Below are 57,516 nucleotides of genomic sequence, written 5' to 3' on the forward strand. Positions count from 1 at the left end.
AGGTGCTGGGCCACGCCAACGTGCTGCTGTTCAACCGCGAACTGCCGGGGGCCGACTGGGACTTCCTGACCCTGGACAACCAGCAGGGCGCTTACCTGGCCACGCGTCATCTGATCGAGCAGGGCCACCGCCGCATTGCCTTCTATGGCGGCCATGCGGTCTCCAGTTCCTGTCATCAGCGCCGTACCGGCTATGCGCAGGCCCTGGTGGAAGCCGGCATGCCGGTGCAACCGGAGTGGCTGATCGAAACCTCGCCCAGCCGCCTGGATGCGGCCGCGCGCACCGGCGAGCTGTTCGCTCTGGACGCCGTGCCGACGGCCGCGGTCTGCTACAACGACAGCGTCGCGCTGGGCCTGATGCTGGGCCTGGCCTCGCGTGGCGTGCAGCCGGGGCGCGATTTCGCGGTGACCGGTTTCGATGATATTTCCGAGGCTTCGGTGGCATCGCCGCCGCTGACCACGCTGACCGTCAACCCGCGCGAGCGCGGGCGACAGGCCGCCGAACTGCTGTTGCTGCGTCTGGATCATCCCGATGCCGCACCGGCCCGTACCGTTGCACCGGTCCAGCTCCGCGTTCGCGAGAGCAGCGGCGCGATGACCGTCTGATGGCTCCCCCAATCACCTGCTCGCGCACTGAGGCGCGTACCTGAATGCCCATCTCTCCAACGCCCCACCTCCCATCCTCATCCTCCGCTGCGCCCGTGGTGAACACGCGCGTCGCGCTGGCCGTGGCGACCACGATCTTCTTCATGTGGGGCTTCCTCACCTGCCTCAATGACATCCTGATCCCGCATCTGAAGGCCGTGTTCGACCTGACCTACGCCCGCGCGATGCTGGTGCAGTTCACCTTCTTTGGCGCGTACTTCCTGATGTCCGTCCCGGCCAGTCGCCTGGTCGCACGGCTGGGCTACAAGAACGGCATCGTGGCCGGCCTTGCCATCGCCGCAGTGGGCGCGCTCGGCTTCTGGCCGGCGGCCGAGCTGCGCGTGTATGAAGCCTTCCTGGGCGCGCTGTTCGTGCTGGCCACGGGCATCACTGTGCTGCAGGTGGCGGCCAACCCGTATGTGGCGCTGCTCGGGCCGGAACAGACGGCGTCGAGCCGGCTGACCCTGGCCCAGGCGCTGAACTCGCTGGGTACCGCGATTGCGCCGATCTTCGGCGGGCTGCTCATCCTGGGCAACACCGTCAAGAGTGCGGACGAGATCAATGTGCTGCCGATGGCCGAACAGCTGGCCTATCGCACGCAGGAAGCCCAGTCGGTGCAGGGCCCGTATGTCGGCCTGGCAATCGCGCTGGTCCTGCTTGCCGTGTTCGTCTATCTGTTCCGCCTGCCGGCACTGAATGAGACGACCGAGCAGAGCGGCGGCGACAAGCACACCCTGATGGAGGCGCTGCGTCACCGTCACGTCCGGTTCGGCGTGCTCGGCATCTTCTTCTACGTGGGTGCGGAAGTGGCGGTAGGCAGCGTGCTGGTGAACTACCTGTCGCTGCCGAACATCGGTGGCTTCAGCGAACAGCAGGCCACCCATTACGTCTCTGCGTACTGGACGATGGCGATGATCGGCCGCTTTGCCGGTTCGGCCATCATGACCCGCTTCTCGCCGCGTCTGCTGCTGACCCTGTTCGCCAGCATGAACGTGGCGCTGCTGGCCGTGACCATGCTTACCCAGGGGCAGGTGGCGTTGTACTCGGTGGTGGCGATCGGCCTGTTCAATTCGATCATGTTCCCGACGATCTTCGCGCTGAGCATCGAACGCCTGGGCACGCTGACCACCAAGGCGTCGAGCCTGTTGATCATGGCGATTGTCGGCGGGGCGCTGATTCCGGTCCTGCAGGGCAAGCTGGCCGACCATATCGGCCTGCAGCCGTCCTTCATCCTGCCGCTGCTGTGCTACGGCTACATCATCTTCTACGGCCTGTGGGGCTCGCGCCCGGCCGCTGGAATCCGCCAGGGAGCTTAAGGCCACGATGTCCAAGATTGTTTGTTTCGGCGAGATTTTGATCGATCTACTTGCCCAACCGCCGGCCACCCCGGACACCCCGCGGGCCTTCCTGCAGTACGCCGGCGGTGCACCGGCCAACGTGGCCGTGGCCGCCGCGCGGCTGGGTGCGGATACCCATTTCGCCGGCATGCTCGGCCAGGACATGTTCGGCGATTTCCTCGCCGAGAGCCTGGCCAGTGCAGGCGTGGCGACCGACTGCATCGTGCGCACCGACGCGGCCAAAACCGCGCTGGCGTTCGTCGCACTGGATGCCAGCGGCGAACGCAGCTTCAGCTTCTACCGCCCGCCGGCGGCCGATCTGCTGTTCCGCAGTGCGCACTTCCACCCGAACTGTTTTGAGGGCACGCGCAGCTTCCATGTGTGCTCCAACAGCCTGACCGAGGCCGAGATCGCACAGGCCACGTTGGAGGGCATGCGCCGCGCCCACCAGGCCGGTGCGATGGTCAGCATCGACCTCAACCTGCGCCCCGCGCTGTGGCCGACCGGTGTCGACCCGCTGCCGCGGTTGTGGGAAGCGCTGTCGCTGGCCGACCTGGTCAAGCTCTCGCGTGAAGAACTGGAGTACCTGGCGGCCGCGGTGCCGGGCGGTGACGCGGCCGTGATCGAGCGGCTGCTGGGTGCGCAGGCGCAGGCGGTGGTGATCACCGACGGCGCTGCGCCAATCCGCTGGCATACCCGCCACACGCACGGCGTGCTGACCGGTTTCCGCGTGACCACGGTCGATTCCACCGCGGCGGGCGATGCCTTTGTCGGCGGCCTGCTGTTCGGCATCGGCGAGCGCGGCGGCGACGGCGCCGGCTTTGCCGCGTTCTGCCAGGACCCCGCGGCGCTGGTGGATGCGATCCGTTTCGGTGCGGCCGTCGGTGCATTGGCCGTGACCCGCAAGGGCGCCTTCGCCGCGATGCCCAGCCTTCATGAAGTCCAGCAACTGCTGCAGCAACAACAGGATGACGCCGCATGACCACGCCGGTTCCGCCGACCCCCGACTTCCGCTCGCCCGCGTTCCTGCGCGCCCACATCGCGCAGACGATGGCGTTCTACCAGCCCAATGAAATCGACCCCAAGGGCGGTTTCTTCCACTACTACCGTGACGATGGCAGCGTGTACGACGCCAGCCACCGCCATCTGGTCAGCAGCACCCGGTTCGTGTTCAACCACGCCATGGCCTACCGCGAGTTCGGCAAGCCCGAGGATCTGGCGGCGGTCGAGCACGGCGTGCGCTACCTGCGCGAGGTGCATCGCAATCCGGCCACCGGTGGTTACGCCTGGACGCTGCGCGATGGTGTGGTCGAAGACGCGACCAACCACTGCTACGGCGTGGCGTTCGTGCTGCTGGCCTACAGCTGCGCGCTGAAGGCGGGTATCGGCGAAGCGCGTTCGTGGATGGACGAGACCTGGCAGCTGCTGGAAACGCGCTTCTGGGAACCTGCGTTCGGCCTGTACAAGGACGAAGCCGACGCCGACTGGGCCTTCAGCGACTACCGTGGACAGAACGCCAACATGCACATGTGCGAGGCGATGCTGGCCGCGTTCGAGGCCAGTGGCGAGCGGCGCTATCTGGATCGCGCGCTGCTGCTGGCCGACCACATGACCCGCCGCCAGGCCGCGCAGGGCGACGGGCTGGTGTGGGAGCACTACGACACCCAGTGGCAGATCGACTGGGAGTACAACCGCGACAACCCCAAGCACTTGTTCCGTCCGTGGGGCTTCCAACCGGGGCATCAGACCGAGTGGGCCAAGCTGCTGCTGATCCTGGATCGCCACGTGCAGGCCGACTGGCTCGTGCCGACCGCGCGGCATCTGTTCGATGTGGCGGTGGCGCGCAGCTGGGACGCCGAGCGTGGCGGGCTGTATTACGGCTTCGCACCGGATGGCAGCGTCTGCGATGACGACAAGTACTTCTGGGTGCAGGCCGAATCGCTGGCGACCGCGGCGCTGCTGGCCAAGCGCACCGGCGACGCCGTGTACTGGGACTGGTACGACAAGCTGTGGGGCTATGCCTGGCAGCACATGATCGATCACCGCTACGGCGCGTGGTATCGCATCCTGGACGCGGACAACCGCAAGTACAGCGACGAGAAGAGCCCGGCCGGCAAGACCGATTACCACACCATGGGCGCGTGCTATGAAGTGCTCAACGTAGTGCGTTGAATCCGGTAGAGCCGACCGCCGGTCGGCTGCCCCAACATCCCGGTAGAGCCGACCGTTGGTCGGCTGCTCCAACATCCCGGTAGAGCCGACCGTTGGTCGGCTGCTCCCGCAGCCAGGCAGGTCCCCATGCGCCACAGCCGTCTCCTCGTCGTTGCACCGGCCAGATGGCTGTTGCTGGTCCTGCTGGCAGCATGGGCAGTGCCCGTGGCAGCCGCCCCGCTGGCTGCAGAGTGGTCATTCCGCCTCTTGCCCGGCGATGCCCAGCTTCCTGCCCACCCGCAGCTGGCGCAGTGGCGTGCCGCACAGGTGCCCGGCGCGGTGCATACCGATCTGCTGGCGCAGAGGCAGATTCCCGATCCTTACGTGGGTGCGCCGGAAGCCGGGCTGCAGTGGATCGGCCTGGCCGACTGGGAGTACCGCGCACGATTCGATGTGGATGCGGCGACCTTGGCGCGCGCGCACGCCGAGCTGGCGTTCGAAGGCCTGGATACGTTCGCCACCGTCACGCTCAACGGCCAGCCACTGCTGCAGGCCGACAACAGCCATCGCACCTGGCGTGCGCGGGTGGACGGCAGGCTGCGGCCTCACGGCAATGAACTGCGGATCGTGCTGCGTTCGCCGATCCGCACCCTGCTGCCGGACGTGCAGGCGATGCCGCACAAGATCGCCGGCAACTACCCCTCGCCGTATGGCGATGAGCCCAACGACGCGATGGTCGGCAATTTCGTGCGCAAGCCGGGCTACCACTTCGGCTGGGACTGGGGCCCGCGTTACGTGACCGCGGGCATCTGGCGGCCGGTGACGCTGGAGAGCTGGGACACACAGCGGCTGACCGCGCTGGCGGTGCAGACCCGTGCGCTGGATGCGACCCGGGCGGATCTGGAGATCGCCGTTGAGATCGAGAGTGCGTCGGTCGGCAGCGCTGCGGTGCAGATCGAGGTGCTGGATCCGGACGGCAAGCGCGTGGCGCGCATCGACCGCAAGACGATGTTCAACGCCGGTGACAACCGCATCGCGGTGCCGGTGACGCTGCACACGCCGCGGCGCTGGTGGCCGGCCGGGCAGGGCGAGCAGGCGCGCTATACCGTGCGCGCCACCTTGGCCCCTGGCACGTCGGGTGCGACCCACATCGAGCAGCGCACCGGCCTGCGCACCGTCGAGCTGCGCCGCGAAGTGGACCGCAACGGCGGACAGGGCTTCGCGTTCGTGATCAACGGTGTGCCGATCTTCGCCAAGGGCGCCAACGTGATTCCGTTCGACATGTTCCCCGCGCGTGTGGATGCGGCGCGGATCCGCCGCGAACTGACCGCGGCGCGCGATGCCAACATGAACATGCTGCGCAACTGGGCGGTGGCTATTACGAAGACGATGCGTTCTTCGACATCGCCGACGAACTTGGGCTGCTGGTCTGGCAGGACTTCATGTTCGGTGGCGGCATGCAGCCCGGCTACGATCCGGCGTTCCGGGCGAACGTGGTCCATGAGGCGCGCGACAACGTGCGCCGCCTGCGCCATCACCCCAGTGTGGTGCTGTGGTGTGGCAACAACGAAGAAGAGACCGCGTGGAAGGACTGGGGCCACGGGCGTGACCTGACCGCCGCCGATCCCGCGTTCGCCGCGAAGGTCTGGCAGGGTTATGTGGATCTGTTCGGCAACGACCTGCGCCAGGTGGTGGCCGAGGAAGGGCTGGGCGTGCCGTACTGGTCGAGCTCGCCGAGCAACGACCTGGACGAGAAGGCCAACGATTCCACCCGCGGCGACAAGCACTACTGGCAGGTGTGGGGTAATCCGGCGCTGCCGGTGACCGCCTACCTGCGCGAGACGCCGCGCTTCATGTCCGAATACGGGCTGCAGGCCTGGCCGGTGCTGCGCACGCTGGACGGCATCATTCCGGTCGCCGAGCAGCAGGTCGACAGCCCGACGGTGCGCGCGCACCAGAAGTTCATGGCGGGCGAGGGCAACCAGCGTCTGCTCAAGTACATCGAGGAGGAGTACGGCACGCCGCGTGACTTCCCCACGTTCGTCTACCTGAGCCAGGTGATGCAGGCCGATGGCATCCAGCTCGCTGCCCTGCATCACCGTGCCTCGCGCCCGTACACCATGGGCTCGTTGTACTGGCAGCTCAACGATGTGTGGCCGGGCGCCTCGTGGTCCAGTATCGACTACGCCGGCCGCTGGAAGGCGCTGCACTTCCACGCCAAGCGCTTCTTCGCCGACCACGCGGTGGCGGCGTTGCGCGACGACGGCGTGACCCGGGTGAGCCTGCTCAATGATCGTCAGCAGGGCCTGCAGGCCACGTGGCGGCTGCGGGTGATCGACCTCGACGGCAACCCGCGCAGTGAGCAGCGGCACACTGTGGCACTGCCGCCGCTGTCAGCGCTGGAGGTGGGGCGATTTGCCGATGCCGACCTGTTGAAGGGCGCCGATCCAGCCCGCACCGTGGCGGTGGTGGAGCTGTTCGATGGTGCGACGCTGTTGTCGCAGCAGGTGGTGTATTTCGTCCCGGCCAAGGCGCTGGCGCTGTCACCGGCGAAGATCGACAGTGAGCTGCGCACCGATGGCGACGGCTACCTGCTGACGCTGCGCTCGCCCACGTTGGTGCGGGCGCTGTGGGTCGACTTCGATGGGCTGGACGCCGCGCTGGAGAACAACGCGCTGGACCTGGTGCCGGGCGAGACGGTGACGATCCGGCTGCGCGCGGAGGCGGACCTGGCGACGCTGCGCAGCGGGATGCGCCTGCACTCCTTGGCAGACGTCATCCGGTAGAGCCACGCCATGCGTGGCTGGCACGGTGCTGGGATCGCTCGAAAGGCATCCACGCATGGCGTGGATCTACCTTGAATCAAGATTGGAAAGGATCCACGCATGGCGTGGATCCACCCGTTACAGCGTGATCTGCTGGAAATTCTCGACGCGGTCGTGCCCGTGGGTGGCCTCACCACTGCGCGGCAGCGGATAATCGTCCAGGCGGTCGATCAGACGCGTCTGCAGACCCGCGTTGCGCGCGGCATCCAGCTCTTCCACCACATCGGACAGGAACAGAATCTGCGCGGCCGGTACGTCGATTGCCTCGACAATACGGCGGTAGCTGTCGGCCTCACGCTTGCCGCCGACTTCGGTGTCGAACCAGCCCGAGACCAGCCCAGTCAGGTCACCGGCTTCGCTGAAGCCGAAGAACAGCTTCTGCGACGGCACCGAGCCGGAGGAATACACGTACAGCGGCTTGCCCTCGGCATGCCAGCCCTTCAGGACAGCGGCCACTTCCGGATAGAAGTGCGCCTTGTAGTCGCCGTTGCGGTAGCCGGCTTCCCAGATCATGCCCTGCAAGGCCTTGAGCGCGGTGTGCTTGCGGTCCTGGTCGATCCAGCCCTGCAGCGTCTCCACGATCAGGCTGTCCTGGCAGGCACCGCCGATCTCCATCGCCACCGCGTCCAGCCAGCGGCGCACCTGCGGCTCCTGGCCATGCGCGGCGACGAACGCCGGCAGTGCCTTGCGCGCATACGGGAACAGCACGTTCTTGACGAACGAAATGCTGCTGGTGGTGCCCTCGATATCGGTGAGGATGACGGTCGGTTGCGGCATGGATCAGTCGGCCTGGTGCTGTGCGGGGTGGTAACGCGGGAAGGTCTGGGCGATGTCGCTGCCGGTGAAATGGCCGACCCAGCCATCCGGCTCGGTGAAGAAGCGGATCGCCACGAAACTCGGCTCCTCGCCCATGTCGAACCAATGGGTGATGCCATCGGGCACGGCGATCAGATCGTTCTTGACGCACTCGATCTCGTAGACCTTGCCGTCCACGTGCAGGGTGAACAGCCCGGAGCCGGCGACGAAGAAGCGGACTTCATCTTCCTTGTGGAAGTGCTCGTCCAGGAACTTCCTGCGCAGCTCGGCGCGGTTCGGGTTGTCCGGCGCGATCGAGGCGACGTCCACGCTCTTGAAACCGTGCGTGGCGACGAGACGGTCGATATCGACCTTGTAGGCGGCGAAGACCTCATCCTGGCTGGCGCCCGGCGCGACCTCATGGGCCGCCTGCCAGCGCTCGAAGGTGACGCCGATCTGCTTCAGTTCGGCAGCGATCGCCTCGCCATCCCGGCTGTCGAACAGCGGGACATCCGGGGCGGTGTCATCAAATATGCGGAGTCGGCTCATGGCGGCGGCATCGAGGCGAAGAGGGGAAGGAAAGGGTACCAGTGCAGCGCCGGGGTGGGGGCGACGCACTGATGCCGATGCGCGGAATACAGATTCTCTTCAGGAATCTGAGCGCGATCAGCCGCGCAGCTTGCGCAGCTCCAGCTCACAGTGCAGCAGGAATTCGAACGCTTCCATGTGGCGGCGCGCCTCGGCCATGGTGCGGCCCCAGGCATACAGGCCGTGGCCGTCGATCAGATAGCCCCACAGCGGCTGGGTGTCGAGCAGGGCATCGACCTGCGCCGAGAGCACATCCATGTCCTGGGTATTGGCGAACACCGGCACATCGACCGCCATCTCATGCGTGCTGTTGCCGTGGAAGGCCTTCAACAGCTCGTAGCCCTCCAGGCGGATATGGCCCTGCGGCGCGTACAGGCGCGAGGCGATGGTCTGCACCGGCGAATGGGTGTGCAGCACGCAGCCGATCTCAGGGAAACGGCGGTACAGCTGGGTGTGCAGCAGCGTCTCGGCGGACGGGCGCAGCGGGCGGCCGACGGCCTTGCCGTCGAAATCCACCACCATGATGTCGTCCTCCACCAGCCGGCCCTTGTCCTTGCCGGACACGGTGATCGCCGCATGGCGGTCATCCAGGCGGTGGGAGAAGTTGCTGCTGGTGGCCGGGGTCCAGCCGGCGTGGGCCAGCTCGCGGACGTTGTCGATCAGCAGCTGGGCCAGTTCGCTCAGGCGCGCGGTGTCGTACGGGAAGGTGGGGGTGTTCATGCCGGTCATTTTAGCTAGGTCAAACGCTAAAAGCAGGTTTGTCGACTGGGCCGGAGGGGGGGGGGTTTGCGGGGGACGCCGCAAGTACGTCCTTGTAGGCTTATGTCGCCGCATCCATGCGGCTCATGCCCCCTCAAACCCCACCCCGTCCGTCCTTCCACACATTGAGCAGCCCGCTGGCACGAAGCCGAACCGGAAGTCGAAGGCCGGGTGTTTGGCGTTGCATTTGACGTGGGCACCGTCACCCGCACGCTGTCAGAGGCGGGGTGGGGTGGGTTGGCGGGGGTATGAGCCGCAGGGATGCGGCGACATAAGCCTCCATGGATGGATTCACGGCGTCCCCCGCGAACCCACACCACCCCGCCAAACCGACCGCACCAGCACAGCCGAGGCTTCGGCTCTTGATCTGGGGGCGTAGACCTTACTTCGCGCGCAGGCGGCTATGGCGATACCCATAACCGAAGTAGATCGCGAAACCGCCCAGCGTCCAGAAGCCCATCAGCATCCAGTTGTGGGCCGTCATCGCCGTCAACAGCGCGATGCAGCTGAGCACACCCAGGCTGCAGATCAGCCATGCCATCGGCATCCGGAACGGACGCGGCAGGTCCGGCTGGGTGCGGCGCAGGATCAGTACGCCCGCGCAGACCGCCGCGAACGCGATCAGCGTGCCCATCGAGGTCAGCTCACCGAGCACGTCCAGCGGGAACACCGCCGCCAGCAGCGCGATGCCGATGCCGGTGATCACGGTGTTGATGTGCGGGGTGCGGTACGTGGGGTGGATCTTGGTGAACAGCGGCGGCAGCAGCCCGTCGCGGCCCATGATCATGAAGATGCGCGGCTGCGCGATCACCATCACCAGCACCACCGAGGACAGCCCGATCAGCGCGCCGATTTCCACGACCACGCGGAGCCAGCCCAGTTGCGGATGCGCCGCTACCGCGGTCACCACCGGCTCGTCCGTGCCCAACAGCTGGTACGGCACCAGCCCGGTCATCACCGCCGCCATGGCGATGTACAGCACCGTGCAGATCACCAGCGAGAGCATCATGCCGATCGGCATGTCGCGCTGCGGCTTGTGCGATTCCTGCGCGGCCACCGAGACCGCCTCGAAACCGATGTAGGCGAAGAACACCATCGCCGCACCGCGCAGCACGCCATCGAAGCCGTACTTGCCCGGGCCTTCGTTCTCCGGAATGAACGGGGTCCAGTTGGCCGGATCCACGTACTTCCAGCCCACCACGATCACCAGCAGGATCAGCGCGGTCTTGAGCACCACCATCGCCATGTTCATGGCAGAGGATTTGCTGATGCCGACGTAGCACAGCCAGGTCAGCAGCAGCACCAGCACGGCGGCCGGGATGTTGGCGATGGCGCCGGTCGGGCGCAGCTGGCCATCCAGTGGTGCGCTGACCAGCGCGGCCGGTAGATGAATGTCGAAATGGCTGAGCAGGCTCAGGAAATAGCCGGTCCAGCTGACCGCCACGGCGGAGGCGGAGACGCCATATTCGAGCACCAGCATCCAGCCGATGAACCAGGCCGAGAGCTCGCCGAAGGTGGCATAGGTATAGGTGTAGGCACTGCCGGAGACCGGCACCATCGCCGCGAATTCGGCGTAGGCCATTGCGCAGAACGCGCAGCAGATCGCGGCCAGCACGAAGGACAGCATGATCGCCGGGCCGGCGTGGTTGGCCGCCGCCTGGCCGGTAATCACGAAGATGCCGCCGCCGATTACCGCGCCGATGCCCAGCGCGGTCAGGCCCCAGGGGCCGAGGGTGCGGCGCAGGCTCAGGCCGTTGGCGTCTTCATGGGCGGCGTGCGGATGCTTGGTGGCCCACAGTTGCTTGAACATGGTTTGGATGTCTTCTCAGGCGCGACGTATCAAACGACCGGTCCGGCACAGGGCCGGCCCGGCAGCACTCAGGCGTTGTTCTTGTTCAGCTTGCTGTGGCGGATGCCGTAGCCGAAGTAGATGCACAGACCCAGCAGGGTCCAGGCCACGAACAGGTGCCAATGCACCACGAACGCCTGGTAGAACAGGAACAGACAGGCCAGCGCGCCCAGCGGGCAGATCACCCACACCAGCGGCACGCGGAACGGTCGCTCCAGTTCCGGGCGCGTGTAGCGCAGGACAAGCACGCCGATGCAGACGGTGGCAAAGGCCAGCAGGGTGCCCATCGACACCAGCTCGCCGAGCACGTTCAGCGGCACGGTACCGGCCAGGGTGGCGGCGATGGCGCCGACGACGATCGTGCTCCAGTACGGGGTACGGAAGCGCTTGTGCACCTTGCCGAAGATCTTGGGCAGCAGGCCATCGCGGGAGATCGTGTAGGCGATGCGGGTCTGGCCCATCATCATCACCAGCACCACCGAGGAGAGGCCGGCGATCGCACCGATTTCCACGGCGGTCTTCAGCCAGGACAGGGTCGGATAGGGCTCCAGCGCGGTCGCGACGGGCTTGTCCGTGCCCAGCAGGTGATACGGCATCATGCCGGTCAGCACAGCGCAGACGATGATGTAGACGATGGTGCACACGGCCAGCGAGCCGAGCAGGCCGATCGGCATGTTGCGCTGCGGGTCCTTGGTTTCACCGGCGGCGGTGGAGACCGCATCGAAGCCGATGTAGGCGAAGAACACGATGGTTGCCGCACGGAACACGCCGCTCCAGCCGAACTCGCCGGGCACGCCGGTGTTCTCCGGAATGAAGGGGGTCCAGTTGGCCGTATCCAGGTGCGCTGCGCCGAAGCCGATGAACAGGCAGATCACGGTGACCTTGATCGCCACGATGATCGCGTTGACGAAGGCCGACTGGGTGACGCCGACGTACAGCAGGCCCGAGACGGCCGCCACGATCAGCACCGCCGGCAGGTTGAACAGCTTGCCGGAGGAGATGAACTCATGGCCGGTCCAGGCGATGGGCGCGGCGCTGAGCGCGTCCGGGAAGGGCATGTTCAGCGTGGTGGTGATGAAGCTGATCAGGTACGCCGACCAACCCACCGCGACCGAGGCCGAGGCGAACAGGTACTCCAGCACCAGGCACCAGCCGATGAACCAGGCCATGCCTTCGCCGAGGGTGGCGTACGAATAGGAATAGGCGCTGCCGGAGACCGGCATCATCGCCGCGAACTCGGCGTAGCACAGGCCGGCCAGCGCGCAGGCGAAGCCGGCGAACACGAACGACAACATCACCGCCGGGCCGGCATGGTTCGCTGCGGCCTGGCCGGTGAGCACGAAGATACCCGCACCGATCACCGCGCCGATACCCAGCAGGATCAGGTGTTTCGCTGTGAGGGTCCGCCTCAGTGTGGGCTCGCCGTCCAGGCTGCCTTCGATGGGCTCGCCGGCATCGACGTGCGGTGCCGGTGCGACCGGTTTGACCCTCAACAGAGACTTCAGCATGCAGTGCTTCCCTAAATGAACAAAGGTGAGGCGCGCGGTACATTGCCGCACGCCCTGATGGCGACTGGGCGCCCCAGCGGTGCGGGGCCCGCTGTACCTTAGCCAAAGCTGAAGCCGCTGTACAAGCACAATTGCAGCATGGCCGAGCGATAATCGGCCAAATCCGCACGATGCCTGCACCTGCCATGTCGCTGAACCCCGAATCCGTTGCCATTCCTGACGCCGCCCTGCGCAGTCAGCTTGACGCTTACGCCCGCCGGCACCCCGAGCACGCGGCATTGGCTGACGAATTCAGCACAGTGTTGGATGATCCTGAGAACCCGTTCCTGCGCGAGCGCCTGGCCGGGCACTTCACCGGCAGCGCGTGGCTGGTCAGCGCCGACGGGCAGCGCGTGCTGCTCACCCACCACCGCAAACTGGACCGTTGGCTGCAGCTGGGCGGGCACGCTGATGGCGAGCGCGATCTGGCCCAGGTGGCGCTGAAGGAGGCCGAGGAGGAATCCGGGCTGAGCGCGCTGGTGCTGGAGGATGGCGAGTTGTTCGACATCGACAAGCACTGGATTCCCGAACGCAAGGACGTCCCGGGGCATTGGCACTACGACGCCCGCTACGTCGTGCGGGCGCTGGGCAGTGAGCAGTTCGCGATCAGCGAGGAATCGCTGGCGTTGGCCTGGCGCGAGATCCGTGACGTGGCCAACGCGGCGATCGAGACCCCCGATGGAGATGACTCGTTGCCACGCATGGCCAAACGCTGGCTGGCGCGGTGATTTAACAGGGACGGGGGTAGTTATTAATTACCCCCGTCCCCGTTAATAAAGGACGCGCGTGCGCAGCGTGCCCGGGATGGCCGCCAGTTCGTCGCGCACGGCGCCGGCCTGGGCTTCGCTGGCGGTGATGTCGATCACCACGTAGCCGACCTTGGCGTCGGTACGCAGGAACTGGCCGTCGATGTTGACGTTGTGGCGCGAGAAGATCTCGTTGACCTTGGAGAGCACGCCCGGCACGTTCTGGTGGATGTGCAGCAGGCGCAGGCTCTCGGCGTGCTCGGGCAGCGTCACTTCCGGGAAGTTGACCGCCGACAGGGTGCTGCCGTTGTCGCTGTAGCGCACCAGCTTGGCCGCCACTTCCACGCCGATGTTGTCCTGCGCTTCCAGCGTGCTGCCGCCCACGTGCGGGGTCAGGATGACGTTGTCGTGGGCGGTGAGCGGGGAGACGAAGGTATCGCCGTTGCCCTTGGGTTCCACCGGGAATACATCCAGCGCCGCACCACCGAGGTGGCCCGAGCGCAGCGCCGCATCCAGCGCGTCGATGTCGACCACAGTGCCGCGCGCGGCGTTGATCAGGTGCGCGCCGGGGCGCATCCGCGCCAGTTCGTCGGCACCGATCATCCACTGCGTGGCGGGGGTTTCCGGCACATGCACGGTCACGATGTCGGCGCGCGACAGCAGGTCATCCAGGCTGATCGCCGCGCGGGCGTTGCCCAGCGACAGCTTGGTTTCCACGTCGTGGAAGATCACCTGCATGCCCATCGCCTCGGCCATCACGCCGACCTGGGTGCCGATGTGGCCATAGCCGATGATGCCCAGCGTCTTGCCGCGCACCTCATGGCTGCCGGCTGCGGATTTGGACCAGCCGCCGCGATGGCATTCGGCGTTTTTCTGCGGGATGCAGCGGGTCAGCATGATCGCCTCGGCGATCACCAGCTCGGCCACGCTGCGGGTGTTGGAGTAGGGGGCGTTGAACACCGGGATGCCGGCCAGTTCCGCCGCCTCCAGGTCGACCTGGTTGGTGCCGATGCAGAAGCAGCCGACCGCCATCAGGCGCTTGGCGTTGGCCAGCACGTCTGCGCTGAGTTGCGTGCGCGAACGGATGCCGACGATGTGGGCCTCGGCGATGCGCGCCTTCAGTTCGTCTTCGGGCAGCGCCTTGCTGCGCAGTTCGATCTGCGAATAGCCGGCCGCGGTGAACACGTCGATCGCGGTCTGGCTGACCCCCTCGAGCAACAGTACGCGGATATCCTGCTTCGGGAACGAGGTCTTTTTCGGCGACATGGGCGGCGTGCGGCGTGTGGCGGCGGGAGCCCCCAACTATGCCAGAAGCCGGCCGCGATGGTGCGGTGCGCCAATCGACGTTCAAACGGTTTCAGATGCACCTATTTATCGTGACTGCGTGAGGCCGTCACCGCTGCGGCTGCTACTGGACGCGGCCGGTGGTGGCTGGCAGGCTTGCGGGCTCCCCCGGCACCGCCAGACGCCCCATGACCGATCCGCGCCTTGATTCGCTCCTGCACGACTGCCCCGGGCTGCGCCTGAAGACCGATCCGGCCGATCTGGAGCACTACGGCCGCGATTGGACCCGGCGTTGGACCCCGGCACCGTTGGCGATTGCCTTGCCCGGCACGGTGGAGGAGGTGCAGGCCATCCTGCGCTGGGCGACCGCCCAGCACGTGGCGGTAGTGCCCTCCGGCGGCCGCACCGGCCTCTCCGGCGGGGCAGTGGCGGCGCACGGCGAGCTGGTACTCAGCCTGGAGCGGATGAACAAGCCGCTGGCCTTCGATGCGGTCGACCGCACGCTGACCGTACAGGCGGGCATGGCGCTGGAGGCGGTGCACAACACTGCACTCGAACATGGCCTGATCTACCCGGTGGATTTCGCCGCGCGCGGTTCGTGCTCGATCGGCGGCAACATCGCCACCAATGCCGGCGGCATCCGGGTGATCCGGTACGGCAATACCCGCGAGTGGATCGCCGGCCTGAAGGTGGTGACGATGGCCGGTGAGCTGGTCGAGCTCAACAAGGGCCTGATCAAGAATTCCAGCGGCTATGACTTCCGCCAGCTGCTGATCGGTTCGGAAGGCACGCTTGGCGTGATCGTCGAAGCCACCTTGAAGCTCACCGATCCGCCGCCGGCCAGCAATGTGATGCTGCTGGCGCTGCCCTCGTTCGAGGTGTTGATGCAGGTGTTTGCGGCCTTCCGTGAGCGGCTGCAGCTGCAGGCCTTCGAGTTCTTCACCGACCGCGCGCTCGAGCATGTGCTGGCGCATGGCGCACAGGCACCGTTCGACGAGGTCCATCCGTATTACGTGGTGACCGAATTCGCTGCGGGCGACGAGGTGCAGGAAGCCGCCGCGATGGCCGCGTTCGAAGACTGCATGGAGCACGGCTGGGTCAGCGATGGCGTGGTCAGCCAGAGTGATGCCCAGGCCGCGCAGCTGTGGCGGTTGCGCGAGGGCATTACCGAAGCGGTGGCGCGCTACAAGCCCTACAAGAACGACGTCTCGGTGCGGATCTCGGCGATGCCGGCTTTCCTCGCCGAAACCCAGGCCCTGATCGGGCAGGCCTACCCGCAGTTCGATGTGGTGTGGTTCGGTCACATCGGCGACGGCAACCTGCACATCAATGTGCTCAAGCCGGACGAGACCGCCGATGCGGAGTTCCTGACCCAGTGCGAGCACGTCACCACGCTGCTCGCCGGTGTGCTGGCCCGCTTTGACGGCAGCATTTCGGCCGAACACGGGATCGGCCTGGTCAAAAAGAGCTACCTGGACAGCACGCGCAGCGCGCCGGAAATCGCGCTGATGAAGGCGGTCAAACGTGCGTTTGATCCCCAAGCGCTGCTGAATCCCGGCAAGGTCTTCGACCTCTGAGGCAAGACAGGATTTCACGCAGCCTATACGCTCTGTGCTTTCCACCGCGAACGACACCCCGATGATGCGTCCGATCCTGCTTCTTGCCGTGCTCGCCCTGCCGTTGTCGGCGATGGCCTCCAGTTTTGCCGGCAGCTCTGCCGGCTCCGCGTCCGGTGCGTCCTCGGCCGGTTCGTCCAGCTCGGGCGATGACAAGATCGTGCTCGATGCGCGCGATGACGCCGCGGCCTTCGTGGCCAGCGACGGTGCGATCCGTGGTGCACGCCTGGAGGCAGCGCTGCTGCACCTGCGCGAGCAGAGCGTTGCGCAGCAGCAGGCCAGTGACATGGCGCTGGCCAGGACCCTGCTGGCCCGCTGATGCAACCGTCCGGTCAGGTCCGCCGCTGGCGCTGGGCGGTCCTGGTCGCGTGGCTGGCCGCGCCATTTGCACAGGCGGCGCTGCAGCTGGAGCTGCAGCCGCAGGGATTGAACGCGGCGCAGATCGTGGCCGCCGAGCGTGCCCTGCAGCAGGTACGCACGCGTTTGCCGCCGCCTTGGCAGGCACGCTTCCAGCAACCGGTGCAGGTGCGCTGGTCGGATACGCTGCCGGCCCACGTGCATGGCCGAACCCGCAACGGCACGATCACCCTGCAGCGCGCGTTGCTGGACACCGTGCAGGATGGTGAGCCGCTGCCGCGCCCGCTCGAAGCGGCACTGATCCATGAGCTGACCCACGTGCTGGACCGTTTGCCGCAGGGTGGATGGTCGCGCGATGCACGCCTTCGCGATCTGGCCGGCTGGCAGCGACGCCCGTGGAAGCTCGGTCGCACGGCGAACGCCTTCCGCGAGCGCAGTCCGGACGATTACGAACGCACGCGACCGGCCGAGTTCCTTGCCGTCAATGCCGAGCATCTGCTGCTCGATCCGGATTACGCCTGCCGCCGGCCAGCTGTCGCCGCATGGTTCGCTGAGAACCTCGGGCCGAACGAGCAGGCCATGGCGTGCGACAGCCGTCTGCCGTTGATGCAGGCCGAAGAGGAGGCGGGCGCCGCGACGCTGCTCGAACTGGATCCGGCCCGGATCTACGCGGTGGACTACTTGCTTGCCGAAGGCAATGACCAGCTGATGAGCCGCTGGGGCCACAGCATGCTGCGCCTGGTGATCTGCGCGCCGGGCCGGCCGCGTGGGCCGGCGTGCCGGATGGATCTTTCTCATCACCGCGTGCTGTCCTACCGCGCCTTCGTCGGCGATGTACAGATCTCCAGCTGGCGCGGGCTGACCGGCGCCTATCCTTCGCGCCTGTTCGTGCTGCCGCTCAACCAGGTCATCAACGAATACACCCAGGTAGAACTGCGGGGGCTCTCATCGGTCCCGCTGGCGCTGGATGCGCCGGACATCGCCAGTCTGCTGGAGCGTGTCGCGCAGGTGCACTGGAGCTATGACGGCCGCTATCTGTTCGTCAGCAACAACTGCGCGGTGGAAACCGGCAAGCTGCTGCAGGAAGGCGTGCCACGGCTGGCTTCGCCGGGGTTGAACCGGCTCACGCCGCGCGGGCTGCTGACCCGCTTGGAGCGCCAGGGCGTGGCCGACGCCAGCGTGCTGGCCGATCGCGCGCAGGCGACGCGACAGGGCTACTACTTTGCCTCTGCCGAAGAACACTACCAGCAGTTGTTCGATGCGGCGCGCCAGCAGCTGCCGCTTGGCACGGCAGACGTCGGCCACTGGTTGCGGCAGCCGGCCAGCGAGCGTGCACGCTGGGTAGAGAAGGGTGATCTGCGCACCACCGCCGCCCTGCTGTTGCTGGAACAGGCCGCCCTGCGTCGCGAAGAGCTGCGCGCACGCGACGTGCTGAAGCGGCTGCTGGGCGATCCGGCCAGGGACGATGCTGCGGCGCGTGACACGCTGCGCGCGTTGCTGGAAGACACCGGCCAGCTGATCAGCCCGGCCGCACTGGTGGCGGGGGACGGCTACGGGCTGCCTTCGGCGGACGAGCGTGGGCAGGCCAGCGAGGCGGCGGCGCGTCTCAGCGCACAGGGTGTGCCGGCCTGGCAGGCGTTGCAGTTGCAGCTCAAACACCGCCTATCTCAGGCACAGCAACGCGAACTGGCCACGATCGACAGCAATCTGGCCCGGCTGGGTGCGCGGATGCGTGCGCTGGCGCGAGAGGACGAAGGACAGGTCGCAGCGCGCTGAACCGCGTGTTCAGCGATGCCCGGAAGGTCAGCGTCGCTTCACCTGTTCTCACGGCGCGGCAGGTACGATCAAGTGTTGTCGACGTTATCGCAAGGAGTCCCTCATGCGCGCATTTCCCTGGTTGTTGAGCCTGGCCATTACCGGCGCACTCGCCGCCTGCCAACCGGCCAACGAGAGCGGCCCTGCCGCCGATGGCACGGAAGCGCCCCCTCCGATGGATGCCTCCACCACCGACGAGCGCAGCTATGCGTTCCGCTGTGGCGAGCATGAAGTGCATGCCACTTACCGCGGTCAGGATTCGGCGACGGTGGTGGTCGATGACCGCACCTTCGCGATGTCCTCGCAGCCGGCGGCGTCCGGCGCGAAGTATGGCGATGGGCAGGGCAACGAATTCTGGACCAAGGGCACCACCGACGGGATCCTGATCCTGAAGGGCGAGCCGGACCGCACCTGCACCGGCACCGGTGAACAGGGCGGCGAAGCACCGCCGGCCAATGCGACCGCCAATGCGGATACGGAGGCCGATGCCGCCGGCGGATTCCGCGCGACTGGCAATGAGCCCGGTTGGCTGGCCCAGGTCGGTGCGGGCGCAACGCCGGCGCTGCACATCGAGATGGATTACGGCGAGCGCAAGCTCGAGATTGCCAGCCCCACGCAGGGCCGTGACGGCTGGTCCGGTACCGCCGCCGATGGCACCCCGGTCAAGCTGACCTTCCAGCGCACGGTGTGTCAGGACGACATGAGCGGCCAGGCCTTCGGTGCCACGGCGATGCTCACGGTCGGCGCGCGCCAGTACCACGGCTGTGGTGATTTTGCCGGCGCGCCATCGTTGGCGGCCAAGCCCTGATCCCGCAAGCTCGATCCAGTTGAAGGCACCGGATGCGCGCATGCGCGTCCGGTGCACCATCACATGCCGCGCGGGCAGGGGTTGGGCAGCGCCCGGCTGTCGGCATCCAGGATCAGCTCATTGCGGGTGCCCAGCAGCATCAGCTCGGTGTGCACCAGGCAGTTGTCGGCATGGCGCTGCAGGAGCTGATTGAACAGCCCGGCACGGTCGTCGCAGCTCTCGTGGATCGCGTACGCCAATTCGCGCGCACGGTCTTCGTCGTACGCTTCTTCGCCAGCGAAGTGCTGGCAGGCGCTTTCGCGCGCCAGGAAGGCCTGCACATCGCCGGGCATCGCGCAGTACATGCGGATGTCCTCGGCCACGAACACCTCCGCTGGCACGTCGCAGCGCACACCGCGGGCGGTGTCAGCCAACGTGGCGGGTGCGCGCGGGGTATCCAATGTCTCACTCTCCACTGCCCGCGGCGAGCACGCCGCGAGCAGCAGGAGCACGACGATCAGTGCAGACCGCTTAGTCGGCACGGCCGGCGAATTCACCGGTGGTGGTGTTGACCAGCACGCGTTCGCCGTTGGCGATGTACTCCGGCACCATGATCTCGATGCCGGTGCTGAGCTTGGCCGGCTTCGGGCGCTTGGTGGCGGTGCCGCCTTTGAGCTCCGGCGGCGTCTCGACCACTTCCAGCACTACGCTGGTCGGCAACTGCACGCCCACCGGGGTCTCGTCGATCACCTGCACGTAGATGCCGGTCAGACCATCGGTGATGTAGCCGGCGTCATCGCCGAGCACATCCGCATCGACCATGTATGGGGTGTAGTCCTCGTCATCCAGGAAGACGAAGGCATCGCCATCCATGTACGAGTACGTCGCCTGGCGGCGCAGCAGCTCGACTTCCGGCAGGTTGTCGTCGGCATCGAAGCTGGAATCGAGCTTGTTGCCGCCCGGCACGCTGTACATGATGAAACGGAAGCGGACATTGCCGCCGCGCCCCTGCGGGGAGCTGCGTTCGATGTCGCGGATCTGGTAAACGCCGTTGTTGAATTCGACGACGTTGCCTTTCTTGATGTCGCTGGCTTTCATGGGAATGAAGGTCGGTTCGTGGAGGTGGCGGGTGCCGGAACCGGGCACCCAGCGGGTTGCGTGCTCGCTTACTTCGGCGCCAGACGCACGGCGCCGTCAAGGCGGATGGTCTCGCCGTTGAGGTAGGTGTTGCCCAGGATATAGGCGACCAGACCGGCGAAATCTTCCGGCTTGCCCAGGCGCGGCGGGAACGGGATGGAGGCGGCCAGCGATTCCTGCACGGCCGGCGGCATGCCATCGACCATCGGGGTCCAGAAGATGCCCGGGGCGATGGTCATCACGCGGATGCCGAAGCGCGACAGCTCGCGGGCCATCGGCAGGGTCATGCTGACCACGCCGCCCTTGGAGGCGGCATAGGCAGCCTGGCCGATCTGGCCTTCATAGGCGGCCACGCTGGCGGTGTTGATGATCACGCCGCGCTCGCCATCCTCGCCCGGGGTGTTGTGCTGCATGCGGTTGGCGGCGGCCTTGGCGACGTTGAAGCTGCCGACCAGGTTGACCATCACCGTGCCCTGGAAGTTGGCCAGCGGCATCGGCGCTTCTTTGCCGAGCACGCGGCCGGCGCCCAGGATGCCGGCGCAGTTGATCGCGGTGTTCAGCCCGCCCAGGAAGTCGCAGGCGGCATCGATCTGCGCGGCGACGGCGGCTTCGTCGCTGACATTGGTGCTGTAGTAGCGCGCGTTGGACTCGCCAAGCGCGGCCACGGCGGCCGCGCCCTTGTCGTCATTGAGATCGAACAGGGCCACCTTGGCGCCGTTGGCGACCAGGTGCTGGGCCACGGACAGGCCAAGGCCGGAGACACCGCCGGTAATGACGGCGCGGACAGAAGACAGCTGCATTGCACGATCCCGCTGGTTCAAGAACCGCCGATTCTAGCGGAAGCGGCCGCCTTCACCGTTGTGCACTGCCCACGGCGACCTTCGCACGCAGTGCCAGCCGCCGCGCGAACTCGTCCGCGGCCAGCCCCGGCGCGAAGAGGAAGCCCTGGCCGACCGAGACCCCCAGCGTGGTCAGGAACTGGCGCTGGGCCTCCGATTCGATGCCCTCGGCGACCAGCCCGAGGCCCAGGCTGCGCGCGATGCCGCAGACCGCCTCGCAGACCGCCACGTCCGAACGGTTGGTCGGCACGCCCTCCACGAACAGCTGGCTCAGTTTGAGGCCATGGATCGGCAGGCGGCGCAGATAGTTCAGCGCGCTGTAGCCCTCGCCGAAGTCGTCGATGGTCAACAGCACGCCCATCTCGCGCAGCTGCGCGAAGGTGCGCAGGGTGTCCGGGGCGTCTTCGATCAACACCCGCTCGGTGAACTCCAGCTCCAGTGCGCTGCCGGGCAGGTGGAATTCGTCCAGTACGGCGCGCACGTTCCGGGCCAGATCCTCGCCGACGAACTGCCGGTAGGACACATTCACCGCCACCCGCACGATGCCCAGCCCGTCGTCCTGCCACTGGCGCACCTGTCGGCAGGCCTCGCGCAGCACCCACAGGCCGATCCGGACGATATCGCCGGTGCTCTCGGCATGGCCGATGAAGATGTCCGGGCGCAGTTCGCCCAGCTGCGTGTTGCGCCAACGAATCAGCGCCTCGGCGGCGATCAGCTGGCCGCTGTGCAGGTTGACCTGCGGCTGGTAGACCAGGTGGAACTCATCGTCGTCCAGCGCCCGGTGCAGCCGGCTCTCGATCTGCAGCCGATCATGCTGGCGCTGGGCCAGCTCGGGCGAGAACACCTGCCAGCCATTGCGGGTGCGCCGCTTGCAGTCGTACATGGCGATGTCCGCGTTCTGGATCAGCTGCTGCGGGCGCAGCCCATCCTGCGGCGCACGCGCGATGCCGATGCTGGTGGTCACCGGGAATTCGTCGGCACCGAAGCGGAACGGAGTGCTGAACGCACGGGTGATCGCATCGGCCAGCCGCTCGGGCTGATCGGCCTGGTCACGGGTATCGCAGACCACCAGGAACTCATCGCCGCCGAACCGGGCCAGCAGCCCCTCGGTACCGATCGCGGTGGCGATGCGGCGGGTGGCATCGATCAGCAGCTCATCACCGGCGTTGTGGCCGAGCAGGTCGTTGACGATCTTGAAACGGTCCAGATCGATGTACAGCACGGCCACCCGGCAATGGGTGGGGTTGGCCATGCGTGTGGCCAGATCATTGAGCACCGCATCGCGGTTCATGATGCCGGTGAGCGGATCGGTGCGCGCCTGGATGCGCAGCGTCTCTTCGGCCTGCTTGCGCGCGGTGATGTCCTGCACGGTGCCGGCGATGCGGGCGGCATCGACATCGCCGGCCTCGGCTTCGCCGATCATGCGCACCCAGAACGAATGTCCATCGCTGCGCTGGCCCTGCAGCTCCAATTCGAAGGATACCTGCCGGTCGATCACATCCAGCAGCGCCTGCTGCAGCAGCGCCCGATCATCCAGGCGCAGGCACTCCAGCAGCTCGGCCATGTCGCGCATCGGCAGGTTCTGGCCGAGGATGCGGGTCGCCTCGTCGGTGAGGTACAGGCGCTGCAGGCCGCGGTCCCACTCCCAGCCGCCGATGTGCGCCAGCGACTGCGCGCGGTCGAACAGGGTGTTGTTGCGCTTGAGCTCGGTGATGTCGCTGAACAGCCCGAACACGTGATCCGGCGCATCGCGCCCGTTGCCGTATACCGGCACGTTGGTGGTGGAGATCCAGATCATCCGTCCGCGCGGGCGGTGGTAGAGGCCGACGATGGTGCTGCGCACGATGCGCCCGGTCTGCAGTGACACGGCGGCCGGCCATTGCTCGCGGGTCAGCGGGTGGCCGTGTTCGTCCACGCTGATCCAGTCCTCCGGTGCCAGCATCGCCTGCAGGCTGCCGCCGTTGCCGGCAATGCCGAGGATGCGATGTGCAGCCGGGTTGGCCGAGACGACCCGCAACTGGCGGTCGAACAGGATCACGCCCTTGTCGATCGACTCCATCAGCAGCCGATAGCGCGACTCGGCCTGCCACCGGCTGCTCAGGTCACGGGCCACCGCCACGATGCAGTGCTCGCCCTGGTGCTCGAAGCCGGCCGAATGCACCTCCACCGGGAAGCGGCTGCCATCGCCGCGCATGTTGGTGACTTCGATGACGTAGGTCTCGCCCCGATGCAGGGCTTCCCAGACCGGGTCCAGGTGGTCGCCGGGCAGGTCCGGGTTCAACAGTTCGATCGGCTGGCCGACGATCTCCTCACGGGGGCGGCCATAGGCACGCACGCCGGCCTTGTTGAGGTCCAGCACCACGCCGCGTTCGCTGAGGATGCTGACCGGGTCGGGGACGGCATCGAACAAGGCGGCATAGCGGCGCAGGGCCAGCTGCCGCTCGTCCATTGCTTCCTGCAGGGCCTGCTGGACCTCCTCCAGCAGGCTGCGCAGGTCGCCCGGCGAGTGGGTCAGGGCGCGTTCCAGGGCAGCCAGCGCGTGGACGTGGGGGGTGAGGTGATCACCCACCGCAGCGTCCTTGCGCGGGCCGCCGCTTTTCATGTCGCCGCCAGGGCCCTGCCGGTCTTGCTGCCGGTCTCGCGCCCCAGCCGTGCGGCCAGCCAGCGCCCGGTGGTGGCCAGCGCCGGCAGATCGATGCCGGTGCGCATGCCGATGCCATGCAGCATGTAGACCACGTCTTCGCTGGCGACGTTGCCGCTGGCGCCCTTGGCATACGGGCAGCCACCCGCACCGGAGACCGCCGAATCGACCACGCGCACGCCTTCTTCCAAGCAGGCATCGATGTTGGCCAGCGCCTGGCCGTAGGTGTCATGGAAGTGCACGGCCAGCGCGGCCATCGGCAGTTCGCTGGCGACCGCTTTGAGCATCGCGCGTGCCTTGCGCGGCGTGCCGACGCCGATGGTGTCGCCGAGCGAGATTTCGTAACACCCCATGTCATGCAGTGCGCGCGCGACACGGACCACCTCGCTCACCGCGACCTCGCCCTGGTACGGGCAGCCGAGCACGGTGGACACATAGCCACGCACCTTGACCCCGTCGGCCTTGGCCCGCGCCAGGATGGGGGCGAAGCGCGCCAGCGACTCGTCGATGCCGGCGTTGGTGTTGGTCCGGTTGAAGGTTTCCGAGGCGGCGGTGAACACCGCCACTTCCTGCACGCCCACCGCGCGTGCGCGGTCGTAACCCTGTTCGTTGGGCACCAGTACCGGATAGTCGATGCCCGGGCGGCGCTCGATGCCGGTGTAGACCTCGGCGGCGTCGGCCAATTGCGGCACCCAGCGCGGGCTGACGAAGCTGGTCGCCTCGATGGTGCGCAGGCCGGTCAGCGAAAGCTGGCGGATCAGTTCGATCTTGTCGGCGGTGGCCACCGGCTGGGCTTCGTTCTGCAGCCCGTCGCGCGGGCCGACCTCGACGATGCGGACGAAATCATCCATGTGCCAGCCCTCCGCGAACGGAGCGACGGACGACCAGCAGGGGGCGGGGCGGGGTAGAGATCACGGAGATTCCTGTCAGACGAAAGGTGGCCCACGTTCCCCGGCGGGCCACGAAAGGGGGATACGCGGGATGGGCGACAAAGCGGCCATCCCTGCGGCGGTGGGCGGTCAGCCCGGGCGGTGGCAGACCGCTTCGATGTTGTTGCCATCCGGGTCGAGCACGAACGCCCCGTAATAATCAGGGTGGTAATGCTCGCGGATGCCCGGGGCACCGTTGTCCGTGCCCCCGGCTGCCAGTGCGGCGCGGTGGAAAGCGTCCACCTCGGCCCGGCTGGCGGCGCTGAAAGCGATGTGCACGCCGCCATGGGCACCCGGGGCGTTGCCGATCCAGAAGTCCGGCTTGCCGCTACGGCCGAAGCCGGCATGGTCATGGTCGCCGGTCTGCGCGGCCGAGACCTGCATCACCACCGAGATGCCCAGCGGGGCCAGGGCCTGCTGGAAGAACGACAGGCTGCGCGCGAAATCGCCGCAGCGGAGGCCAACGTGGTCGAGCATGGTGCCTCTCCTCAGTCCTGGGTGACCCAGTGCGGGGCGCGCTTGTCCAGGAAGGCGCCGAGGCCTTCCTGACCTTCGGCCGAGACCCGCAGGCGGGCGATCAGGGCCGCGTTGTCGCGGTCGGTGGCATCGCGGTCGCGGCCCAGCGCGACCCGCCGGACCAGCGCCTTGGCAGACGAAGAGGCCACCGGACCGGCCTTGTCGAGCAGGCCAAGCTGGCGCTGGACGGCCTCGTCGATCCGTTCAGGCTGGATCAGCTGGTGGACCAGGCCGATGCGCAGGGCGGTCTCCGCGTCGAAATGCTCGCCGGTGGCGAACCAGCGGCGCGACTGGCGCGGGCCGATCGCGTCGATGACATAGGGCGAGATCACGGCGGGCAGCAGGCCCAGGCGGCTCTCGGTCAGGCCGAAGCGGGCGCTGGTGCTGGCGATGGCGATATCGCAGCAGGCCACCAGGCCGACCCCGCCACCGAAGGCGGCGCCCTGGACACGGGCGATGGTCGGCTTGGGCAGCTCATCCAGGGTCCGCATCAGGCGGGCCAGGGCAAGGGAGTCCTGGCGGTTGTCCTCCTCGCTGGCGGCGGCCATGCCGCGCATCCACTGCATGTCCGCGCCCGCCGAGAACGAGGCGCCTTCGCCGGCCAGCACCACCGCCCGCACGTGGTCGTCGCGGCCGGCGGCCTCCAGGGCGGCCGTCAGCTGGGCGATCAACGAGGCGTCGAAAGCGTTGTGCAGGGCCGGGCGGTTCAGCCACAGGGTCAGCACCGAGGCGCTGCGTTCAATCCGAAGTGCATCACTCATGGGTCGGCTTGCTCCAGTACATGTACAGATCATAGCGGGCCATCGGTCACGGGCAATGGCGCGGCGCGTCGATGGTAGAATTGATAACCATTCCTATCATCGAGAAGGCGCTCCGTGACGTTGTCCGATCTGGCGCTGTACAGCTCCGCCGTGGTGGAGTCCGTGCAGGAAACACACGCAAACGATGCGATCGCCCGCCGACTGAAGGAGCTTGGCTTCGTCAAAGGGGAAGAGGTGCGTCTGGTCGCCCGTGGTCCCGTCGGCGCCGAGCCGCTGCTGGTGCAGGTGGGGTTCACGCGCTTCGCGCTGCGCCGCAGTGAAGCCGCCCGCATCGTGGTGACCGCGTTGCAGGCCCAGCAGGCCCGCGCATGAGCACCGCCAGCAACGCCCTGCGCATCGCCCTGGTCGGCAACCCGAACAGCGGCAAGACCGCGCTGTTCAACCAGCTCACCGGCAGCCGCCAGAAAGTGGCCAACTACACCGGCGTCACCGTTGAGCGCAAGGAGGGCCGCCTGCGCGCGCCGTCCGGCCGCGAGTTCGCGGTGCTCGATCTGCCGGGCGCCTACAGCCTGCAGCCGGCCAGCCTGGATGAAGCGATCACCCGTGACCTGTGCCGGGGCTTCTACCCGGGCGAGGCCGCCCCGGATGTACTGCTGTGCGTGATCGATGCCACCAATCTGCGCCTGCACCTGCGCTTCGCGCTGGAGCTGCGTGAGCTGGGCAAGCCGATGATCGTGGCGCTGAACATGGTCGATGCGGCCGAGCGCCGCGGCATCAAGATCGATGTGCAGGCGCTGGAACAGGCCCTGGGTGTGCCCGTGGTGGAAACGGTGGCGGTGCGCCGCAACGGCGCGGCCAAGCTGGTCGAGCGCCTGGATGCGATGGTGCCGCACCTGCAGGCCCCGGTGACGGTGCCTGCCGCCGAGGCCGATTACCACGCCCAGGTGCGCGACATCCTGGCCGCTTCGGTGAGCATGCCGACACGTACGGCGAAGATCGATGACGCGCTGGATCGCTGGCTGCTGCACCCGGTGTTCGGTCTGCTGACCCTGGCCGTGGTGATGTTCCTGATCTTCCAGGCGGTTTACGCCTGGGCGACGCCGGTCATGGATCTGATCGAGGCCGGTACGGCGGCGCTGGGCGGCTGGATCGGTGGCGCGCTGCCGGAAGGCCCGCTCAACAGCCTGCTGACCGACGGCATCATCGCCGGCGTGGGTGGGGTGATCGTGTTCCTGCCGCAGATCCTGATCCTGTTCGCCTTCATCCTGGCGTTGGAAGAATCCGGTTATCTGCCGCGCGCGGCCTTCCTGCTGGATCGCATGATGGCCGCGGCCGGTCTGTCCGGGCGCTCGTTCATCCCGTTGCTGTCCAGCTTCGCCTGCGCGGTGCCGGGCATCATGTCCACCCGCAGCATCCAGGACCCGCGCGACCGGCTCGCCACGATCCTGGTGGCCCCGCTGATGACCTGTTCGGCGCGCCTGCCCGTGTATGCGCTGCTGATCGGCGCCTTCATCCCGCAGAAACAGATCTGGGGCGTCTTCAACCAGCAGGGCCTGGTGTTGTTCGGCCTGTACGCGGCCGGCATCCTCAGCGCGCTGCTGATGTCCTGGACGATGAAGAAGTGGCGCCGCGACAAAAGCGAGCATCCGTTGATGCTGGAACTGCCGTCCTACCGCATTCCGCACCCGCGCGATCTGGCGGTCGGGCTGTACGAGCGCGGCATGATCTTCCTCAAGCGCGTGGGCGGCATCATCCTGGCGTTGACCATCCTGCTGTGGGTACTGCTGTCGTTCCCGGGGGCGCCGGAGAACGCGACCATGCCGGCGATCGACTACAGCTTCGCCGGTCAGATCGGCCATGCGATGGCGGTGTTCTTCGCGCCGCTGGGCTTCAACTGGCAGATCTGCATCGCGCTGATCCCGGGCCTGGCCGCGCGTGAAGTGGCGGTGGCCTCGCTGGCCACGGTGTACGCGCTGTCCGCCGCCGATGACGATGCCGCCAGCCAGGCGCTGACCCCGCTGATCAGCGACGGCTGGTCGCTGGCGACCGCGCTGTCGTTGCTGGTCTGGTACATCTATGCCCCGATGTGCATCTCCACGCTGGCCACGATCAAGCGTGAGACAAACTCCTGGAAGCAGATGGGCTTTGCCACGTTCTACCTGTTCGCGGCCGCCTACATCGCCTCGTTGATCACCTACCAGGTGACCGTGGCACTGGGCGGCGGCTGATGGAGACCGGTCTGCTGCTGCAGTACGTCGTGATCGCGCTGGCCGTGCTGGTCAGTGCGTGGGTGGTGATGAAAAAGCAGTTCCCGGGTACCGTGCGCAAGGCACGCGGGGCGATCGCGCTGGGGCTGGTGAAGCCGCAGCGCGCCGCCTGGTTGCAGGCGCTGGGCCGGAAGATCGCGCCACCGGCGACCGGTGGCGGTGGTGCGTGCGGCGGTTGTGACAGCTGCGGGCCGACGCCGCCGAAGCAGCACTGAGGCGCTTGGCGGTAGAGCACGCCCTGCGTGGTTGCTCAATCCCGCACCAGCCCCCCATCCACCACCAGGTTCTGGCCGGTCACCGCGCGTGACCACGGCGAAGCAAAGAACAGCACCGCATCGGCGAACTCGGCCGGGGTGGTGACGCTGCGCAACGGGGTGTTGGCCGCGATGTAGTCAAATACCGCCTCCGGCGTGGCCGCACTGGCATCGGTGGTGCGCAGCAGGCCGCCAGAGAGCATGTTGACGGTGATGCCATCCGGGCCGAGATCGCCCGCCAGCGTACGGGTCAGCGAGAGCAGGGCGGCCTTGGCCGCGGTGTAGTCGTGGTAGGGCACCACCGGGTTCTGGAACAGGTTGGTGCCGATGTTGATCACCCGGCCGAAGCGCTGCCCGCGCAGGCCGGGCAGGGCGGCCTGCACCGTATTGAGTGCACCGCGCACGCTGCCTTCGAACTGCCGGTTGAATGCGTCCCAGCCGATCACGTCTGCCTTGTCGCGCGCATCGCCGTTGAATGAAAACGCCGCCAAGGCATTGTTGACCACCGTGGTGATGTCACGGCCGAAGTGCTGGCGCGCCTGTGCGAACAGGGCATCGACCTGGCGGCGCTCGGTCACATCGGCCTGGATCGCCACGCAGGCGCTGCCCAGCTCGCCCGCCAGCGCCCGCGCGGCGTCGGCGCTGGCGTGGTAGTTGATGACGACCTGTGCGCCCTCGCGTACGAAGGCGCGAACCAGGTGCTGGCCGAGCCCGCGGGCACCGCCGGTGACGAGAACAAGCTGCTGCGAAAGCTGCATGGAGGGGCTGCCAAAGGGATCCATCCGATAGCGTAGCAAGCAGTGCGCGGATTTCCTCTTGTGCAGCGCCGCCGGCACCCGCTAGCCTGCATGCATGACTACCACTCCCCTACGTTTGCTCATCCACGGTGCGTCCGGCCGCATGGGCCAGGCGCTGCTCCGCCTTGCCGCTGACAATCCCGCCCTGCAGGTGGTGGCCGCGGTGAACCGCCGCTCGCCGGCCCAGCGCGTGGTCGAGGGCGTGCCGCATTTCGCCAGCAGCGAGCTGGCTGGTGCCCCCCAGTTCGATGTCGCCATCGATTTCAGCCTGCCCGAGGGCTTTGATCCGGTGCTGGCGCTGTGCGTGGAGCGCGGTGCGGGCTTCGTGTCCGGCACCACCGGCATCAGTGAGGCGCAACGCCAGGCACTGATCCAGGCGGCCGGCCGGATTCCACTGGTCTGGGCCTCCAACTTCAGCCTGGGCGTGGCGGTGCTGGACGAGCTGGTCGAGCGGGCTGCCGCTGCACTGGCCGGCTGGGACTGCGACATCGTCGAATCCCATCACACCCAGAAGAAGGACGCGCCCTCCGGCACGGCCCTGACCCTGGGCGCGGCGGCGGAGAAGGGCGGGGCGCACCCGCACTACGCCAGCCTGCGCGCCGGCGACATCGTGGGTGAGCATCTGGTCCAGTTCACCGGCCTGGGCGAGCGCATCGAGCTGACCCACCGTGCCACCAATCGGGACATTTTTGCCCGTGGGGCCCTGTTTGCGGCCAGCCAGCTGCCGGGCCGCGCGCCGGGCAGCTACCGGGTCCGGGATCTGCTGGATGGGGCCACGCCGCCGCCCGCCGTCTGAATTGGGGGCCTCGGGGCAGGACGGGCGGGCGCCTGAACCGGCGCTGCGCCCTCCGTCGGCCTGAACAGGGCAATTGCACGCGGATACTGGCGCCGCACCCGGCTTGCCTTTACAATTCCCGCTCGCCGAATCACGACAGCCGGACCGGTCCAGAACCGCAGTCCGCGCTTTTTTGCAGCCGCTTTTTCGTGAAGCGCAGGCGTGACTTCGGCGACCCCTCGGTAGCCAAAGTGAGATTTCCGTGACCCAAGCCGCAATCCTCGTCCTCGAAGACGGCACCGTATTCGAGGGCGAATCCGTAGGCGCGCCCGGCCTGTCCGTCGGTGAGGTGGTGTTCAACACCGCCATGACCGGCTATCAGGAAGTGTTGACCGATCCTTCCTACGCCCGGCAGATGGTCACGCTGACCTACCCGCATATCGGCAATACCGGCATGACCGACCAGGACGATGAAGCGGCCAAGGTGTGGTCGGCCGGCCTGATCGTGCGCGATGTCCCGCGCCGCCCGAGCAACTGGCGCAGCCAGGTGTCGCTGCAGGATTGGCTGATCCAGCGCGGCGTGGTCGCCATCTCCGGCATCGATACCCGCAAGCTGACCCGCATCCTGCGCGAGCGCGGCGCCCAGAACGGTGCGCTGATGGCCGGCGACGGGCTGAACGTGGAGACGGCGCTGGAAGCGGCGCGCAAATTCCCGGGCCTGAAGGGCATGGATCTGGCCAAGGTGGTCAGCACCGACAAGCGCTACACCTGGACCGAGGGCCAGCTGGATCTGGACAGCAATGCCTTCGTCAACGCCGCACCGCGTTTCAAGGTGGTGGCCTATGACTTCGGCGCCAAGCTCAACATCCTGCGCATGCTGGCCGAGCGCGGCTGCGAGCTGACCGTGGTGCCGGCGCAGACCCCGGCTGCCGAAGTGCTGGCGATGAATCCGGATGGCGTGTTCCTGTCCAACGGCCCGGGCGATCCGGAACCGTGCGATTACGCGATCACCGCGATCAAGACCTTCCTCGAGAAGAAGGTGCCGGTCTTCGGCATCTGCCTGGGTCACCAGCTGCTGGCACTGGCCTCCGGGGCCAAGACGGTCAAGATGGGCCATGGCCACCACGGCGCCAACCACCCGGTCCAGGATCTGGACGGCGGCCGCGTGATGATCACCTCGCAGAACCATGGCTTCGCGGTCGATGAGGCCTCGCTGCCGGCCACCCTGCGCGTGACCCACCGCTCGCTGTTCGATGGCACCAACCAGGGCATCGCCCGCACCGACGTGCCGGCGTTTTCGTTCCAGGGTCATCCGGAAGCCTCGCCGGGCCCGCACGATGTCGGCCCGCTGTTCGATCGCTTCGTGACCCTGATGGCCGAGGCCAAGGCGTGATGCGCAGCCCCGCGCTGCTGCTGTCGCTGTTGTGCCTCACCGGTGCGGCCCAGGCCGCGCCGGCGTCCGATACGCAGGTGCAGGCGGTCGTGCAGGCGTTGGGCTTGGGCACGCTGGGCACGGACATGGCCAAGCTGATGGTCGACAACGTGCCGGCGCTCAATGCGCTGCCCGAGACCGATCGCCAGTGCGCGTATGCGCCGATCAAGGGTCTGCTCGATGCGCAGTTCCGTCGCTCGGTGATCAGCGGCCTCGGCAACGACGGCGACCAGGTGATCGCGGAGTGGTCGCGCTTCCTGGGGACGCCGGGCGGCAAGAGCCTCTCCTCGGCCTTCGCAGGTGCCAATCCATCGACGATCGCCACCAAGGCCAACGCCGAGCTGAGTGAAAAGGAACGCGCCGAAGTGGCCGCGTTCCTGACCAGCCCGGCCTACACCCGCTTCATCGCCACGCTCGACATCGAATCGGAGCTGCCCGACGACATCGGCGTGCAGCTGGCGAAAGGACTGCAGGACCAGTGCCGGATCGCGCTGAACCCCGACGATATTTCCTGATCGACAGCGTGCGATCACCCCCATCTGCCTCGCTGTCCAGACTTAGAGAAGACAATGCCCAAGCGCACTGACCTTAAAACCATCCTCATCATCGGTGCAGGCCCGATCGTCATCGGCCAGGCCTGTGAGTTCGACTACTCTGGCGCGCAGGCCTGCAAGGCACTGCGCCACGAGGGTTACCGCGTGGTGCTGGTCAACAGCAATCCGGCCACCATCATGACCGACCCGGAGATGGCCGACGCCGTCTACATCGAGCCGATCAACTGGCAGACGGTCGAGAAGATCATCGCCAAGGAAAAGCCCGATGCGCTGCTGCCGACCATGGGTGGCCAGACCGCGCTGAACTGCGCGCTGGACCTGGCCGACAACGGCGTGCTGGAGAAGTACAACGTCGAGCTGATCGGCGCCAAGCGCGATGCGATCCGCATGGCCGAAGACCGCGAGCTGTTCCGGGTGGCGATGGGCGAGATCGGCCTGGAGTGCCCGTCCGCTGCGGTGGCGCACACGCTGGAAGAAGCGATCGACATCCAGACCCGCGTCGGCTACCCGACCATCATCCGCCCCAGCTTCACCCTGGGCGGCAGCGGTGGCGGCATCGCCTACAACCGCGAAGAGCTGGTCGATATCGTGACCCGCGGCCTGGAGCTGTCGCCGACCACCGAAGTGCTGGTGGAAGAATCGGTGCTGGGCTGGAAGGAGTTCGAGATGGAGGTGGTGCGCGACACCGCCGACAACTGCATCATCGTCTGCTCGATCGAGAACCTGGACCCGATGGGCGTGCACACCGGTGACTCGATCACCGTGGCCCCGGCCCAGACCCTGACCGACAAGGAATACCAGCGCCTGCGCGATGCCTCCATCGCCGTGCTGCGCAAGATCGGCGTGGATACCGGCGGTTCGAACGTGCAGTTCGGCATCAGCCCGACCACCGGACGTGTGGTCGTGATCGAAATGAACCCGCGCGTGTCGCGTTCCTCGGCGCTGGCCTCCAAGGCCACCGGCTTCCCGATCGCCAAGGTCGCGGCCAAGCTGGCCGTGGGTTACACCCTGGACGAATTGAAGAACGAAATCACCGGTGGCCTGACCCCGGCCTCGTTCGAGCCGTCGATCGATTACGTCGTCACCAAGATCCCGCGCTTCGCCTTCGAAAAGTTCCCGGCGGCCGATGCGCGCCTGACCACCCAGATGAAGTCGGTGGGCGAGGTGATGGCGATGGGCCGCACCTTCCAGGAGTCGCTGCAGAAGGCCCTGCGTGGCCTGGAAACCGGCAAGATCGGCCTGGACCCGACCGGTCTGGACCTGTCCAACGAAGACGACATCACCACCATCAAGCGCGAGCTCAAGGCCCCGGGCCCGGAGCGCCTGTTCTTCGTGGGGGATGCATTCCGCGCCGGTTTCAGCGTGGAAGAGGTCTTCGCGCTGTCGCACATCGACCCGTGGTTCCTGGACCAGATCGAAGAGATCATCCAGGCCGAGGCCGAGGTGGCCGCCGACGGCATCGACGCGCTGGACGCCGCACGTCTGCGCAAGCTCAAGCGCGCCGGTTTCTCCGATGCCCGCCTGGCTGAACTGACCGGCACCAACGAAGCGGCCGTGCGTGCGCTGCGTCGTGCCCACAAGGTGCGCCCGGTGTACAAGCGCGTGGATTCCTGCGCCGCCGAGTTCGCCACCAGCACCGCGTACCTGTATTCGACCTACGAGGACGAGTGCGAAGCGGCGCCGAGCAACCGCGACAAGATCATGATCCTGGGCGGCGGTCCGAACCGCATCGGCCAGGGCATCGAGTTCGACTACTGCTGCGTGCACGCCGCGCTGGCGCTGCGCGATGATGGCTTTGAAACCATCATGGTCAACTGCAACCCGGAAACCGTCTCCACCGATTACGACACCTCCGACCGCCTGTACTTCGAGCCGCTGACGCTGGAAGACGTGCTGGAGATCGTCGAGCTGGAACAGCCGAAGGGCGTGATCGTCCAGTACGGTGGCCAGACCCCGCTGAAGCTGGCGCGCGCGCTGGAAGCCAACGGCGTGCCGGTGATCGGCACCTCGCCGGACTCCATCGATCTGGCTGAAGACCGCGAGCGCTTCCAGCAGCTGGTCGACAAGCTCGGCCTGAAGCAGCCGCCGAACCGCATCGCCCGCAACGATCAGGAAGCCCTGCTGCTGGCCCGCGAGATCGGCTACCCGCTGGTGGTGCGCCCGAGCTACGTGCTGGGCGGCCGTGCGATGGAAATCGTCTACGGTGAATCCGATCTGGCCCGCTACGTCCGCGATGCGGTGAAGGTCTCCAACGATTCGCCGGTGCTGCTGGACCGCTTCCTGGACAACGCCGTGGAAGTGGACGTGGACATCATTGCCGACAAGGACGGCAACGTGCTGATCGGTGGCGTGATGGAGCACATCGAAGAAGCCGGCGTGCATTCGGGCGACTCGTCCTGCTCGCTGCCGCCGTACTCGCTGTCGGCTGAAACCCAGGCCGAGCTGCGTCGCCAGGTGGTCGAGCTGGCCAAGGCCCTGAATGTGGTCGGCCTGATGAACACCCAGTTCGCGATCCAGGCCGGTGAGAACGGCGAAGACATCGTCTACCTGCTGGAAGTGAACCCGCGTGCCTCGCGCACCGTGCCGTTCGTCTCCAAGGCCACCGGCATGCCGCTGGCCAAGATCGCCGCGCGCTGCATGGCCGGCAAGACGCTGGCCGAGCAGGGCGCGACCAAGGAAATCGTGCCGGGCTACTACTCGGTCAAGGAAGCGATCTTCCCGTTCGCCAAGTTCCAGGGCGTCGACCCGATCCTCGGGCCGGAGATGCGCTCCACCGGTGAGGTGATGGGCGTGGGCCGCAGCTTCAGCGCCGCCTTCGCGCGTGCGCAGGAAGCCGGTGGCATCAAAGCACCGCCGCTGGGCAAGGCCTTCGTTTCGGTCCGTGACCCGGACAAGAAGCGTGTGCTGCCGGTCGCCAAGGCACTGCTCGAGCGCGGCTACACCCTGGTGGCCACCCGTGGCACCGGCGCGTGGCTGCAGGAGCACGGCATGGCCTGCGAGATCGTCAACAAGGTGGTCGAAGGCCGTCCGCACATCGTCGATTCGATCAAGAACGGCGAGATCGTCTACATCGTCAACACGACCGAAGGTCGCGCAGCGATCAATGACTCCTTCTCGATCCGTCGCGAAGCGCTGCAGCATCGCGTGACCTATTCGACCACCATCGCCGGCGCCATGGCGCTGGTGCAATCACTGGAATTCCGCGGCACCGGCCCCGTCTGGTCGCTGCAGGAACTGCACAAGGAGTTGAACGCATGAGAGCACCGATCACCCTGAAGGGCGCGCAGCGTCTGCGCGAAGAGCTTGACCACCTGAAGTCGGTCAAGCGCCCGAAGGTCATCGCGGCGATCGCCGAAGCGCGCGAGCACGGCGATCTGAAAGAGAACGCCGAGTACCACGCTGCGCGCGAAGAGCAGGGCTTCATCGAAGGCCGCATCAAGCAGCTGGAAGGTGAGCTGTCGCATGCCGAGATCATCGACATCACCAAGCTCAACGCCGGCAGCAAGGTGGTGTTCGGCGCCACGGTCGAATTGTCGGACGTGGAGAATGATGAAGAGAAGCGCTACCAGATCGTTGGCGACCTGGAAGCGGACATCAAGCTGGGCATGATCGCGATCTCCTCGCCGCTGGCCCGTGCCTTGATCGGCAAGCTGGAAGGCGATGCGGTCACCATCGACGCACCGGCCGGCCAGCGCGAGTACGAAATCGTCAGCGTCCAGTACCTGGACTGACGGCGATGGCCACGGCGACGTTGTTGCTGCCGGCGCGCAGCCGGTTTCCGGCGGCGCCGTTGCCCGATGACGTCGCCAAGGCGCTGGGGCGTGCGCAGCGCTGCAGCGCCGAGGCAGGCGAACCCGCCCAGCTGCGTCGGCATTTCCAGACGCAGCCGGACGCGTGGTCTGCGGCCGCCCTGACCCGTGAGCTGGATGTCGGCGATGCCGATCAATCCGTATGGCTGCGGGCGGATCCGGCCAATGTGGTGCCGGACATGCACGGCGCACGCCTGATGGGGCACGGGGATACCCTGCGCCCCGATCTGGCCGATGTCATGCACCTCCTGCCCGCGTTGCAGCCGTTGTTTGTCGGCTACGGCTTCGTGCTGGATGCCCCGGTGCCGTCACGCTGGTACCTGCGCCTGCCGCCAGGCACCACACTGCCCGCATTCGCCGAGCCTGATGAAGTGCTTGGCGATGATCTGTTTGCCCATCTGCCCGAAGGCGATGCGGGCCGCCGCTGGCGCGCCTTGTTGACCGAGGCGCAGGTGGTATTGCATCAGCACGAGTGGAACCAGCAGCGCGTGGCCGACGGCAAACGTGCGATCAACTCGCTGTGGTTCTGGGGCGGCGGTGAGCTGCCCGAGCGCGTGACCACCGCGCATGCCCAGATCCGCAGCCGCGATGCGCTGCTGCAGGCGCTGGCCAAGGCCGCCGGTCTGCAGGCCGATGGCGAGCAGACCGTGGATGCCCTGGTCGACCTGCGTCAGCTGCGTTCGCTGGAACAGTTGGGCAATGAGGCGATCCGCCCGTTGCTGGCGGCGATCGCGCGCGGGGAATTGAAGCGGCTGGTGCTGGATTTCGAGGATGGCGCCCGCGTGGAGATCGACAAGAGCCAGCGCTGGCGGTTCTGGAAGAAGCCGGTGCAACTGCACGACCTCTGAGTGCGTCGCAATGACCGCCGGCCAGTGGCTGGCTCCAGCGGGCAGGCTGCGCCATCCACGCATGGCGTGGATCTACCGTTGTCCTCCCGGTATTCCAGGGTAGATTCACGCCATGCGTGGATGCGTTCACCGGGCAGTATCATGGTCGCGCATGTCATCGATCGAGCCCGTTTTGACCCAGTCTGAAGCACCCCGTATCCAGCGTCGTCCTGCCGCCGCCGTCAGCGAGTGGCCGTCCTCCATGTTGCCGTTGCTGCAGCGCTTGTACGCCGCCCGCGGGGTGACCGATGCCGCGCAGGCCCAGCCGAAGCTGGCCCAGCTGCATGCGCCGGATCTGCTGGGCAGCATGCAGGCCGCGGTAACGCTGCTGGCCGATGCGATCGCCAACAACGAACGCATCCTGATCGTTGGCGATTTCGACTGCGACGGCGCCACCGCCTGTGCGGTCGGGGTGCGCGGCCTGCGCATGCTCGGCGCGCGCGATGTGGTGCACGCGGTGCCCAACCGCATGCTGCACGGTTACGGCCTGTCGCCGTCACTGGTGGCCGAGCTGGCCCCGCTCAATCCGGGCCTGCTGGTCACGGTCGACCATGGCATCGCCTGCCATGCCGGCGTCAACGCGGCCAAGGCACTGGGCTGGAAAGTACTGGTCACCGATCACCATCTGCCGGGCGAACATCTGCCGCCGGCCGATGCCATCGTCGACCCCAACATCAGCGGTGATGCGTTCCCGAGCAAGGCACTGGCCGGCGTCGGGGTGATCTTCTATGTATTGATGGCACTGCGCCGCCACCTGCGCGAGCAGGACGCGTTTGCCACGACGCCCGAACCGGACCTGCTGACCCTGCTGGATCTGGTCGCCGTGGGTACGGTGGCCGATCTGGTCGCGCTGGATGACAACAACCGCGCCCTGGTCTCGGCCGGCCTGCGCCGGCTGCGAAGCGGCAAGGGCTGCGTCGGCCTGCAGGCGCTGATCGAGGCCAGTGGGCGTGACGCCTCGCGGCTCACCGGCAGTGACATCGGTTTCGCGCTCGGCCCACGGTTGAATGCGGCCGGCCGGCTGGAAGACATGGCACTGGGCATCGAGCTGCTGCTCACCGAAGACCGCGCCCACGCGCGTGAGATCGCCACGACGCTGGAGTCGATCAACACCGAGCGCCGTGCGGTCCAGCAGTTGATGACCGACGACGCGGAGCTGGCGGTGTCCCGTGCGGTGCTCAGTGCCGAGGGCGTGCGCCCGGTTGCGGCCTGCCTGTTCGATGCCGAGTGGCATCCCGGTGTGGTCGGGCTGGTGGCTTCCAAGATGAAGGATCGGCTGCACCGGCCGGTGATCGCGTTCGCGCCCTCAGAGCCCGGCGGCGATTCGCTGCGTGGCTCGGCGCGCTCGATTCCCGGCTTCCATATCCGTGACGCGCTGGCCTTGGTCAACGCGGCGCACCCGGGCCTGATCGACAAGTTCGGTGGCCACGCCATGGCCGCTGGCCTGAGCCTGCCGCACGCGCAGCTGGCCGCGTTCGAGCAGGCCTTCGTGGATGTGGTGGAGCGCACGCTCGATCCGCTGTCGCTGCAGCAGCTGCTGCTGACCGATGGCGAGCTGTTGCCGCAGGAACTGGATTTCGCCCATGCCGAGGCGCTGCGCCTGGCCGGCCCGTGGGGGCAGGGCTTCCCGGAGCCGTTGTTCGATGGTCACTTCCAGGTTGCGCGCTGGCAGGTGCTCAAAGAGAAGCACCTGAAACTGAGCCTGCGCGTGCCGGGCCGAGCCGAGCCGGTCAGCGCCATCCACTTCAGCGGCTGGACCGGCAATGCGCCGGCCAACCACGTCCATATCGCCTACCGGCTGGTCAGTGATGACTACCGCGGCGGCGGCGCGATCCAACTGATCGTGGAGCACTGCGCCGACGCGTAACCGGGCGGGTGCGGCTTACTCGCGTACCTGGGTCACCAGTGTCGGCATTTCCCAGGCGCCTCCGGCGGCGACCAGACGGCACAGCCCGGTGCTGCTGTCCGCCGTTTTCACGAACTGGGTGCCGGTCCAGCCCCACGTGGTGGAGTACCAGCAATCGCCGAGGCCACGGCCCTTGTGGGCCTCCTGGATGGTGCGCACCTCATCACCGACCGCTGCCGTGGTGACCAGCCGCGGCTGGTACGGCGCGCGGTCGTTGATCACCCAGTAGCCGTCACCAGTGTTGTACGCGCCGCGCCAGCAGCTCAGCGAGACCAGCAACTTGTCGGCGCTGAGCCGCTGCACCGTCAGCGCTTCGGGTTCCTCGCCGGGTGACAGGCTGCCGCTGGGTCCCAGCGCTTCGCAATCGTCGGCTGAAGTCACCGCTGCGAGGGCGGCACGCAGCGCGGGCGATGCGGCCAGCGCGGTGTCTGCCGGGCGGGTCGCCACCGGCTTGCCCAGCTGCACGACCGGCACCGGCAGTGCGGGCGGCACCGAGGATTCGGCGAGGGTGCCTTTGCGCATCAACGCGCCGGGTGTGCCAAGGCGACCCTGGAACGCATCCATCTTCAACAGCACGGCCGAGGCGCCCTGATCAGAGACCGTCCAGCGCGCGCCATCGTCGCCGATCAGCTCGATGCGGCTGTTGCGTGTCAGCGAGGTAAGCAGGGCAGCGAGCTGCTTCGCGGAAAAGGTGGCGGTGCCCTCGGCGGCATCAAACTGCATCGGGCCCAGCGAGGCGCCATTGATCTGCAGGCTGAGCCGCCGGGTGGCGGTGTTGTCGTCGTACTGGCCCAGCATCAGTTCCGCCTGCACCGGTTGATCCGGCCCGCCCGCGCGGGTGAGCAGGATCGAGACCGGGTCGCCGCCATTGTCATCGGCCTGATAACCGGCGGCGCGGCAGGTGCGGGTGTTGTCGCAGGCCAGCGTCCAGTCGTGGTGGGTGAATTGCACACCCTCGACGGGCGCGGCGGCGTAGCCGGGCAGGGCGAGGCCCATCAACAGCGGGGCGGTCAACAACAGGCGCATGCGGCATCCTTGGTCCATCAATCCGTGGAGGGCGATCTTGGCCCAGCACGGATGAGGCGTCCATGACCGGAACAGGCGAGTGCCGCCGCTCAACCCCGTTCTCGTGCGCCGTGCGTTCAATGAGGTGTCATCGGATCAGGAGCGTCACATGGGACTCGCACTGCGCAGTATCGGTCTGCTCGCGCTGCTGTGCTGGCAGCTGCCCAGCGCCCACGCACAGGCGCGGCGTTTCCCGCCGCCACGGCCGCCGATCCTGCAGGTCGCCGGCGCCGAGGTGCCGGTGCGGCTGACCGAGGCCAGCATCGACAGTCGTGTCATGGCGGGGCTGGGCGAAACCACGATCGAGCTGACCTTCCACAATCCCAATGCGCGGGTGCTGGAAGGGCAGCTGGCGTTCCCGCTGGCCGCGGGCCAACAGGTGGCCGGGTTCGCACTGGATATCGATGGCGCGCTGCGCGACGCGGTGCCGGTCCCCAAGGCGCAGGGTCGCCAGGTGTTCGAGGCGATCGAGCGGCGCCAGGTTGATCCGGGCCTGCTGGAGCAGACCGCCGGCAATCAGTTCCGGCTGCGGCTCTATCCCATCCCGGCGCGTGGCGAGCGTCGCGTGCGTCTGGTGCTGCGCGACAGCCTGCCGACCGTCCCGCAGGGCCTGCAGTGGTCATTGCCCGTGTTCTTCGCACGGCAAGCCGAGCAGGTAACGGTGAAGCTGGAGGCCAGCGGGACGGGCAAGCCGGTCGCTGTGGGTGTCAATCCACTCGGGTTTACGTTGAAGACCGGCGCCTATGTGGCGCAGTGGCAAGGGCGCGGTGCGGATCTGCCCGCACAACTGCAATGGAGCCTTCCGCTCGCGCGCAGCACTGACGTGGTCACCGGGCTGCATGAGGGGCAGCGCTATCTGCTGGCCAGCGTGCCGGTTCGCACGTCCACCGCGCCGCGCGTTCTGCCTCGGCGCATCGGCCTGCTCTGGGACGCGGCGGGCTCGGCAGGGTCACGCGACCGCGCCGCCGAACTGGCGGTGCTGGATCGTTACTTCAGCGCCCTCGGCACCGGCCAGGTCCAGTTGACCGTGCTGCGTGACCGCAGCGAAACGCCGCGGGAGTTCACCGTCAACAAGGGCGACTGGTCAGCACTGCGCGAGTACCTGAGGGCACTGCCCAACGATGGCGCCAGTGCGCTGGGCGACTGGACGCCGAACCCGGCCATCGGCGAGTACCTGTTGGTCAGCGATGGCCTGGCCAACTACGGCAGCCAGACGTTGCCCACCCTGTCGCCCAATCAACGCCTGTTTGCGCTGAGCAGCGCCGGTGCGAAGACCGACACCCCGCGCCTGCGCGCCTGGACCGGCGCCCATCATGGGCAGCTGCTGCAGGTGAGCAGTGAGGCAGACGTGCCAAGCGTGATGCCGCTGCTGCTCCAGCAACCGGTCGACGTGGCCGATGTCGTGGCACGTGGCGTGGAGGACGTGAACGTGGATGCCTCCAGCGCCACACAGGGTTGGATCCGCGTCACCGGCCGTGTGCTGCGTCCCGATGCGACAGTGCTGCTGTCGCTGCGCGGTGGCGGCAGCGATCCGCAGCCGATCACGCTCAACGTCGCGAACGCACGGGGGGTGGAAGGCGGCCTGGTCGCTCACGCCTGGGCGAATGCCCGCTTGGCGGCCCTGGCGGCGGACCCGGCCGGGGCGCAGGCGTCCAAGATGTTGTCGCAGCAGTTCGGTGTGGTGACCGCCGATACCTCGCTGCTGGTTCTTGAAACGTTGGAAGATTACCTGCGCTACGGCATCCGTCCGCCGGCCCCGTTGCGCGCGGCCTACGACCAGCGCCATGCGTTGACGGTGGCGGATGTGGCAAGCGAGCGGAAGCGCCGCCTGGATGGCATCGCCCGCCAGTTCGCCGAGCGCGAGCAGTGGTGGAATACCCACTGGCCCAAGGATGCGCCACCGCGACCCAAGCAGGAATCCCGATCCGTCGCCGCGCCAGTGGCCATGGCGATGGCCGCGCCACCGCCGGCACCTGCGGCGCCGATGGCGCTGGACCGTGTCGAGCTGACCGCGTCGGCGGTTGCCGATCAGGCAGAGGCCACCACCGAGCGCCGCGCTAAATCGGCACCCAAGACCAACAGCGGCCAGATCACCCTGACGCTGGCACCGTGGGCGCCCGACTCGGCCTACGCACGCCGTCTGCGCGATGCCAGGCCCGCCCAGCTGTATCCGCTGTATCTGCAGGAGCGCGAACAGCACGCCGGAAGCAGCGCCTTCTATCTGGACGTGGCCGATCTGCTGCTGGCCAGCGGACAACGTGATCTCGCACTGCGGGTGCTGTCCAACCTTGCCGAGATGGAACTGGAAAACCGCCACGTGCTGCGCGTGCTCGGCTACCGCCTGATGCAGGCAAAGGCGCCGGCGCTGGCGGTGCCGGTGTTCCGGCAGGTGTTGGCGATGGGCGAGGAGGAGCCGCAGAGTTTCCGTGACCTTGGCCTGGCGCTGGAAGCGGCCGGGCAGTACCAGGCAGCGGTGGCATCACTGTATGAAGTGGTGGTGCGGCCGTGGGATGGGCGGTTCGACGGTATCTCGCTGATCGCGCTGGACGAACTGACCCGGCTGATCGCGCGCGAGCGTGTGGATGCTTCCGCGGTCGACCCGCGCCTGCGCCGTGCGATGCCGTTGGACCTGCGCGTGGTGCTGAGCTGGGACAGCGACAACAGCGACATGGACCTGTGGGTCACCGATCCCAACGGCGAGCGCGCGTACTACGGCAACCGGCTCACCTACCAGGGCGGGCAGATGTCGCAGGACTTCACCGGCGGCTATGGCCCGGAGCAGTTTTCGTTGCGTGATGCCAAGCCCGGCACCTACAGGATCGAAGCGAACTACTTCGGCAGCCGCGAGCAGCTGGTCACCGGCGCCACCACGTTGATGCTGCGCCTGAGCACCAAGTGGGGCAGCCGCGGCCAGCGCGACCAGCAGGTCACGCTGCGCTTGAAGGACCAGGCGGAGACGGTGCTGGTTGGGGAGTTCGAGGTGAAGTAAGCGGGGGGTAGTGGTACCCCGCAGCAGTGCCGAACCCCGCGGTGGGGCGGCCCTCACCCGATGGCGGGAAGCGCCGCCATCGGGGCAGGGTAACGGCGCAGTACCTGGACATCATCGACCGCGCACTCCGGGTAAATCCAGCGTGCCCACTCCGATACGATCCAGGCAGTGCGGGCGCCGCGCCACTGATCATGGCCGGATTGCCGCGGTAGCAGTACCAGGATCAATCCGGCCTTATGTCCGGTGGTGACGATCAGGCCGTGTGGCCGCTCCACATCCGCATAATCGAACAGCATGAAGTCGACGACGGGTTCATAGGGCCATTGGCCTGGGACGCGGAACACGGTGCCATGCCCCAGGGTGTCGTCGGCGATGTCTACCAAACGTTGGATGCGGGTGCTGCACAGGGGCGTAGACATCAGGGCAGAGTGCCGAAGTCGGGGTGGATGGAAGCAAGTCTCCCGTGCTGCGGAGCCGATGCCCATGCAATTAGTTGCGGTTCCGGCGCCGGTGCCGAACTACCAGGCCGTGCAGCGGAAAAAGCGCACCACACGGTCGCTGCGGTTGATGAAGGCGTGCGCCTGCGTGCTGTCGAGCAGGTGGGCGATTGGCAAAGGGCTCTGCCGTGGGTGCCAAGTGACGAATGGCGGTCGCCAAGGGACGGGCGGGGCGCACTACCATGGCGTGATGAGTCAGGCTGACGACCCTTTGCAAATGGATGATTCAATGGCGAACGGACGTGCCGCGCGGTGGCGGCCGGGTGCGCGGATGCTGGTGTGGTCGGTGATCCTGCTGACCACGGCGGTGGCCAATGCGGTGGTGGAAGTGATGGATGCGGCCCGCCGTGGCGAAGACCTGGGCCTGTGGCAGCCGATGATCTGGGAGCTGAGCAGCGTCACGATGATCCTGCTGACGCTGCCGGTCCTGTGGTGGGGTTGCCAGCGCTGGCCTTTGCACGCCGATACCTGGAAGCGGCGGCTGCCGCTGTATCTGCTGGCCAGCGTGGCGTGGTCGCTGGTGCATGTCACCGGGATGATGGGGCTGCGCCATCTCGCCTATGCCGCGCTCGGCTACCACTACCAGGACGATGCCACCTGGCCGGTACGCCTGATGTACGAGTACCTCAAGGATGTCCGTGCCTTCTTCACGTTCGTGGCGATCGAGCACTTCTTCAGCTGGTTCGGGCGGCGCCGGCAGGGCGAGGCGCATCTGCTGGCCGCACCGGACGATGCCCCGCCGGTGGACGCGGTGGACCGCCCGGAGCGGTTCCTGGTGCGCAAGCTGGGGCGCGACTTCCTGGTCGCTACCGGTGATATCGAATATGCCCAGGCGGCCGGCAACTACGTCAACCTGCGGGTGCGCGGGCACGACTACCCGCTGCGCAGCACCATGGCGGCGCTGGAAGAACGATTGGATCCGGCGCTGTTCGTGCGTGCCCACCGCAGCTGGCTGGTGAACGTGCGGCACCTGGTCTCGATCGAGCCGCTGGATGGGGGCGAGGCCCTGCTGCACATGGACGATGGCGGGCGGGTGCCGTGCAGCCGCCGGCAGCTGCCCTCGTTCCGGCAGGCGCTGGCCGTGCAGGCACCGGCCTGACCCTGCCGGGCTGACCGGCACCCTGGCGGACCAGAGTGCCGGCAGGGAACTCAGCGCTTGCTGTCTTTCTTGATCATCGCGTCGATGCGCCCGGCGCGGGCTTCCGAGCCCGGGTGCGAGGACATCAGGCCGCCATCGCTGGACAGCTTGCGGAACATGCTGGCCAATGCGGCCGGGTCGTACTGGTGGCGCTTCATGAAGCGGTAGCCGTATTCGTCGGCCGCGCTTTCTTCCTTCTGCGAGAACTGCGCGTTGACGAAGCCTTCAGCCAGTTCGCCCAGCTGGCCCTGGGTCAGGGCGGCGACATTGGCATTGCCCGAGGCGGCCAGCGTGTCGCGACCGGCCGAGGCCAGCAGGGCGGTGCGCATCTTGGTCTTGGAGTGGCCGAGTTTGACGTGGCCGATCTCGTGGCCGATCACGCCGCGCACTTCATCGTCCGAGGCCATGTCCATCAGGCCGGAGTACACGCGCACGCAGCCGTTGGCCATGGCCCAGGCGTTGACGTCTTCGGTCAGGTAGACCTTGAAGCTCAGGCGCATGCCGTCTTCATTGGCCAGACCCTGGGTGATCTTGGCCAGACGCTGGGCATACGGATTGTTGGCGGGGGCGACCTTGTTCTGCTGGTCCATGTAGACGCAGGCTTCGTCGGCGGCCTTGGCCACGTCCTGGTCGGACAGGGTGAGCGCCTGGCCGGCCTTCAGGCCGGTGCTGGTCAGCTGCTTGAGGTCCAAGGCCGAGGCGGTGGTGGAAGCGGTCAGGCAGGCAAATGCCAGCAGCAGGGCGGAGGATGACGTCCTCATCGGGGTGGTGCTCCATGTAATGCGTTGGGGGACGCCGCAGGGCAGGGGGCCGCGCGGCGGGGCGGAAGTCTACCGCTTGGCCGGGCGCCCGTGTTCAGTGATGTCGTTTTTCCGGCCGGGAGAGGGCGCTTCCTGCCCCGGCTGCCGCCGGAAAGCCCCGGATAGGCTATGATGGACAGTCTTTTCGCACGCATTAATCGCCGACATGATCGAGCTCAATCCTGTCCGCCAGCGCATCACCGATCTCACCGATCGCGTGCTCTCGCTCAGGGGGTATCTTTGACTACGACGCCAAGAAAGAGCGTCTGGAAGAAGTAACCCGGGAACTGGAAAACCCGGATATCTGGAACAACGCCGAGTACGCCCAGAACCTTGGCCGCGAACGCGCCAATCTGGAGAAGACCGTCGGCGGCATCGCCACGATCCTCGACGGCCTGACCGAGTCGGGCGAACTGCTGGAACTGGCCGAAAGCGAACAGGACGAAGAAACCGCCCTTGCCGTGGTCAGCGACCTGGACAAACACCAGAAGCACGTCGAGCAGCTGGAGTTCCAGCGCATGTTCTCCGGGCAGATGGATACCGCGGCGGCCTTCGTCGACATCCAGGCCGGTGCTGGCGGTACCGAAGCCCAGGACTGGGCCGAGATCCTGCTGCGCATGTATCTGCGCTGGTGCGAATCGCGTGGCTGGAAGACCGAGCTGATGGAAGTCTCCGGCGGCGACGTTGCGGGCATCAAGTCGGCCACGCTGCGCGTGGAAGGCGATTACGCCTATGGCTGGCTGAAGACCGAAACCGGCGTCCATCGCCTGGTGCGCAAGTCGCCGTTCGATTCGGACAACCGCCGCCACACCAGCTTCACCTCGGTATTCGTGTCGCCGGAAGTCGATGACAACATCGAGATCGACATCAACCCGGCCGACCTGCGTACCGACGTGTACCGCTCCTCCGGCGCGGGTGGTCAGCACGTCAACAAGACCGAATCGGCGGTGCGTATCACGCACATCCCGACCAACACGGTCGTGGCCTGCCAGACCGGCCGCAGCCAGCACCAGAACCGCGACAACGCGATGAAGATGCTGGCCGCCAAGCTGTACGAGCTGGAAATCCAGAAGCGCAACGCCGAGCGTGACGCGGTGGAAGCCACCAAGTCCGACATCGGCTGGGGCAGCCAGATCCGCAACTACGTACTCGACCAGAGCCGTATCAAGGACCTGCGCACCGGCATCGAACGCTCCGATACGCAGAAGGTGCTGGATGGCGACCTCGACGAATTCGTCGAAGCCAGCCTGAAGTCCGGCCTGGCCGTGGGTGCCAAACGCACCGACGCCTGACCGTCGGGGCCGCCACGCGCGGCCCCGATCCGTTGTGCCCGGGCCACGCCCGGTTTCGCAATCCGCCCCGACCATCGGCATGATGTCGGGGACCGTCCCTCCCCCCGACATACATAGACCCACGCCATGAACGATCAGACCGCCGCGCCGCAGCCCCCCGTCGACGAGAACAGCCTCATCGCCGAGCGCCGCGCGAAACTGACCGCCCTGCGCGGGCAGGGCATCGCCTACCCGAACGATTTCCGCCGCGAGCACTTCGCCGGCACCCTGCAGGCCGAGTTCGCCGATGCCGAACAGTGGACCGCCGAAGCGCTGGAAGCCAGTGACCGCCAGGTCAAGATGGCCGGCCGCCTGATGGCCAAGCGCGTGATGGGCAAGGCCAGCTTCGCCCAGATCCAGGACGAGTCCGGCCGCATCCAGCTGTTCCTGCAGGGCAGCACGCTGGGCGATGCCTATACCGCCTTCAAGGGCTGGGACGTGGGCGACATCATCGCCGTGGAGGGTGGGCTGACCCGGACCAAGACCGGTGAGCTGTCGGTCAAGGCCACCAGCATCCGCCTGCTGACCAAGTCGCTGCGCCCGCTGCCGGACAAGTGGCACGGCCTGGCCGACGTGGAGCAGCGCTACCGCCAGCGCTACGTCGATCTGATCGTGACCCCGGAGTCGCGCGAGGTGTTCATCAAGCGCTCGCGGATCATCCGCGCGATGCGCGCCTGGCTGGACAATCGCGACTTCCTGGAAGTCGAAACGCCGATGATGCATTACATCCCCGGCGGCGCGACGGCCAAGCCGTTCACCACCCACCACAACGCGCTGGACCTGGACCTGTACCTGCGCGTGGCCCCGGAGCTGTACCTCAAGCGCCTGGTCGTGGGTGGGCTGGAGCGCGTGTACGAGATCAACCGCAACTTCCGCAATGAAGGCGTCAGCACCCGCCACAATCCGGAATTCACCATGATGGAGCTGTACGAGGCCTATGCCACGTACACCGAAGTGATGGACCTGACCGAAGGCGTGATCCGTGACGTGGCCAGCAAGGTGCTGGGCACCACCACGGTGGAGTGGGATGGCGCCACGATCGATCTGGCCCCGGCGTTCCGCCGCTGGCGCATGGACGAGGCGGTGCGTCACCACAACCCGGAGATCAGTGCGGCCGACTGTACCGACCGCGATGCGCTGGTCGCCCATTGCGAGCGCCTGAAGATCCGCATCAAGCCGTCCTATGGCTGGGGCAAGCTGCTGCTGGAGATCTTCGAAGCCACCGTCGAGCACACCCTGATCCAGCCGACCTTCATCACCGACCACCCGGTTGAAGTCTCGCCGCTGGCCCGTGCCAACGATGACCAGCCGGGCTATACCGACCGCTTCGAACTGTTCATCAACGGCAAGGAGCTGGCCAACGGCTTCTCCGAGCTGAACGATCCGGAAGACCAGGCAGCCCGTTTCCAGGCCCAGGTCACGGCGAAGGAGGGCGGTGATGACGAAGCCATGCATTACGACGCCGATTACATCCGCGCGCTGGAGTACGGCATGGCGCCGACCGGCGGCCTGGGCATCGGCATCGACCGGCTGGTGATGCTGCTGACCGGCAGCAGCTCGATTCGTGACGTGCTGCTGTTCCCGTATATGCGTCCCGAAAACTGAGACTTGGGTCCGGGCGTGCTTGGGGCACGTCCGGATGGGGGTTCCGCTCCCGTGGCCGCGCGAGTATGGTTTCTGCGTGGCCTTAGCAAGGTGCTATGGCGTGATGGCCACGGACCATGACGGGTCGCAGGGGGTGCTTACATTGGCATCACACTGTGACGACGATCATGAACTGGGGTGTTCATGACGGGAGGCGGACCCATGCAAGGTGCCAGTGTGCTGAGCGGCGGAGTATCCTCTCCGCAGCATGTTCCAGTGTGGTCAAGGAAGAAGGCAGAAGCAGCCTTGAATATTGTCATCGTTGACGACCAGACGTCCGCGCGTACCATGCTGCGCCATGTCATCGAAGACATCGCGCCGGAACTGTCCGTGCACGACTTCGGCGATCCGCTGACGGCGCTCGCCTGGTGCGAGTCGCATGCCGTGGATCTGCTGCTGCTCGATTACCGCATGCCGGAAATGGATGGGCTGGAGTTTGCCCGCCGGTTCCGCCGCCTGCCCAAGCACCGCGACATCCCCGTGATCCTGATCACCGTGGTTGGCGATGAGCCGATCCGTCAGGCCGCGCTGGAAGCCGGGGTGATCGATTTCCTGGTCAAGCCGATCCGCCCGCGCGAACTGCGCGCGCGCTGCTACAACCTGTTGCAGCTGCGCCAGCAGTCGGAGAACGTGAAGCAGCGCGCGCTGTCGCTGGAGCAGCGGCTGCTGGCCAGCATGCACGAGGTGGAAGAGCGCGAGCGCGAGACGCTGTCGCGCCTGGCGCGTGCGATCGAGTTCCGTGATGCCGGCACCAGCGCGTACCTGGAGCGCATGGCGCACGTGGCGGGCCTGATCGCCGAGCAGCTCGGGCTGCCGGAGGAAGAGGTCAAGCTGATCGAGATGGCCGCGCCCCTGCACGACATGGGCAAGATCGCCATTCCCGATGCCGTGCTGCTCAAGCAGGGCAAGCTGAGCGATGAGGAGCAGGCGATCATGCGCCGGCACCCGCGCATCGGCTATGAACTGTTGAGTGGCAGCCAGAACCGGTTCATCCAGGTCGGCGCGCTGATCGCGCTGCGCCACCACGAGCGCTACGACGGCAGCGGCTACCCGGATGGGCTGGTCGGCGATGCCATTCCGCTGGAAGCGCGGATCGTGGCGGTGGCCGATGTGTTCGACGCCCTGATCTCACCCCGTCCGTACAAGGAAGCATGGACCATGGAAGCCACGCTGGCTTATCTGTACGCCCAGCGTGGCCGGTTGTTCGACCCGCGCTGCGTTGATGCCCTGCTGCGCGGCCGCCTCCAGCTTGATGAGATCTGCGCACAGCACTCCACTGCGTCATCCCGCCCGGGGATGTGATATGCGTCGTCTGTACCCGCGCCTGAAGCAACGTCTGGCGCAGCGCCCGGATACCGAGCACGGCCAGGCGATCGTGCGCATCGTGCTGATCACCCTGATCCTGCTGTATGTGCTGATGCCCGGGCCGCGCCACGACCTGCCGCCGGCGCAGTACCACGGGGTGCTGGCGATCGTGCTGACCGGCCTGACCCTGTCGCTGGGGCTGTTCGGCTGGCTGTTGTGGCGGCCGGGGCGCTCGGATCCGCGCCGGGTGGCCGGCATGCTGGCCGACTACGGGCTGATTGCCGCCGGGATGGTGCAGATGGGCGAGCCGCTGGCCTGGGTCTACATCGTGGTGATGTGGGTGACGGTCGGCAACGGCATGCGCTATGGCAACAACTATCTCTATGTGGCCGTGGCGATGGCCATGGTCAGTTTCGGCAGCACCGCGCTGCTCACGCCGTACTGGGAACGCAATGCCCGGCTGGCGTTCGGGCTGTGGCTGGGCCTGGCTGCGGTGCCGCTGTATTTCTCCACGCTGTTGCGCCAGTTGACCCAAGCCATGGCCGAGGCGCGCCGTGCGAGCGAGGCCAAGAGCCGCTTCCTGGCCAACATGAGTCATGAGTTCCGCACGCCGCTCAACGGGCTGTCGGGCATGACCGAGCTGCTGGCCACCACCAAGCTCGATGAAGAGCAGCGCGAGTGCGTCAATACCATCCAGGCCTCCTCGCGCAGTCTGCTGGCGCTGGTGGAAGAGGTGCTGGACATCTCCGCGATCGAGGCCGGCAAGCTGCGCGTGACCGCCGAAGACTTCGCCCTGGCCGATGTCATCCAGGCGATCGGGTTGATCCTGCTGCCGCAGGCCAAGGCCAAGCGGCTGGATTACCGGGTCAAAGTGGCCGATACCGTGCCGCCGTTGCTGCGCGGCGATCTGGGTCACCTGCGCCAGATCCTGCTCAACATCGCCGGCAACGCGGTCAAGTTCACCGACCATGGCCGTGTCGAGATCCGCGTGGCCGTGCTCAATGCCGAATCCGATGGCGGGGTGCGCCTGCGCTTTGACATCCTCGATACCGGCATCGGCGTCGCGCCGGAAATGCGCCCGCGTCTGTTCGAAGCCTTCGAGCAGGCTGATGTCAGCATGGCCCGCCGGCACGAAGGCACCGGCCTTGGTACGACCATCGCCAAAGGCCTCGTCGAGGCGATGGGCGGCGACATCGGCTACGAAGAGCATCCGCCGCAGGGCAGTCATTTCTGGTTCGAGCTGCCGTTCGCGCCGCCGCGCGTGCCGTTGGGCACGGTCACCCCGGCCCTGGTCGGCGACGGGCTGCCGGACCGCAACGGCAATGTCATCGCCTTCGCCGATCCGTTCCTGCGCCATCGCGCGCGCGTGCGCAGCATGCACATCCTGGTGGCCGATGATCACGAGGCCAACCGGATGGTGCTGCAGCGCCTGCTGCAGAAAGCGGGCCACAAGGTGCTGTGCGTCAACGGTGGCGAAGCGGTGCTGGATGCGATGGCCGAGAGCGATTTCGATGCGGCCATCGTGGATCTGCACATGCCCGGCATGAGTGGCCTGGACATGCTCAAGGAGCTGCGCGTGATGCAGGCTGGTGGCGGTCCGCGCACGCCGGTGCTGGTGCTCAGCGCCGATGTCACTCCCGAGGCGATCCAGCGCTGCACCCAGGCCGGTGCACATACCTTCCTGGCCAAGCCGGTGGTCGCCGTGCGCCTGCTGGACGTGCTGGCCGACATCGCCTCCAACGGGCAACTCAAGGCCAGCGCGCCGATCGTGCGCACCGCCACTGCATTGGATGGCGTGCTGGATCCCGGCGTGCTGGACGAGTTGGCTTCGCTCGGCATGGGCGATGGCTTCGAGCGCGAGTTCATCCGCCAGTGCCTGGCCGATGCCGAACAGTGCGTCGGTGTCGCACTGGCCGACGGCGAGCGCGGCGACTGGGTGCATTTCCGTGAGCAGGCACATGCGATCAAGGGTGTGGCCAGCAATCTGGGCCTGGTCCGCGTGGCGAACCGCGCGGGTGACCTGATGCGCATGGCCGACTGGCAGCTCAAGAGCGAGTGGCGGCAGCGCATGACCCTGCTGCAGGCAGGCATCAAGGAAGGCCGTCAGGCGCTGGATGCGCGTGCGCAGCGCAAAGCCCAAGGCCAGGCCGATGACGGCGGCGACATGCGCTGAAAAAAAGCCCGGCGGCAGCCGGGCTTGAACAACACAGGGGAGGGGAGACTCAGGCCACGTCGAGGGTGGCGCGACGCGTCTGGGCCTTGATCAGGCGGTCCATGGTGCGCAGCGACTTGTCGCCCAGCGCGAGTGCGGAATCGACCCACACCTTGGTGATCTCCAGCAGTTCGTCATAGCGCACGGCCTGGGCCAGGTTGCGCGCGGCATTCATCGCCAGGTACGAGTGCGGAATGCGCTGATGCTGGCGGATCAGATCCTCGACCGCCTTGACGCCCTGGCCCTTGGGCACCAGCACGTCGACTACGCCCATCGCGTGCATCTCTTCGGAGGAATACACGCGGCCGTCCAGGATGATCTTCTCGGCCAGCTGCGGGGCCACGCGCTTGCACAGGAACGAGTACGCGCCCATGCCCGGGAACAGGCCGAACAGCACTTCCGGCAGGCCCATGCCGCAGCCTTCCTCGGCCACGATGGTGTGGCAGGCCAGCGCCATCTCCAGGCCGCCGCCGAGCGCGTCGCCCTGGATCAGTGCGATCGAACGCACGTCGCCACCGAAGCCGGTATGCAGGTGGTGCACGCCTTCCACGCAGCGCTGCGCATAGGTCAGCAGGCGGTCGCGGTTGCCCTCGCGGATCAGGCGGGTGAACAGGTCCAGATCGCCGCCCAGGTTGTAGGCGTTCGCATCGGAGGCGAGCACGAAATGGCGCAGCTTGCCGCTGTTGCGCTCGGCCGGGCTGCGGGTGATCGCGCTCATGAAGTTCCACATTTCATCGAGCATGTCCTTCCGGCAGCACGGGCGGATGCCGCTGGCGGCATCGGCGTGCATGTACAGCCAATGGGCATCGTCGTTGCCCGTGGTTTCGGTGCGGATGGTGGCGTAGCGGTGGTTGACGGGCAGCTTTTCAATGGTGCTCATGGCGATTTCCTCGGAGGCTGGCCCGCTGGGAGGACGGGGGGCGGCGGGCCTGACGGGTCCACACGCCGCGATCCTACACCCCCGGCATCTCACGCAATGCAAAAGGCCCCCGCCGTTGCCGGCAGGGGCCCTGTGAAGATGCAGCCGTTGGGGAACCGTTACGGCGCGGGCGTATCGCGCAGTTCGCGGCGCAGGATCTTGCCGACGTTGGTCTTCGGCAGTTCCTTGCGGAACTCCACGATCCGCGGGTGCTTGTAGCCGGTCAGGTTGGCACGCGCGTGCTCCTTGACCATCTCGGCGGTGAGGTTGGGGTCCTTTTTGACGATGACCACCTTGACCACTTCGCCGGATTTTTCATCGGGCACACCGACCGCCGCGACTTCGAGCACGCCGGGCATCATCGCGATGACGTCTTCAACCTCGTTGGGATACACGTTGAAGCCGGACACCAGGATCATGTCCTTCTTGCGGTCCACGATGTAGAAGAAGCCCTGCTCATCCATCCGCGCCATGTCGCCGGTATGCAGCCAGCCCTCGGCATCGACCGCCTGCGCGGTGTCCTCCGGGCGCTGCCAGTAGCCCTTCATGACCTGCGGGCCCTTGATGCACAGCTCGCCGACTTCGCCGGCGGCCAGCGTCTTGCCGGCGTCATCTTTCACGCAGGCATCGGTGGACGGGATCGGCAGCCCGATCGCGCCGTTGTACTCGGCCAGGTTGAGTGGATTGATGCAGGCGGCCGGCGAGGTCTCGGTCAGGCCATAGGCCTCGACCAGGGTCACGCCGGTGACCTTCTTCCAGCGTTCGGCAACGGCGCGCTGCACGGCCATGCCGCCACCGAGGGTGACCTTCAGCGAGGAGAAATCGACTTCGTCGAAGCCCGGCGTGTTGAGCAGGCCGTTGAACAGCGTGTTGACGCCGGTGATCGCGGTGAAGCGGGTCGCCTTGAGCTCCTTGACGAAGCCCTTCATGTCGCGCGGGTTGGTGATCAGATAGTTGCAGCCACCGAACTTCATGAAGACCAGGCCGTTCGCCGTCAACGCGAAGATGTGGTACAGCGGCAGGGCGGTGATGATCACCTCCTTGCCCATCTCGATCCCCGAGGCGGAGATCCAGGCCGAGGCCTGCTGCATGTTGGCGACCAGGTTGCGGTTGGTCAGCATCGCGCCCTTGGCCACGCCGGTGGTGCCGCCGGTGTACTGCAGGAAAGCGACGTCGTCGTGATCGATCTCGACCTTGGGCAGGGTGTGGCGGCTGCCCAGCTTGAGCGCCTGGTTGAAGCGGATCGCGCCGCGCAGGCTGTAGTTGGGCACCATCTTCTTGATGTACTTCAGCACGAAGTTCACCACGATGCCCTTGGCGCCGAGCATGTCGCCCAGGCCGGTGGTCACCACCTGCTTGATCGGGGTATCAGCGATGACCTGCTGCACGGTGTCGCAGAAGTTGTCGACCACGACCAGCACGGCTGCGCCCGAATCCACCAGCTGGTGCTTGAGCTCGCGGGCGGTGTACAGCGGGTTGACGTTGACCACGGTCAGGCCGGCACGCAGCACGCCGAAGGTCGCGACCGGGTACTGCAGGCAGTTGGGCATCATCAGGGCGACGCGGTCGCCCTTCTTGAGCTGCAGCTCACCGAGCAGGTAGGCGGCGAACTGTTCGACCAGTGCGTCCGTTTCCCCGTAGGTCAGGACCTTGCCGAAACTGGAGTAGGCGGGGCGGTCGCGGAACTTGGCCACCGAAGTGTCGAAGACGGCCGAAACCGAATGGAACTCGTTGACGTCGATCTCGGCGGGTACGCCTTTGGGATAACTCTGCAGCCAGGGTCGTTCCAGACTCATATTCCCCCTCCAGGAAACGTGGATGATGTAACGCGATGACGGAGAGTATCCGTCGTTTCATGCCTCGGCAGCATACCGTCCCGAATGGAAAACGCGAAGGGCCTGTGAAGAAAGGCCGCCACGCGGGTCGGGTCAGTGTGCCAGCCGACGGCAAATGACGTTTGCAACTGCACGGAATGGCTCATCGCAGTGGCGCACCGATGCGGGCGTCGTGACATTGAAGCGCCGCTTCCAGCACAGGGACGGCCCAATCCGGCGTCTGCCGAAGGTGTGCGGCGTCATCGGCGGCCGGCCATGTCAGCCGCCCTCCGTCCATCTGCAGCACAAGCAGTGGGTCCGCAACCGGTTCTCCATGCCTGGTCTCGGCACTGTTGTCGTACACCTGCAGTTGCGCCACCGATGGCAGCAGGCCGATCAGGTTCTGCAGGGCCACCGGGTAACGGCGGCGAATGTCATCGTCGCTGATGGCGTGGCCACCGGCCGCGACGCGTGCGCGCACCCGTGCGATGTGCTGCTCGGGGGAACCCAGGCCGCAGTACCAGATCAGCACATCGTGCGTGGCGCAGGCCTCGGCCAGGGTTGCGGCGATCGACTGCCCGCCCAGGGTGGTCTCGAACGCATGGCTGCGCCGTTGGGCGATCGCGGCCTGCAATCGGGAGAAGCCTTCCTGCCACGCCTGACCATTGGCCTCGCGCTGGCTCATGCCCAGTTCGCGGCACAGCTGCCGGGCCCAGTCGTCCGGATTGAACCAGTCCAGCCCGGCGTCGCGGAGCAGGTGACCCCCGATGGAACTCTTGCCTGCGCCGTTGACCCCTGCCAGCACGAACAGGAAGGGTCGCGCCGCCATCAGTACCCGCTGCCTGCAGCTACCTTGCCCTTGAGCCTTGCCGGCTTGCGCAGCAGCGCGCGCGCCTTGTTGCCCGCCGCGGCACTGTCCAGCACGGCAAGGCGATCATCGAAGCGCTGGCGCAGGTCCTGAAGGGCCGGGGTCCGTTCGCGCAGAGAGGCCAGATCACGCTGCAGCGATACCATTTCGGCCTGCATGGCCTGGTACTGCTCGGCGGAGAGGATGACGGCCTGGGGCTCGTTGTGATTGGTGACCAGCACGGCCTGTTGTTCGCGGACGTCCTGCATGACCTTCCGCCAGTGCTCCTTCACCGTCGAGGCAGTGGTGCGGGTCAGCTCGGTGATCGGGTCGAACTTGAGCGCGTGCAGCATGGCGGTGGCTCCCTGACGGATGCCTCCAGCGTAGCTCATTCCGTACGAAATGGGATAAATATGTGATTTATGAAATTTATGAAAATGAAGGTTGGCCGTTGGGACGCCTATCCGGGGCACGCCGAAGACGCAGGTTCGCGAGGATTCCGGAAAGCAGCAAGGGGGCGTTGCGCCCCCTTGCTGTCACGTCGTCCCCTGGATGGAGACGGCGTACTTCCCCAAGTGACTGACGCTTACTTCTTCCCCGCCAGCTGGCGCAGCACGTACTGCAGCAGGCCGCCGTGCTTGAAGTACTCCACTTCCTTCGGGGTCAGCAGCATCACATGGGCCTCGAAGGTCTTCTGCGTGCCATCGGCCTTGGTGGCGGTGAGGGTGGCCGACTTGCTGGCGCCATCCTCCAGGCCGGTGATGTCCACCACTTCCGAACCGTCCAGGCCCAGGCTCTGTGCGTTCTCGCCGTTCTTGAACTGCAGCGGCAGCACGCCCATGCCGACCAGGTTGGAGCGGTGGATGCGCTCGAAGCTCTCGGCGATCACCGCCTTGACGCCCAGCAGGTTGGTGCCCTTGGCCGCCCAGTCGCGCGAGGAGCCGGTGCCGTATTCTTTGCCGGCGAACACCACCAGCGGGACGCCCTCGGCCTTGTACTTGACGGCCGCATCGTAGATCGCCAGCTTCTGCGGCTCGCCGCCATCCCTCGGGAAGTACAGCGTGTTGCCGCCTTCTTCGCCGCCGAACATCAGGTTCTTGATCCGGATGTTGGCGAAGGTGCCGCGGACCATGACGTCATCGTTGCCACGACGGCTGCCGTAGCTGTTGAAGTCGGCTGGCTGCACGCCACGCTCCTGCAGGAAGCGGCCCGCCGGGGAATCCTTCTTCATGTTGCCGGCCGGGGAGATGTGATCGGTGGTGATCGAGTCGCCGAACAGGCCCATCAGGCGCGCACCATGCACATCTTCGATATGGCCGACGTCCATCGTCATGCCCTCGAAGTAGGGCGGGTTCTTGATGTACGTCGAGCTGCCGTCCCACTCGTACAGGTCGCCATCGGGCGACTTGATGGTGTTCCAGCGGGTGTCGCCCTTGAACACGTCGGCATAGTTCTTCTTGAACATCTCCGGCCCGATGGTCGCGGCGATCACGTCGCCGATTTCCTTGTTGCTCGGCCAGATATCGCGCAGGTATACCGGTTGGCCATCGCTGCCCGTGCCCAGCGGCTCGGTGGTCAGGTCGATGTCGGTGGTGCCGGCGATGGCGTAGGCGACGACCAGCGGCGGGCTGGCCAGGTAGTTCATTTTGACTTCGGGGTGCACACGGCCTTCGAAGTTGCGGTTGCCCGACAACACCGAGGCCACCACCAGGTCACCGGCAGCGATGCCGGCACTGACTTCGGTCGGCAGCGGGCCGGAGTTGCCGATGCAGGTGGTGCAGCCGTAGCCGACCACATAGAACCCGACCTTCTCCAGCTCGGTGAGCACACCGGCTTTTTCCAGGTAATCGGTGACCACGCGCGAGCCCGGGCCGAGCGAGGTCTTGACCCACGGCTTGCGGTCCAGGCCCTTGGCTGCCGCGTTACGCGCGAGCAGGCCGGCACCGATCATCACCGCCGGGTTGGAGGTGTTGGTGCACGAGGTGATCGCGGCGATCACCACCGCGCCATCCTTCAGGCGGAATCTGTGACCGTCCAGCTCGACATCGCTGTAGCCCTTGGCCAGCTGCTCGTTGCCGACCGCCGCACCGCCGCCTTCGTTGACGAACTTGGAGACGTCATCATTGCGCTTGTCGCGGTTGGTGGTCAGGCCGACCAGGTTCTCGCGGTAGTTCTGCTTGACGTCTTCCAGCAGCACGCGGTCCTGCGGGCGCTTGGGGCCGGCCAGCGACGGCTTGACCTCGCCCATGTCCAGTTCCAGCGTGGCGCTGTAGCTGGCGTGCGCGGTGTTGGCGTCGTGCCACAGGCCCTGGGCCTTGGCATAGGCTTCGACCAGATCGATCTGCGCTTCG

General features: G+C 66.8%; 47 protein-coding genes and 1 pseudogene (2 of these 48 running past the window's edge). 26 read left to right on the forward strand and 22 right to left on the reverse strand.

Annotation, left to right across the window (positions count from 1 at the left end; genetic code table 11):
• From ACE026_RS18255 to ACE026_RS18275, 5 genes and pseudogenes are all read left to right on the forward strand, one after another.
• Positions 1-605 carry the 3' portion of a LacI family DNA-binding transcriptional regulator gene (locus tag ACE026_RS18255; protein ID WP_019182992.1) on the forward strand. The gene continues 439 nt to the left of window position 1, outside the view, so only the last 605 of its 1,044 coding nucleotides appear in the window; its start codon lies beyond the left edge, outside the window; it ends in the stop codon at positions 603-605.
• Positions 606-649: 44 nt separating this feature from the next.
• Positions 650-1,960: an L-fucose:H+ symporter permease gene (gene fucP, locus ACE026_RS18260; protein ID WP_486040242.1), complete on the forward strand. Its 1,311-nt coding sequence runs from the start codon at positions 650-652 to the stop codon at positions 1,958-1,960.
• Between the two features lie 7 nt (positions 1,961-1,967).
• Positions 1,968-2,963: a carbohydrate kinase family protein gene (locus ACE026_RS18265; protein ID WP_486040243.1), complete on the forward strand. Its 996-nt coding sequence runs from the start codon at positions 1,968-1,970 to the stop codon at positions 2,961-2,963.
• Positions 2,960-4,153, forward strand: a complete 1,194-nt coding sequence (locus tag ACE026_RS18270) for an AGE family epimerase/isomerase (RefSeq protein WP_486040244.1) — start codon at positions 2,960-2,962, stop codon at positions 4,151-4,153. The genes ACE026_RS18265 and ACE026_RS18270 overlap by 4 nt, the downstream gene beginning before the upstream one ends.
• Positions 4,154-4,279: 126 nt before the next feature.
• A pseudogene (locus ACE026_RS18275) lies at positions 4,280-6,918 on the forward strand (beta-mannosidase).
• Positions 6,919-7,035: 117 nt separating this feature from the next.
• On the opposite strand, the gene mtnC reads toward ACE026_RS18275, so the two are convergent.
• The 5 genes from mtnC to ACE026_RS18300 all read right to left on the reverse strand — a co-directional run bounded on the left by mtnC (position 7,036) and on the right by ACE026_RS18300 (position 12,456).
• On the reverse strand, positions 7,036-7,734 hold the full coding sequence (gene mtnC, locus ACE026_RS18280) for an acireductone synthase (RefSeq protein ID WP_486040246.1): 699 nt from the start codon (positions 7,732-7,734) through the stop codon (positions 7,036-7,038).
• Between the two features lie 3 nt (positions 7,735-7,737).
• Positions 7,738-8,301: a 1,2-dihydroxy-3-keto-5-methylthiopentene dioxygenase gene (locus tag ACE026_RS18285; protein WP_486040247.1), complete on the reverse strand. Its 564-nt coding sequence runs from the start codon at positions 8,299-8,301 to the stop codon at positions 7,738-7,740.
• A 117-nt stretch (positions 8,302-8,418) separates the two neighbouring features.
• Positions 8,419-9,060: a methylthioribulose 1-phosphate dehydratase gene (locus tag ACE026_RS18290; protein ID WP_293982938.1), complete on the reverse strand. Its 642-nt coding sequence runs from the start codon at positions 9,058-9,060 to the stop codon at positions 8,419-8,421.
• A 421-nt stretch (positions 9,061-9,481) separates the two neighbouring features.
• Positions 9,482-10,909, reverse strand: coding sequence for an amino acid permease (locus tag ACE026_RS18295; RefSeq protein ID WP_486040249.1), 1,428 nt, complete (start codon positions 10,907-10,909; stop codon positions 9,482-9,484).
• A gap of 68 nt (positions 10,910-10,977) precedes the next feature.
• Positions 10,978-12,456: an amino acid permease gene (locus ACE026_RS18300; protein WP_486040250.1), complete on the reverse strand. Its 1,479-nt coding sequence runs from the start codon at positions 12,454-12,456 to the stop codon at positions 10,978-10,980.
• A 185-nt stretch (positions 12,457-12,641) separates the two neighbouring features.
• On the opposite strand from ACE026_RS18300, the gene ACE026_RS18305 reads away from it, so the two are divergent.
• Positions 12,642-13,223, forward strand: coding sequence for an NUDIX hydrolase (locus ACE026_RS18305; protein ID WP_486040252.1), 582 nt, complete (start codon positions 12,642-12,644; stop codon positions 13,221-13,223).
• A gap of 42 nt (positions 13,224-13,265) precedes the next feature.
• Here ACE026_RS18305 and serA read toward each other — a convergent pair whose 3' ends face one another.
• Entirely contained in the window at positions 13,266-14,507 is a 1,242-nt protein-coding gene (gene serA / locus ACE026_RS18310; RefSeq protein WP_486040253.1) for a phosphoglycerate dehydrogenase, read from the reverse strand.
• 206 nt (positions 14,508-14,713) lie between these two features.
• Between serA and ACE026_RS18315 the strand changes: the two genes are divergently transcribed.
• The 4 genes from ACE026_RS18315 (at position 14,714) to ACE026_RS18330 (ending at position 19,121) form a co-directional block, all read left to right on the forward strand.
• Positions 14,714-16,102, forward strand: a complete 1,389-nt coding sequence (locus ACE026_RS18315; RefSeq protein ID WP_486040255.1) for an FAD-binding oxidoreductase — start codon at positions 14,714-14,716, stop codon at positions 16,100-16,102.
• 61 nt (positions 16,103-16,163) lie between these two features.
• A complete protein-coding gene (locus ACE026_RS18320) occupies positions 16,164-16,460 on the forward strand; it encodes a DUF2388 domain-containing protein (protein WP_293982950.1) in 297 nt (98 codons plus the stop codon).
• Entirely contained in the window at positions 16,460-18,274 is a 1,815-nt protein-coding gene (locus ACE026_RS18325) for a DUF7844 domain-containing protein (RefSeq protein WP_486040256.1), read from the forward strand. Before ACE026_RS18320 ends, ACE026_RS18325 begins: the two co-directional genes overlap by 1 nt.
• 103 nt (positions 18,275-18,377) lie before the next feature.
• A complete protein-coding gene (locus tag ACE026_RS18330; protein ID WP_486040258.1) occupies positions 18,378-19,121 on the forward strand; it encodes an MliC family protein in 744 nt (247 codons plus the stop codon).
• Between the two features lie 59 nt (positions 19,122-19,180).
• Here the strand turns inward: ACE026_RS18330 and ACE026_RS18335 are convergent, their stop codons facing one another.
• From ACE026_RS18335 to ACE026_RS18365, 7 genes are all read right to left on the reverse strand, one after another.
• Positions 19,181-19,561: a hypothetical protein gene (locus tag ACE026_RS18335; protein WP_486040259.1), complete on the reverse strand. Its 381-nt coding sequence runs from the start codon at positions 19,559-19,561 to the stop codon at positions 19,181-19,183.
• A gap of 70 nt (positions 19,562-19,631) precedes the next feature.
• Positions 19,632-20,198, reverse strand: a complete 567-nt coding sequence (gene yeiP / locus ACE026_RS18340; RefSeq protein WP_121036675.1) for an elongation factor P-like protein YeiP — start codon at positions 20,196-20,198, stop codon at positions 19,632-19,634.
• Between the two features lie 68 nt (positions 20,199-20,266).
• Positions 20,267-21,037, reverse strand: a complete 771-nt coding sequence (locus ACE026_RS18345; RefSeq protein ID WP_486040261.1) for an SDR family NAD(P)-dependent oxidoreductase — start codon at positions 21,035-21,037, stop codon at positions 20,267-20,269.
• A gap of 52 nt (positions 21,038-21,089) precedes the next feature.
• Positions 21,090-23,678, reverse strand: a complete 2,589-nt coding sequence (locus ACE026_RS18350; protein WP_486040263.1) for a sensor domain-containing protein — start codon at positions 23,676-23,678, stop codon at positions 21,090-21,092.
• Positions 23,675-24,568, reverse strand: coding sequence for a hydroxymethylglutaryl-CoA lyase (locus ACE026_RS18355; RefSeq protein WP_486040264.1), 894 nt, complete (start codon positions 24,566-24,568; stop codon positions 23,675-23,677). Before ACE026_RS18355 ends, ACE026_RS18350 begins: the two co-directional genes overlap by 4 nt.
• Positions 24,569-24,736: 168 nt before the next feature.
• Entirely contained in the window at positions 24,737-25,123 is a 387-nt protein-coding gene (locus ACE026_RS18360; protein ID WP_486040265.1) for a VOC family protein, read from the reverse strand.
• 11 nt (positions 25,124-25,134) lie between these two features.
• Positions 25,135-25,923 (reverse strand): enoyl-CoA hydratase-related protein, encoded by a 789-nt coding sequence (locus tag ACE026_RS18365; RefSeq protein WP_486040266.1) that lies wholly within the window; start codon positions 25,921-25,923, stop codon positions 25,135-25,137.
• Between the two features lie 114 nt (positions 25,924-26,037).
• Here ACE026_RS18365 and ACE026_RS18370 point away from each other — a divergent pair, with 114 nt between their 5' ends.
• From ACE026_RS18370 to ACE026_RS18380, 3 genes are read left to right on the forward strand one after another with little or no spacing between them, the layout of a single operon-like run.
• Entirely contained in the window at positions 26,038-26,295 is a 258-nt protein-coding gene (locus ACE026_RS18370; protein ID WP_313212722.1) for a FeoA family protein, read from the forward strand.
• Positions 26,292-28,151, forward strand: coding sequence for a ferrous iron transporter B (gene feoB, locus ACE026_RS18375; RefSeq protein WP_486040268.1), 1,860 nt, complete (start codon positions 26,292-26,294; stop codon positions 28,149-28,151). Before ACE026_RS18370 ends, feoB begins: the two co-directional genes overlap by 4 nt.
• The gene (locus tag ACE026_RS18380) at positions 28,151-28,405 is read left to right on the forward strand and encodes a DUF6587 family protein (RefSeq protein WP_282261346.1); all 255 of its coding nucleotides are present in this window, start codon (positions 28,151-28,153) and stop codon (positions 28,403-28,405) included. The genes feoB and ACE026_RS18380 overlap by 1 nt, the downstream gene beginning before the upstream one ends.
• A gap of 35 nt (positions 28,406-28,440) precedes the next feature.
• Here the strand turns inward: ACE026_RS18380 and ACE026_RS18385 are convergent, their stop codons facing one another.
• Positions 28,441-29,202, reverse strand: a complete 762-nt coding sequence (locus tag ACE026_RS18385; RefSeq protein WP_486040270.1) for a 3-oxoacyl-ACP reductase — start codon at positions 29,200-29,202, stop codon at positions 28,441-28,443.
• A gap of 94 nt (positions 29,203-29,296) precedes the next feature.
• Between ACE026_RS18385 and dapB the strand changes: the two genes are divergently transcribed.
• The 7 genes from dapB (at position 29,297) to recJ (ending at position 38,565) form a co-directional block, all read left to right on the forward strand.
• Complete coding sequence (gene dapB, locus ACE026_RS18390) at positions 29,297-30,037, forward strand: 4-hydroxy-tetrahydrodipicolinate reductase (protein ID WP_486040272.1); 741 nt, start codon at positions 29,297-29,299, stop codon at positions 30,035-30,037.
• Between the two features lie 241 nt (positions 30,038-30,278).
• On the forward strand, positions 30,279-31,409 hold the full coding sequence (gene carA / locus ACE026_RS18395) for a glutamine-hydrolyzing carbamoyl-phosphate synthase small subunit (protein ID WP_486040273.1): 1,131 nt from the start codon (positions 30,279-30,281) through the stop codon (positions 31,407-31,409).
• Positions 31,409-31,963, forward strand: a complete 555-nt coding sequence (locus ACE026_RS18400; RefSeq protein ID WP_486040416.1) for a hypothetical protein — start codon at positions 31,409-31,411, stop codon at positions 31,961-31,963. The genes carA and ACE026_RS18400 overlap by 1 nt, the downstream gene beginning before the upstream one ends.
• Before the next feature lie 54 nt (positions 31,964-32,017).
• Complete coding sequence (gene carB, locus ACE026_RS18405; RefSeq protein ID WP_486040274.1) at positions 32,018-35,260, forward strand: carbamoyl-phosphate synthase large subunit; 3,243 nt, start codon at positions 32,018-32,020, stop codon at positions 35,258-35,260.
• A gap of 8 nt (positions 35,261-35,268) precedes the next feature.
• The gene (gene greA, locus ACE026_RS18410) at positions 35,269-35,733 is read left to right on the forward strand and encodes a transcription elongation factor GreA (RefSeq protein ID WP_486040417.1); all 465 of its coding nucleotides are present in this window, start codon (positions 35,269-35,271) and stop codon (positions 35,731-35,733) included.
• 5 nt (positions 35,734-35,738) lie between these two features.
• A complete protein-coding gene (locus tag ACE026_RS18415; RefSeq protein WP_486040275.1) occupies positions 35,739-36,659 on the forward strand; it encodes a phosphoglycerate mutase in 921 nt (306 codons plus the stop codon).
• A gap of 151 nt (positions 36,660-36,810) precedes the next feature.
• Positions 36,811-38,565, forward strand: coding sequence for a single-stranded-DNA-specific exonuclease RecJ (gene recJ / locus ACE026_RS18420; protein WP_486040276.1), 1,755 nt, complete (start codon positions 36,811-36,813; stop codon positions 38,563-38,565).
• Positions 38,566-38,580: 15 nt separating this feature from the next.
• On the opposite strand, the gene ACE026_RS18425 is transcribed toward recJ, so the two are convergent.
• Positions 38,581-39,630 carry a DUF1176 domain-containing protein gene (locus tag ACE026_RS18425; protein WP_486040277.1) on the reverse strand — a complete coding sequence of 350 codons (1,050 nt, stop codon included), beginning with the start codon at positions 39,628-39,630 and terminating at the stop codon, positions 38,581-38,583.
• Positions 39,631-39,778: 148 nt separating this feature from the next.
• Here ACE026_RS18425 and ACE026_RS18430 point away from each other — a divergent pair, with 148 nt between their 5' ends.
• Entirely contained in the window at positions 39,779-42,658 is a 2,880-nt protein-coding gene (locus ACE026_RS18430; RefSeq protein WP_486040278.1) for a VIT domain-containing protein, read from the forward strand.
• 53 nt (positions 42,659-42,711) lie between these two features.
• On the opposite strand, the gene imm45 is transcribed toward ACE026_RS18430, so the two are convergent.
• On the reverse strand, positions 42,712-43,077 hold the full coding sequence (gene imm45 / locus ACE026_RS18435) for an Imm45 family immunity protein (RefSeq protein ID WP_486040279.1): 366 nt from the start codon (positions 43,075-43,077) through the stop codon (positions 42,712-42,714).
• A 307-nt stretch (positions 43,078-43,384) separates the two neighbouring features.
• Here imm45 and ACE026_RS18440 point away from each other — a divergent pair, with 307 nt between their 5' ends.
• Positions 43,385-44,254, forward strand: coding sequence for a LytTR family DNA-binding domain-containing protein (locus tag ACE026_RS18440; protein WP_486040280.1), 870 nt, complete (start codon positions 43,385-43,387; stop codon positions 44,252-44,254).
• A 50-nt stretch (positions 44,255-44,304) separates the two neighbouring features.
• Here the strand turns inward: ACE026_RS18440 and ACE026_RS18445 are convergent, their stop codons facing one another.
• A complete protein-coding gene (locus ACE026_RS18445) occupies positions 44,305-45,054 on the reverse strand; it encodes a M48 family metallopeptidase (protein ID WP_486040281.1) in 750 nt (249 codons plus the stop codon).
• Between the two features lie 205 nt (positions 45,055-45,259).
• Between ACE026_RS18445 and prfB the strand changes: the two genes are divergently transcribed.
• From prfB to ACE026_RS18465, 4 genes are all read left to right on the forward strand, one after another.
• A protein-coding gene (prfB, locus tag ACE026_RS18450; RefSeq protein ID WP_486040283.1) for a peptide chain release factor 2 occupies positions 45,260-46,385 on the forward strand; the annotation gives its coding sequence in 2 pieces (ribosomal slippage) (positions 45,260-45,334 and positions 45,336-46,385; 1,125 coding nt in all).
• Between the two features lie 126 nt (positions 46,386-46,511).
• Positions 46,512-48,029: a lysine--tRNA ligase gene (gene lysS, locus ACE026_RS18455; RefSeq protein ID WP_121036697.1), complete on the forward strand. Its 1,518-nt coding sequence runs from the start codon at positions 46,512-46,514 to the stop codon at positions 48,027-48,029.
• Between the two features lie 201 nt (positions 48,030-48,230).
• Positions 48,231-49,370 carry a cyclic di-GMP phosphodiesterase response regulator RpfG gene (rpfG, locus tag ACE026_RS18460; RefSeq protein WP_152150734.1) on the forward strand — a complete coding sequence of 380 codons (1,140 nt, stop codon included), beginning with the start codon at positions 48,231-48,233 and terminating at the stop codon, positions 49,368-49,370.
• Position 49,371: 1 nt separating this feature from the next.
• A complete protein-coding gene (locus ACE026_RS18465) occupies positions 49,372-51,546 on the forward strand; it encodes an ATP-binding protein (RefSeq protein WP_486040285.1) in 2,175 nt (724 codons plus the stop codon).
• Between the two features lie 49 nt (positions 51,547-51,595).
• Here ACE026_RS18465 and ACE026_RS18470 read toward each other — a convergent pair whose 3' ends face one another.
• The 5 genes from ACE026_RS18470 to acnA form a co-directional block, all read right to left on the reverse strand.
• Positions 51,596-52,465 carry a crotonase/enoyl-CoA hydratase family protein gene (locus ACE026_RS18470; protein ID WP_486040287.1) on the reverse strand — a complete coding sequence of 290 codons (870 nt, stop codon included), beginning with the start codon at positions 52,463-52,465 and terminating at the stop codon, positions 51,596-51,598.
• 158 nt (positions 52,466-52,623) lie between these two features.
• On the reverse strand, positions 52,624-54,300 hold the full coding sequence (locus ACE026_RS18475; protein WP_486040289.1) for a long-chain fatty acid--CoA ligase: 1,677 nt from the start codon (positions 54,298-54,300) through the stop codon (positions 52,624-52,626).
• Positions 54,301-54,481: 181 nt separating this feature from the next.
• Complete coding sequence (locus ACE026_RS18480) at positions 54,482-55,147, reverse strand: ATPase (protein ID WP_486040291.1); 666 nt, start codon at positions 55,145-55,147, stop codon at positions 54,482-54,484.
• Positions 55,147-55,518, reverse strand: coding sequence for a type II toxin-antitoxin system prevent-host-death family antitoxin (locus ACE026_RS18485; protein WP_486040292.1), 372 nt, complete (start codon positions 55,516-55,518; stop codon positions 55,147-55,149). The genes ACE026_RS18480 and ACE026_RS18485 overlap by 1 nt, the downstream gene beginning before the upstream one ends.
• A gap of 233 nt (positions 55,519-55,751) precedes the next feature.
• Positions 55,752-57,516, reverse strand: the 3' portion of a protein-coding gene (acnA, locus tag ACE026_RS18490) for an aconitate hydratase AcnA (protein ID WP_486040294.1). 992 nt of this gene lie beyond the right edge of the window; 1,765 of the gene's 2,757 nt are visible here — the last part of the coding sequence; its start codon lies off the right edge, out of view; it ends in the stop codon at positions 55,752-55,754.

The organism is Stenotrophomonas sp. AGC87 (genome assembly GCF_057333975.1).

Bases quoted from the DNA above. Each gene is read 5' to 3' on its own strand.
- serA (WP_486040253.1), bottom strand. From the start codon at position 14,507: ATGTCGCCGAAAAAGACCTCGTTCCCGAAGCAGGATATCCGCGTACTG.
- dapB (WP_486040272.1), top strand. From the start codon at position 29,297: ATGACTACCACTCCCCTACGTTTGCTCATCCACGGTGCGTCCGGCCGC.
- ACE026_RS18290 (WP_293982938.1), bottom strand. From the start codon at position 9,060: ATGAACACCCCCACCTTCCCGTACGACACCGCGCGCCTGAGCGAACTG.
- ACE026_RS18430 (WP_486040278.1), top strand. From the start codon at position 39,779: ATGGGACTCGCACTGCGCAGTATCGGTCTGCTCGCGCTGCTGTGCTGG.
- ACE026_RS18295 (WP_486040249.1), bottom strand. From the start codon at position 10,909: ATGTTCAAGCAACTGTGGGCCACCAAGCATCCGCACGCCGCCCATGAA.
- ACE026_RS18400 (WP_486040416.1), top strand. From the start codon at position 31,409: ATGCGCAGCCCCGCGCTGCTGCTGTCGCTGTTGTGCCTCACCGGTGCG.
- ACE026_RS18475 (WP_486040289.1), bottom strand. From the start codon at position 54,300: ATGAGTCTGGAACGACCCTGGCTGCAGAGTTATCCCAAAGGCGTACCC.
- ACE026_RS18445 (WP_486040281.1), bottom strand. From the start codon at position 45,054: ATGAGGACGTCATCCTCCGCCCTGCTGCTGGCATTTGCCTGCCTGACC.
- ACE026_RS18305 (WP_486040252.1), top strand. From the start codon at position 12,642: ATGTCGCTGAACCCCGAATCCGTTGCCATTCCTGACGCCGCCCTGCGC.
- ACE026_RS18385 (WP_486040270.1), bottom strand. From the start codon at position 29,202: ATGCAGCTTTCGCAGCAGCTTGTTCTCGTCACCGGCGGTGCCCGCGGG.
- recJ (WP_486040276.1), top strand. From the start codon at position 36,811: ATGTCATCGATCGAGCCCGTTTTGACCCAGTCTGAAGCACCCCGTATC.
- ACE026_RS18265 (WP_486040243.1), top strand. From the start codon at position 1,968: ATGTCCAAGATTGTTTGTTTCGGCGAGATTTTGATCGATCTACTTGCC.
- rpfG (WP_152150734.1), top strand. From the start codon at position 48,231: ATGCAAGGTGCCAGTGTGCTGAGCGGCGGAGTATCCTCTCCGCAGCAT.
- ACE026_RS18300 (WP_486040250.1), bottom strand. From the start codon at position 12,456: ATGCTGAAGTCTCTGTTGAGGGTCAAACCGGTCGCACCGGCACCGCAC.
- ACE026_RS18350 (WP_486040263.1), bottom strand. From the start codon at position 23,678: ATGAAAAGCGGCGGCCCGCGCAAGGACGCTGCGGTGGGTGATCACCTC.
- mtnC (WP_486040246.1), bottom strand. From the start codon at position 7,734: ATGCCGCAACCGACCGTCATCCTCACCGATATCGAGGGCACCACCAGC.
- ACE026_RS18380 (WP_282261346.1), top strand. From the start codon at position 28,151: ATGGAGACCGGTCTGCTGCTGCAGTACGTCGTGATCGCGCTGGCCGTG.
- feoB (WP_486040268.1), top strand. From the start codon at position 26,292: ATGAGCACCGCCAGCAACGCCCTGCGCATCGCCCTGGTCGGCAACCCG.
- imm45 (WP_486040279.1), bottom strand. From the start codon at position 43,077: ATGTCTACGCCCCTGTGCAGCACCCGCATCCAACGTTTGGTAGACATC.
- carB (WP_486040274.1), top strand. From the start codon at position 32,018: ATGCCCAAGCGCACTGACCTTAAAACCATCCTCATCATCGGTGCAGGC.
- ACE026_RS18270 (WP_486040244.1), top strand. From the start codon at position 2,960: ATGACCACGCCGGTTCCGCCGACCCCCGACTTCCGCTCGCCCGCGTTC.
- ACE026_RS18330 (WP_486040258.1), top strand. From the start codon at position 18,378: ATGCGCGCATTTCCCTGGTTGTTGAGCCTGGCCATTACCGGCGCACTC.
- ACE026_RS18355 (WP_486040264.1), bottom strand. From the start codon at position 24,568: ATGGATGATTTCGTCCGCATCGTCGAGGTCGGCCCGCGCGACGGGCTG.
- ACE026_RS18285 (WP_486040247.1), bottom strand. From the start codon at position 8,301: ATGAGCCGACTCCGCATATTTGATGACACCGCCCCGGATGTCCCGCTG.
- ACE026_RS18365 (WP_486040266.1), bottom strand. From the start codon at position 25,923: ATGAGTGATGCACTTCGGATTGAACGCAGCGCCTCGGTGCTGACCCTG.
- ACE026_RS18315 (WP_486040255.1), top strand. From the start codon at position 14,714: ATGACCGATCCGCGCCTTGATTCGCTCCTGCACGACTGCCCCGGGCTG.
- ACE026_RS18485 (WP_486040292.1), bottom strand. From the start codon at position 55,518: ATGCTGCACGCGCTCAAGTTCGACCCGATCACCGAGCTGACCCGCACC.
- ACE026_RS18345 (WP_486040261.1), bottom strand. From the start codon at position 21,037: ATGCAGCTGTCTTCTGTCCGCGCCGTCATTACCGGCGGTGTCTCCGGC.
- ACE026_RS18320 (WP_293982950.1), top strand. From the start codon at position 16,164: ATGATGCGTCCGATCCTGCTTCTTGCCGTGCTCGCCCTGCCGTTGTCG.
- ACE026_RS18425 (WP_486040277.1), bottom strand. From the start codon at position 39,630: ATGCGCCTGTTGTTGACCGCCCCGCTGTTGATGGGCCTCGCCCTGCCC.
- ACE026_RS18480 (WP_486040291.1), bottom strand. From the start codon at position 55,147: ATGGCGGCGCGACCCTTCCTGTTCGTGCTGGCAGGGGTCAACGGCGCA.
- ACE026_RS18360 (WP_486040265.1), bottom strand. From the start codon at position 25,123: ATGCTCGACCACGTTGGCCTCCGCTGCGGCGATTTCGCGCGCAGCCTG.
- lysS (WP_121036697.1), top strand. From the start codon at position 46,512: ATGAACGATCAGACCGCCGCGCCGCAGCCCCCCGTCGACGAGAACAGC.
- ACE026_RS18415 (WP_486040275.1), top strand. From the start codon at position 35,739: ATGGCCACGGCGACGTTGTTGCTGCCGGCGCGCAGCCGGTTTCCGGCG.
- yeiP (WP_121036675.1), bottom strand. From the start codon at position 20,198: ATGAAAGCCAGCGACATCAAGAAAGGCAACGTCGTCGAATTCAACAAC.
- ACE026_RS18465 (WP_486040285.1), top strand. From the start codon at position 49,372: ATGCGTCGTCTGTACCCGCGCCTGAAGCAACGTCTGGCGCAGCGCCCG.
- fucP (WP_486040242.1), top strand. From the start codon at position 650: ATGCCCATCTCTCCAACGCCCCACCTCCCATCCTCATCCTCCGCTGCG.
- ACE026_RS18325 (WP_486040256.1), top strand. From the start codon at position 16,460: ATGCAACCGTCCGGTCAGGTCCGCCGCTGGCGCTGGGCGGTCCTGGTC.
- ACE026_RS18440 (WP_486040280.1), top strand. From the start codon at position 43,385: ATGGCGAACGGACGTGCCGCGCGGTGGCGGCCGGGTGCGCGGATGCTG.
- ACE026_RS18470 (WP_486040287.1), bottom strand. From the start codon at position 52,465: ATGAGCACCATTGAAAAGCTGCCCGTCAACCACCGCTACGCCACCATC.